This is a genomic window from Vibrio sp. 10N.286.49.E11, assembly GCF_041469505.1.
Lineage (GTDB): Bacteria > Pseudomonadota > Gammaproteobacteria > Enterobacterales > Vibrionaceae > Vibrio > Vibrio crassostreae_C.
Genome location: NZ_JBFRKQ010000045.1, coordinates 1 through 57671, shown reverse-complemented (window position 1 = coordinate 57671; position 57671 = coordinate 1). Strand labels below are relative to the sequence as shown.

Sequence of the window (57671 nt, the reverse complement as noted above, 5' to 3'; positions counted from 1 at the left end):
AAGTTACTGATTTAAGCCCCAACATACGCGCTATGTCGGGGCTTTTTTATATCTGAACATTTGAAGCCTCTTTAGATATTGAGCTATTTAGCTATTTAGCTATTTAGCTACTGTAACAACGACCAAATATACCCTCGAAAACCGACCACTAGACGACTGGTCTAATTTAACTTATAGTACCGCCCATGAACGAAAAAACGAATGACACACGCCTGCATGTTTTAGATGTTGGCTACCAATTAATAGTGAACAACGGCTTTAACGGCGTTGGCTTATCGCAATTGCTTAAAGAAGCGGACGTGCCGAAAGGGTCGTTTTACCACTACTTTAAATCGAAAGAGCAATTTGGCGAGGCTCTGATCCAGCACTATTTTGAGACCTACATCAGCAGAGTTGAAACTATTTTGGTTCATGGTGAAGGCAACCATTACCAGAGAATTGTCAGTTATTTCACTCGATGGTCACAGATTGAAAACGGCACCTGCAATGCTCATAAATGCTTGGTCGTTAAACTCAGCGCGGAAGTTTCTGATCTTTCTGATCCTATGCGCCAAGCGCTATTAAAGGGTGCAGAAAAAGTGACGAATACCATCGAACAGTGCATTGTCGGCGGTATTGAAGATGGCTCCATAAAGGTTGAAGAGAGCCAAGAAGCAGCTCAGAACCTATACTCAATGTGGTTAGGCGCCAGCTTATTGAGCAAGCTGAGCCAAAGCTCACATAGCTTACAGTCAGCTTTGAGCCTTACCGAACGAATTTTAAAAGGTGAAAGCTAATAACGCGCAGCGCGCTTTATTGGCTTTAACTTAAAAAAATCACCCGCCCTCTTATCAATTTGATGACGGCGGGATTTTTAGACAACAAGACTAGACGACTGGTCTAATTCTAAATGTATAAAATACACAATTAAGGACATCCAATGACTCAACAAGACAATCGCCGAATCGTATTGGCTTCTCGCCCAGTTGGCGCACCGACTCAAGACAACTTCCGTTTAGAGACAATAGCTGCGCCAAGCATCAAAGACGGCGAGATGTTACTTCGCTCAGTTTACCTTTCTCTAGACCCATACATGCGTGGTCGTATGAGCGATGCTAAATCCTACGCAGATCCCGTTGCGATTGATGAAGTGATGGTAGGCGCAACCGTATGTCAGGTTGAAGAATCAAACCACGCTGATTACGAAATTGGCGAGTGGGTACTGGCTTACACAGGTTGGCAAGATCTTGGTGTGTCTAACGGTGAAGGCCTTATCAAACTAGGTAAAGAACCAACGCACCCTTCTTACGCGCTTGGCATCATGGGTATGCCTGGTTTTACTGCTTACATGGGCTTGCTTGATATCGGCCAACCTAAAGAAGGCGACACGCTAGTCGTTGCAGCAGCAACAGGTGCTGTAGGCGCAACCGTTGGACAAATCGGCAAACTAAAAGGCTGTCGTGTTATCGGCGTTGCAGGCGGTCAAGAGAAGTGTCAGTACGCGAAAGAGATTCTTGGCTTTGATGAATGCATCGACCACAAAGCTGACGACTTCGCGGAGCAATTGGCTAAAGCGTGTGACAACGGCATCGACGTTTACTTTGAAAACGTTGGCGGCAAGGTATTCGATGCAGTAATGCCTCTGCTTAACACAGGTGCTCGTATTCCTGTGTGTGGCCTTATCTCTCAATACAATGCGACTTCACTGCCTGAAGGACCAGATCGTATGTCTAGCCTGATGGGTATGCTGCTTGTTAAAAGAATTAAGATGCAAGGTTTCATCATCTTTGATGACTACGCACACCGTTACAACGAATTTGCTGTTCAAATGACAGAATGGTTGTCTCAAGGCAAGATGCACTATCGTGAGCACCTGGTTGAAGGTCTAAAAAATGCGCCACAAGCATTCATGGGCCTATTGGAAGGTCAGAACTTCGGTAAGCTTGTTATCAAAACGAACGAAGCTAAATAAATTCAATAAACTGAACCCGTTAACTAGGTAGAATCATGATTACTTTGCATCACCTGAATAAGTCGCGCTCAAAGCGCATCATCTGGCTATTGGAAGAGCTTGGGGTAGATTACCAAATCAAACCCTACCAACGAGACAGTGTCACTTTTCTTGCACCACCAGAACTCAAATCCATTCACCCATTGGGTAAATCTCCTGTCATTGAAGACGATGGCGTCGTGATCACTGAATCTGGTGCTATCACGGAATACCTAATCGACAAATACGGTCAGGGTAAGTTCGCACCTACACGCGGCACCGCAAACTACGTTGAGTATTCGCAATGGCTTCACTTCGCTGAGAGTTCAGGTATTTTGCCAATGTTACTTAAGATCTTTGTGATGAAAGACGGCTGCGAAACTAACTTCCTAGGCGGTTATGCAGACGACGAAAACCAAAAGATCCTCACTTACGTGAATAATGCACTTGAAGGTAAAACCTACTTGGTTGCAGACACACTAACAGGTGCAGATTTTATGATGTCGTTCATCGTAGAAATCGTGGGTAACTTTGGTGCAACTGCGCTTTACCCTAACATCGCTAAATACGGTGAACTTTTAAAGAGCCACCCTGCTTACCAAAAAGCTGAGCAAGTAGAGCTAGAACACTCGAACTGATCGAGTTTCACTCAAACACGTGCTTGCTAGAGTAAACACAAGAAACTAAATGAAGCCAAAGCCGATTTATCTTCTGCTTTGGCTTCTCATTTGTCTTCATTTCGACAACAATACCGAACTCTAACTGAACAGCCATAGAGTTTGATCTTAATGCCAACAAACCTCGCTCAATACACACCTCTGCACCTAGCAAACACGAATGTCGATTTAGCGCTACCGACTCGTTTTACGTTTCCGTATTACTATACCCCGCACCCTGTGTGTGAATTCGCTATGCTGCAGCTTCAGCAATCACTTGTCGACTGTGGTGTGAATGAAACCTCGCAAGGTAATCTCTACGCTGTGCTTCTTGTTCAGAATCCAACCACACAAGGGTTAGGTTACCTTTCTGCGTTTTCAGGCTTGCAGTTAGATCCGGCTTTGGTCTCTCAGTTAAACAACATTCACTTTGTTCCACCAGCCTTCGATTCAAAACAGTTTCAATCTCAAAACAGTGCGAACCTTGCTCGACAATTGCAGCTCTCGGACGACATTGAAAAGCTGCAACAGTCGCACAATCTAGACACATTATTGGCCGAGCTAGAAGGGTTAAAAATCGAATCAGCAAAAGCTATCGAAGCCTTTCAGTTAGCAATGGCCGCAAACAAAGCTCAGCGTAACGAACTCAGAGAACAAGCCAATCAAGAAAAAGCCTTAGGGAATCTAGAGTCAGCGGCGAATTTGCTCAAACAACTGGGCAATCAAAGTAGCCAAGAGAAACGTGACCTAAAAGCACTTCGTATTGAGTGGAAACAGAAGATCGCAGAGCGCCAATCACAAATTGATTTGATTGAAAGCGAACTGAAAAACCGTAAGCAAGATCACCAAGCAGTTTCACAACAGTTGGAAACTCAACGCCTCTCTCACTATCGCTTTATCAATCAAGCCAAGCAATCTAAGAATTTACTCGAGTTGCTCGATGGTAAAGACGCGCTTGAAGGCTCTGGTGACTGCTGCCTACCTAAGTTGCTTAACTTTGCGTTTGAACACGGGTTCAAGCCGTTAGCATTATCTGAGTTTTGGTGGGGATTACCGCCTACAGACATCATTCGACAACACGCAAACCTCTACCCTGTTTGTCAGAGTAAAAGCTTTGAGATCCTCGAACACCAGTTAAGTGGCATAGAGCTAGAAGATAACCCGCTTATCGTGAACCCTGCGGTTGGTAAGTCTTTTAATATTGTTTATGAAGACGATGAAATCGTAGTCGTCAATAAGCCTGAAGAGTTCTTGTCGGTTCCCGGTAAGTTCATCGAAGATTCAGTTTATACCCGCATAAAAGCGCGTTACCCGGATGCGACTGGTCCTTTGATTATCCATAGGTTGGATATGTCGACGTCAGGTTTGTTGATCTTGGCGCTCACGGCGGAATCAAACAAGCATATTCAGAAGCAGTTCATTAATAGAACCGTAGAGAAACGCTACACCGCTTTGTTAGATGGCGAGATAACGGGCGAATCTGGCAATATCAGCCTTCCTTTGCGCGGCGACATCACGGACAGACCAAGACAACTGGTTTGTCACCAACACGGCCGAAATACAGAGACCCATTGGCAAGTGGTTAGCACTCACAATGGCAAAACCAAGGTTCACTTGTACCCTAAAACAGGGCGAACCCACCAGCTGCGAGTGCACTGTGCTCATCCATTAGGGCTTGGTGTACCTATTCGTGGTGACGACTTATACGGATACAAACGCGAGCGCTTACACCTGCACGCTGGCTACTTAAAGTTGATTCACCCGACAACCGGTGAATGGATGGAGTTTGAAGTGCCTTCCGAGTTCTAAACTCTAACTTATCGAGCTAAGACTCTTATCTCACTCAATATTTGATCTCATAAAACGCATCAAGGTTCTACAACTGCTTAAGGTATAGAACCCTGATATTTAATTTTAATGTGATTATCACAGTTCATTAGCGTACTTTAGTTACTGAGTTCAATACTGCAGACGCCTAGCCCATCACATCTTTGCGCTGGTCAACACATTCGAAAGAGCCCATTTCGAACTCGCGACAGATCCATGGTCGGTTTTCGTAGATAGTACACATCAGTGTTTCTCTATCTACCGCAGAACACCAGCCGTCGTCTAAGCGCTTCATGGTTTCACCGCCCCATTCATCATAAGCGATGTGCTCTTCAGGTACGCCCGTATCTGTGATGATCATAACCTCTAAACGACAACAGCATGCCTGACAATTTGCACAGGTTACTTCGGGTTCGGTTACGTTCTTTATATCTATCGTCATAAGTGACTACACTGCTAAATTTTGCGTATAGTAATCGAAACCGCCCGCTACGGCTAATAAAGATAGTGCGGCGCGGCGTTTTCATTGATGTAGAAATAACAAAGGGCGCTGTGATTCACTCACAACACCCATAATATTTCGACTTTTCAGCGCGGCTTATCGCCACAGGCTCTATTTAGAACAGGCTCGCGAAGAACAGCTTAACGTAGTCTATTAAACGTTTGAACAAACCGCCCTGTTCAACCGCTTCAAGCGCGATCAAAGGCTGAGTTTGAACATCTTCGCCATCAACGGTGTAATGAACCACACCTAGAGTTTGACCTTCTGCAATTGGCGCTTTCAGTTCAGAGTTAAGCTCGATAGATGCAGTCAGCTTTTTACTGTCTGACTTAGGCAACGTAATGAACGTGTCTTCTGCCACACCTAATTTCAATGTGTCTTGCTCACCAAACCATACCTTCTCTTCAGCCACTTGATCGCCGCCTTTATGCGGGTTTAGTGTATCGAAGAAACGGAAACCGTAGCTCAACAGCTGTTTGCTGTCTGATTCACGGCTCTTAACGCTTGATGCGCCCATCACAACCGCGATAAGTCTCATCTCACCTTGTGTCGCTGAACTCGCCAAACTGTAGCCAGCACCAGAGGTGTAGCCCGTTTTCATGCCATCAACGGTTAAGCTTCTATCACGCAACAAGCCATTACGGTTATGTTGAGTGATGCCGTTGTAACTGAAAGAGCGTTCGCTGTATAAGCCATACACATCCGGTAAATCACGAATAATGGCACGACCGAGTAACGCGATATCGTAAGGAGTCGAATAGAGGTCGTCTGCATCCAAACCATGTGCATTGGCAAAATGGGTGTTTTCTAGCTTCAGAGAGGTAGCCCAAGAGTTCATCAGGTCAACGAATGCATCTTGTGAGCCTGCAACATGCTCTGCAATCGCAACGCTAGCATCATTACCGGATTGAATAATCAAGCCACGATAAAGATCCATCATTGCTACATCGGTGTTTACTTCGATGAACATTTTTGAAGAGTCTGGGAAGTTCTTCGCCCACGCGTTCTCACTGATTCGTACCTGATCATCAGCAGAGATGTTGCCTCGCTTCATCTCTTGACCTGCCACATAACTGGTCATCAGTTTGGTCAAGCTTGCTGGGTTTAACTTCGTATGTGCGTTTTTTTCTACCAGCACATCACCAGAATTAAAATCAATTAACACATACCCTTTTGCGCCTAGGCTAGGTGGGCTTGGTACTATAGAAGGTGCTGCGATAGCTGCATTACTTACCATCGCGGCGTTACTTACAATGAATATACTTAATAGAGGGAGAGAGTATTTGGAAAACAGTTTCATTGAATCAAACCTAAGTTAACGTTTTGAGCAGTATAGACAAATGCTAGCAAAAGAAGCGCGAACTTTACGTTGCTTTACGTATTTGTACCATTCGTTACAAATAAAAAAGTATAATCTGCGATCTGACCATATTTTCCACAACTAATATTTACTCCACGAATGCATTCAACGCCTAATGCTATCGCTCAGGCATGCGTCTAAATAACATTTCAACAAAGCCAGTAATACGCTGTTTGCTCTCGCTTGGCTCTAAATCAGGTTGGATGCCAGACTGTGCTAATGCTTGCCATTGTACGACCTCTGAGTTAGGTACGAAAAACGCAATGTACAACGACCCTTTCTCCGCGACTTTACCTTCACCATCGTAAAATGGCACACCAGTAGATAGCCTAATCGCATCGAAGATAGACTCATCGTTCAGTTCCGATTCTTCCGCTAATCCAAAGCCTACAACAACATCACCGACACCATCCTGCTTTAACTGATAACCTTTACTTGAGAGCTGTTCTTGAATCGAATCACGCACTAAATCGGTTACCACGGTTTCATCGTATTTTTGAGAAAGGTAAACCTTTTCTGACTCAGGGTGCCAGGAGTACGTCATCACGCCGTGTTTCATGAAACCAAAGTCACCGCTAGTGACCACACCATAATTGTGTGTGGGTGGTATTTCTTGCGTAGAGCATGCGGTCAGCCCAATAGCCATCAAAGCCAATAGTGCTGCTTTTTTTATGCTTTTTGTTGCACAAATGGATCGTTTTATCATTCGAGGCTTCCTTACCTATATAAGAATGACTATCAATTCAACCTCCAACATAAATAGTAATTATGTTAATAGAAAGGTCATTAAACGTTTGCGTAATCGCTAACCTTCACCTCTGTCTGTTTTGGGGGTTTAATCACAAAAACAGAGTTGGTATAGTTCTCCCCGTTAAACAAAACCAGACCATTCGAGGCACGGAGCTTCCTCAATCATCTCATGAAGAGAAGAATTGGTACCGACAAAGTATCGGCAAATTTAAGAGGGTCAAACAATGGAATTCAATATGGTTGAAATTTTAGGTTACGCTGCGTCTATTATGGTCGCAATTTCATTAACAATGAAAGATATCGTTCGTCTGCGTGTCCTTAACTTTATTGGCTGTGCACTCTTCACAGCATACGGCATCATGATTGACGCATGGCCAGTTGCAGCCACCAACGGCTTTATCGCTTGTGTAAACATCTACTTCCTTGCAAAAATGCAAAAGGAAAAAAAAACGGAAGCGATGAAAGCAGCGAAAGCTTAAATTAACGATTAGCCTTTCAAATAATTCTGAAAAAGCCCAAATAGAGCGATCTATTTGGGCTTTTTTGTGTTTGTCGTTCTCAAGAGCTCGATTTGTGTGAACAAAACTTTTCAATTCAATGAGGCTTTCAACCGATCATATGTAAGCAACGTGATATTCGTTCTCTCGATACGCTTGAGTGTTGTTACGTCCACTCTCTTTTGCTTGATAAAGCGCTTTGTCGGCTTTATCGATAGCGGTTTCAATGTCAGTCAGTGCTTGAGCATGGCAACAACCAGCGCTGATTGTTACTGGCGACACTAAGCCTTGAAGTTGCTCAACACATAACCGTAACGCCTCTGATAATTCGAATAACTCATGTTCATCACAATCAAACGTCACCAAAATAAACTCTTCACCGCCATAGCGTGCAATCAAACGACGACGGTTAACAAATCTCTTCAGTGATTTTGCGACCTCACAGATAACCCTATCGCCTTGAGCATGACCATATTGATCGTTCACCCGCTTGAAATGGTCAATATCCAGCAAAATGACACCGACATTTGTTAGCGGATAAGGCGACCTTTGAGTAATTTTCAGTTTTAGCTGCTCGATAAAACTCCGTCGGCTAGGAAGGCCTGTGAGGTAATCGAGGCTCGCAACATCCAATATTTTGAGATGACGATGCCGCAGGTAAAGCACCAGAACAACAATGATACTCAGTAGACTAACAACCAACGTCATCAAACTTGCCAACAATAAGCTGTGGTTCTTGTTGAGCTCTTGTTCTAAGACACCAGCAGAAATAACCCAATTAAGATACGGATAAAACTTGTAGAAGATGTTTTTACTCGTCGTGCCATCTGCCGTAGAGATAGAGTAACTAAAGTGACCTTCAGGTTCATCGGCGACTTTATCGATAAGCAACTCTGAAGAGTCATCAATCAAGGTTTTTAAGTGCTCGTGTTCAAAGTTAGGTTGAAGGACTAACGTGCCTTGTAAATCAACGATATATACATAGCCACTATCGCCATACGAGTACTTTCTCAATTTGTCTTTAAGTGCTTCGAGATCAACCAGGTACATCAGTTCATCTTTATAGGTGGTCGCCACCAATGTATTGCCACTCGGTAGCCTCACTGAATATGCGACCTTCGCACGCTTGCCAACTTCATGTGGATTGGCGTGCGAGTATTGGGTCATTCCAGACTGTAAGCTCAGTTGTTGTTGAATATGGGTTAAATGCGCGCGATTTTTCCCTTGTAAAAACGGGTGATATAGATGAATACCTTGTGGTGACATCAGGTAGATATAACCAGACTCTCCAATCACCAATTCGTTGGCAATTCGAATGACTTCTTCAACTTCTTGTTCTGGAGAGACACGCAGTGCGTGAGAGGCGACGGTATCAGTCACACCTTTTAGATAGGTTTTGATCGCTTCGTTGACTGTGGTGTCTACGATGTCGTAACTCGCGTTCACAATAGTACGAAAGAAGAATTGGTTGGATTCTAATAGTGATTCTTTCGTTCGGTTGAATTGAACTGCAGAGAGGAGCAGAGAAACTACGGCCAGCACAATTGAGAAACTAAGAATGTATTTACGTCTGACTTTCAAGATTACCCCGTAGATTTATAATTTCAGGTAACGCTGTGACTTCTCTTATATACAGACTGTTTTATATCATGTTTTTATTTTTTACTGAACGAGTGTCGATATTTTTAAGGGTTTCTATACGTAATCTGTGACTTATAACAAAAACGCCGAACTGGATTCAGTTCGGCTTTTTGATTTTACGTCTAGATTGATTACTTAATTGATACTAATTCCTGATAAATAGACTTAAAAGCATTTGTGTTTATTACCTATTACTACACTCTATTGTCTATAAATAGTTTGCTTAGCATTAAATTAAGAACAAACTTGAGTCCAGCTACCATCGCTACCCGGTTCAGAACTTGTCCACCAGTTTGCTTGGTAAACACTACCGTTGTGAACCACTTGGTCTCCTGTGTTTGCATGGCTTGGGTTACCTGCCCAATCTTTCTGAGGTAAGTCTGGGTAAACCGCTAAACCTGCCGTATCACATGTACCTGGATTGGTGCCACCATCGCCAGGGTTACCGCCACCTGAACTGATATCACCTAATGGTAGATCTGGCTGCTCGAAGCTAAACGCGTAATCAACGCCACCGACATTCACCGCGTAGTTAGCAGGGCCAGAAATTGGCAAGTAATACACCATGTCTAACTCATACACACCGCCAGCAGGAAGCTCTTCCCATGTCGGCAACGTAAACGCCACTCGGTGCATGGTTCCATCTAGTCCACCGATGTTATCCGCGCGAGTATGACCTGAAGCAATCACGGTCAAACCACCACCCGATTGATCTTTCGCGTTATCAGGTGCAGATACTGGGATATCGAATTGGAACTCAGTTCCACCCGGAAGAGCTTGCCCTGTGTTGTTCGTGAACGTGATCTTAGGGTTGATTGGGTAGTTTTGGTCACCGACTTTGAAGCCACCAACCGATACCGCGATATCTAGCGCTTCTGTTGGAATAGCACCCGTCGCTACTTTGTTTCCATATGGTGTTGCAGACTTAAACTTATCGTAGATAGCTTTCGTCATGGTGTTACCCATGTGGAACTCACCGTTACCGCTGTTACACGCTTGCTCAGTCGTATCGATAGAGCTTCGGTTGCCATTCGCATCGAGAACATAACAGTTATAATCCCCTGCTAGTTCCCAGAACATAATGCCGCCGATCTCTTTGTCGATAACGTAGTCCGCTTTCACGTCGATAGACTGTTTATCTTCTGTTGAAAGGAATACGCCCTTCTCTGCGTTCCACAACCAAGGGGCAACCGCCACACTGTCGTAGTTTCTCGTGTAAGTGCCCGTTAGAACATCTGAAGGATCATTCACAGGATCAAGCTTGTAAGCTTCAGCGTAAGAGCCCCAAATACCCTTCTCTAGGTTCTTCGCGTGCCACATAGGGTTAGAACCCGCGCCCATTTCGTTACCTTTTGGATCGGTATCGTGCCACATGTTGTCGATACCAATAGCGCCATGGCCACAGTTGTTTTTCTCGCCTTCACCCGTACCCGCTGAACATTCAGATTGGTTTGGCAGTGCTGCTCGGCCCCAAAGACCATTCTCACCACCCGTTACGCCTTGCCAACCACGAGTGTAGTAAGGCACACCGATGTTAATACGGCCTGCTGGCATAGAACCACGGAAGTAATGGTAAGCCCAATCCGTGTTCAGATAACCAATACCACCGTAAGCCGCCGTGTCGTATACGTTCCACTGCGCTAGCTCTGAATCTTTACCCGTATCAAACAAGGCTGCGTTATGACCTACGTGATCGTTCCACGCACCGTGAAGGTCGTAAGACATGATGTTTACGTAATCGAGGTACTTGGTTACATCGAATGTTTCCATACCGCGTAATAGGTAACCAGAAGAAGGCGCTGCAATCGTTAACATGTAGTGATTGCCATCTTGCGCAGACGCCGCATCGAGCTTCTCACGTAGCACTTTCATCAACACTTGGTACGACGCCCACAGGTATTGACGACGCGGCTCCATGAAGTCTTTGTCGTATGGGTTACCTGCGCCAGCCATAGAAGTTGGGTATTCGTAATCGATATCTAGACCATCGAACTGGTACTTACGCAGCATTTCGACCGCTGAAGTCGCGAATGTTTCGATACCTTGATGGTTGATAGAACCATCAGCATTGGTCGTCATGGTGTAGAAACCACCATCAGCCACGCGGCTGCCATCAGTCGCGAAGTGACCACCTGTTTCAGCCCAACCACCGATTGAGATTAACGTTTTCACGCCGTGTTTTTTCTTCGCTGTCGCTAATGCACCGAAGTGACCTTTGAAGCCTAATGCCGGATCAACTTCCACACCCGGCCACTCTTTACCAACCGCTGCGTTATTTGGATCGTTTACATCACCGACGTTTACTTTGCCATCTGAACCGATGCTCACGAAAGCGTAGTTAATGTGTGTGAGTTGTTCCCAAGGAATATCATTTACTAGGTAAGCAGCTTGTGGATCATCCCCTGCACGCCAACTTGTGAAGTAACCAATGACACGACGGGGATGGTCTGCGCCCATTTTCTCACGGCCTTCATCATCGTAAATTGTACAGTAAGGAACATCGACACCTTGAGTTTGATATAAGCCATCAGGGCGACATGTGCTCACTGTTGGAGCGCCGTTCACGGTCAAAGATGCCAACGCAGAATCTGCAGTCGCACCTTGGTCGTCTGTTGCTTTCGCGTAAACCGCTAAAGAACCCGCTTGAGTTGTTGTGTAATCTAACGTGTAAGGGCTCGTTGCAGCAGTGCCCACAAGAGCACCCGCTACGTAGAAATCAACCTTATCAACCGTGCCATCGCTATCTGCTGCCGTTGCTGTCAGTGTGACTACACCACCAACATCAACAGATGTCACTGAAAGTGCAACTGAAACTGTCGGTGCTTCATTCCCTGGTTGTGCTGAATCAACAGAAACAGAAACCGCACTTGCAACACTTGCTGCGCCTTCATTATCCGTTGCAACAACAGAAACCTGATGATTACCCGACGTTGCAGCCCAAGTCGCTTCGAAAGGTGCCGCTGTGACTACCGCAACAGATGCGCCATCAACAAAGAACTCAACCGAAGCCACACTGCCATCAGAATCTAGTGCTGTTGCACTCAATACAACATTATCGCCTTCAGTAATCACGTCAGAAGCAGAGGGTGCCGTTAATGAAGCCGTTGGTACTTCATTTGGCGTACCGCCACCTCCGCCACCACTACACACATCAATCTTTTTCCATTGTGCATAGTCACCCTCAAATTGGCTCGGGTTGTTATTTTGATTCCAGTAATTCGCTGAGTACGCGCTGCCGTCATGTGAAACCTGATCACCACCGGTGTACACCGTGGCGGAATCCCACGCTTCTAACGTTGAACAATCCACAGCCGCGTAGCTGTTGAACGCCATTAAGCATGACGCGGTGAGAGTACTGAGTGTAAAAACCTTCTTGGCCACTCTTCCTTGGTTTAGGTGCATGTTAGCTGTCCCTTAAGTTATTGTTTCAAGATGCTTAATTTAAGTGTCATATTTCTCATCACTTAAATCTCTTCGCAAAACAACTGTAGGTAACAGTGCCAATTTAACACCTAAAATATTCGATATTTATAAAATGACTCGCATTAATTTGTTTATAGCATGCAATGAGTCGACACTTATTTTGCACGAACAACTAATATTAAATTTATTTCGGTACGCTAAAAAATATCGCCTAATTCGTATCCTTAATTACAAAACTCTATTCATATCTGCTTTATTTGTTCGTTCTGAAATTTCGTTTTAAAACTAACCAAAAGGGATTGATTTCGCCGTAGAACTGATTTCTTTTCTAAATTTGCCCACTTTTCCTTAACAATTGTGGTAGTATCGCGGATTTTTTTGACGAACCTCACATTTCCAATGCAAGTGTGGGAGAAATACATAGGCTCGAAAGAGCCAAATATAGCGAAGAAATAATGTCCAACTTGACGCAAGTCGCCAACGAAAACATCAACGCAGAATCTACTTCTATCGATTTCAATAAAGCTCAATCTTTGGGTGAAAAACTGGAACTCGGAAACCCAGTCTTTTGGCTTAGTGGCAGTTTTTTAACCCTCTTTGTCATCCTAGCCTTCACCAACACCTCCGTGTTGTCCGAACTTGTAAACATCGGCTTTAGTTATTCAACTAAATGGTTCGGTGCTTTCTGGCAAGTCCTACTACTTCTCAACTTCATTATCGGTTTAGTGCTTGCACTAGGTCGCACTGGCCACGTTCGCTTAGGAACGCTTGCCCTACCTGAAATGACCACCTTTAAATGGATGTCTATCGTCCTATGTACGCTGCTAGCCGGCGGTGGGGTGTTCTGGGCAGCCGCAGAGCCTATTGCTCACTTTGTTTCAGCTCCGCCACTGTATGGCAACGCAGATCCTCAAGCGATGGCGTTCAATGCTCTATCACAATCTTTCATGCACTGGGGTTTCCTTGCATGGGCAATCTTAGGTGGTTTGTCTTCCATCGTGTTAATGCACTTGCATTACGACAAAGGCCTTCCTCTTAAGCCTCGCACTCTGCTTTACCCAGTACTTGGCGACAAAGCGATTAACAGTTGGGTTGGTAACGTTGTCGACGCATGCAGCATCGTGGCTGTAGCCGCAGGTACTATCGGCCCTATCGGCTTCCTTGGCCTACAAATCAGCTACGCACTGAGCGAACTGTTTGGCATTTCAGACAGCTTTGCAACTCAAAGTGTTGTTATTATCTTTGCTATCGCAATGTACACGCTTTCTGCTTTGAGCGGCGTGAACAAAGGTATCCAACTGGTAAGCCGTTACAACATCATCTTGTCTGTGTGTCTAATCGGCTACATCCTTCTTGTTGGCCCAACGAGCTTCATCGTTGATGGCTACCTGCAAGGTATGGGCGAAATGGTTGATAACTTCATCCCAATGGCGCTATACCGCCAAGATACAGCATGGCTAGGTGGCTGGACTGTGTTCTTCTGGGGTTGGTTCTTAGGTTATGGCCCAATGATGGCGATCTTCATTGCTCGCATCTCACGTGGCCGTACTATTCGCCAAATGATCGTTTCTATCAGCATCGTTGCACCGCTTGTAACGTGTTTCTGGTTCAGCATCGTTGGTGGTAGCGGTTTAGCGTTTGAATTAGAGAACCCAGGTGTGATCTCTAGTGCATTCGAAGGCTTTAACCTTCCTGCTGTGCTACTGGCCATTACCGCTCAACTGCCGTTCCCGACTTTGATTGCAATTCTGTTCCTGATCCTGACGACCACGTTCATCGTGACAACAGGTGACTCAATGACTTACACCATCAGTGTGGTAATGACGGGTACGACAGAGCCAAACGCAGCGGTACGTACTTTCTGGGGTATCATCATGGGTGCGGTAGCGATCGCACTTATCTCAATGGGTTCAGGCGGCATCTCCGCTCTACAGTCGTTCATTGTAATCACAGCGGTTCCGGTATCGTTTATCTTGCTCCCGTGTCTATGGCACGCGCCGAAGATCGCGAAGCAGATGGCAAGAGATCAAGGTATCGCTTAATACCTGACCCGATTTAGTTTCGGGTAGCGTAGCGTTAGAACCGATCGTGACGTTGTCAGCTATCAAGTTACGCCCCCAACTTTCAGGATTAGGATCTGGCTTGCCCTCTTTGAATAAGTCGTTGGCAAACATGACTCCGTGACCAACAAAGCAGTCACTTCCAATGGTCACATACTCACAGATAAAGGTGTGAGATTGAATCTTGCTTCTCGCACCTATCACGGTGTTCTTTTGAATCTCAACAAAGGGGCCAACGAACACATCATCTTTAAGCTCACAGCCATAAACGTTACTTGGCTCGATGATAGTGACATTCTCGCCACAGGTAATATCAGTAATCTGTGACTTTAATACTCTTGGACTTGCCATACTTCACTTCCTCTCGACATTAGCGTCACAATTCAACCTAAGAGATTGTGCCGTAGCCATTAAAGTGCAGCAAATAGATATGTTGAGAGTTGGCAATGGATCAGAAATTCTGCATAAATTAAAACAGTCCTACCAGCACAACTGACAACAGCACCCCACCGATAAAACTTGGGGCGTGGAATGGCTGAGCTTTAGATCTAACGTACTCTTTTTGAAGGTCTTCTTGGTAAGTTTTAACGGCGAGTTCTTTTATGTAGTTATTTTGCATAATAAGCTCCTTCTTAATCAGTAAGAGAAGCTTAAGACTTGAAGTTAGGTTGAGGTAAAGCAAAAAATCAGATTAATTAAACACTTTATTTTTGTTACTCGAGGATTACCCTGAACACATCGTTATTCACGCCGCCAACATCTACTAGCTCTCCCGGTTTCATTAGAAGCGAGGTGTTAAGCTGTCGTGTTGAACGTGGCTCTTTTGTTTCTCGAATCACTAACATATCGACAAAATAGCCAGAGTCTTTCTTTGATATTGAGCCAGAAAACGTAACGCTTTCAACCCTATCGGCAAGGACTGAATTGAATGTTTTATCCTCTAAAACACCTGCGGCGATGGATGTATCACCATAAAATAGCGTGATGGTTGTTGGGTCGGGTACCAACTCTTGATTGGACGAACACCCTATTAGGGTAAGGCATAGCAGTAAAATGGCTCGAAATTGCATAAACTGGTTTTCTTTATTACGTTAAGCGTCTGTTTTTCATATTAAAACACTTCAACCTTATAAATACCATGTTTACGGGATAAGCTTAGGTGTGTCGCTTCGATGGACTTGAGTAATGAAGTGAACGGATCAGATCTCGGCCTGTTGAGTTTGCTCCCTATTTGGAAGCTAAACCGAGATCTGATCGATATTATCGAGAAGGGTTCAATTGATTTATGCAACAACGTCTTGTGGAGGTGTCCCTTCACAGTTAGAAACGACAGCATCAATTTGTACTAAAGCATTCATTGGGATTTCTGAAACCCCGACTACCGTTCTTGCAGGCAACTCAGCATTAAAGAATGTGGTGTAGATGTCGTTTACCGCATCAATATCTGAAATATCCTTAAGTTGAATATTAATTTTCACCGTATCGTCCATGCTATGGTCAACGCTTTCAATTATCGCCTTAATATTGTTTAAGCATTGTTCAGCTTGTTCTTTTGCACCACCAGCAACAATTTCATTTGTTTTCGGATCTAAAGGTAATTGGGCTGAAATATGATTGTAGTGAGAGAAAGCAACAGTATGCGAATAAGGCATGAATGGTGCAGAAACAGTATTATTGGTTTCAATAACCAGTAAGCGAGTGTCTTCAGGTAATTGCGGCGGTGTACCGTCGCCATGTGAAACGGATGTATCAATTTGAATTAAAGCACCCATTAGTAATTCAGTTGCGTTAACAACGGTGCGAGCAGGAACGTAGCTTGGGAAGAATTTAGCACATACTTCATTTACCACTTCCGCATCTGCGATATTTTTTAGGTAGATAGTCGTTTTAACCACATCATTCATGACGTGTCCGATGCTTTCTAAAATAGCTTTAATGTTTGATAGACATTGCGCTGTTTGCGCTTTGATACCACCATCAACCAACTCACCTGTGGCTACATCTATAGGCAACTGAGCTGAAAGATTGTTGTAGTGAGAAAAGGCTGCAGTCTGCGTAGACACAGCACTTTGAGGTGCGTTATCCGTATTTCTTGAGACCTTAATTAGCGCGCAAGGAGCTTGTGGTTTAGTGCCTTCACCGTTAGAAATGAGAGCATCCATTTGAACCAGCGCATCGCTGCTTGGCAGTGCAGTGACACCCACGACAGTGCGTGTTGGAAGGCTGTTGTGGAAGAAGTTTTTGTAAACTTCATCAATAGCATCGATATCAGAAATATTCTTAACGAAAACATTAATCTTCACGACATCATCCATAACATGGTCGATGCTTTCAACAATCGCTTTAATATTATTCAAACATTGTGCTGCTTGATCTTTAATATCACCGATGACTATTTCACCCGTTTTAGGGTCAATCGGAAGTTGAGCAGAAAAGTTATTATAATGAGAAAAAGCTACCGTTTGTGTAGATACAGAATTAATTGGTGCGTTTTCAGTGTTTCTTGAAATTTTAATGATATCGCTACTCATCGGTATTATCCTTTAAATAAAATAGGTATACGTATTTATATTTAACAATCGTATTTGGAAGAATGATTAAAGTAGCGCCATGTTAAGTGAATTATTTTAGGGTAAACGTGATATCCATCAGACTCTCAGTTGACTATAAATCAGCAAGTTACAGAATAATTAGTCATCAAACGACTAATTATCCGTCGTACTAGGCTTTATCAACTGCTAAATTATCTTTAATTTTAAGTCTATTCAATAATCCTGAATACTCTCTCTGAGAATACGGTGAGTAATTCCCGAAATTTAGATAATATTTGATAGGTTGTTCACACTAAAACTTCGTTACTAGCTGAATTAGTGAGTTTCTCCCCTATACCCGTGCATAAACTCTTAGGCTATTTAATTAATTATTTTCGAGAGCTTATTTTATATAAGTACGTTAATAATATATTCGAGAATCAAATACCTACAATCTGACAATGCCTATGATTAGATACATTTACTCATATAATTCAACAAATATGAGCAATCGTCACCATAGCTTTTGGCATTATAGCTCTCAACACATAGTTTCGTTGAAAGAAGAACTAAACCGCTCTTGGAGTAGTATTGAAGTGGCGCTTAAATTCGCGGCTAAATTGAGATGGGCTGGAGTAACCGACTCGACGTGCAGCATCACTAATACGAAGGCCTTCTAGTTGAATCAGCTCTTTGGCTTTATTAAGTCTAACCTTTTTCAAGTATTGAAGAGGTGATTCAAAGGTGACATTACGGAATGCATTGTGGAAGGCAGACACGCTCATGTTGGCTTCGTCAGCAAGCGATTGAACGGTGATGGTTTGGTCGTACTCTTCATGCACTTTAGACAGCGCTTTGGCGACACGTGCGTAATGGCCGTCATGATGGGCCAAATCAAACAGCACTCGCCCTTCTGAACCGGTTAAGGCACGGTAGACAATTTCGCTGACCATGGCATCACCCAATATGTTGGCTTCGATGTCGCAATGCAGCATTTTCACCAATCGAGTAAAACTTTCTAGCATTTGCTCTTCCATCGGCGTGGATTCTAAGCCACTCGAGTTCTGTTTGTGCTTGTTGCAATAACTTTCTAAGAAGCCTTGGTCTTCGAGCTTTTTCACTAAGCTATGTAAACGTTGAGAATCAATGCTTATCGACAAGCCAAGCAATGGTTCACCATTAACAGGCAAGGCTTCGCACTCTAACGGCATTGGCACACCTACCACAAGATAATCACCTGCAGCGTAAGTCACTGGCCTTTCGCCAATGTAGATGTTCTTTTTACCCTGTCCGAGCATGATAATGCCAGACTGGTAAGTAAATGGCTGACGCTGATTCCCTCCACTGCTTCTATACAACCACACGCCGCTAATTTCAGTTTCTCTGATCCCTTCGAGATCATCCCAACCTTTGTGTTCTACATATGACTGTAACAACTGAGCGAGTGTTTTCATAAGTGGCGACTTTCCATTCCAAGTGCTAAGAGTAAGTAAGCTAAAGCAGAGGAAGAATATCAAGTTTGTAGAAATAGGCAATTTATTTGGAGGAACAGCTCTTCATTGACCTAGATTACTGTACTAATATGCAAATATAGAAATTGAGCAATAAACCAAAATAACAAATTTCGCTTTACACAAGGAATCTCTGATGCAATTTACTTACGTTAACCCTACTGTTATCCATTTCGGCCAAGGCCAAATCAACGCTATCAGCCAAGCGGTTGATACTTCGAAGAAAGTACTGGTCATCTATGGTGGCGGTTCAATCAAGAGCAACGGTGTTTACGACCAAGTTTTAGAATCTTTGAAAGATCACTCTTGGATCGAGTTCTCTGGCGTTGAAGCAAACCCTACCAAAGAGACGCTAGACAAAGCAGTCGCTCTTGTTAAAGAAGAAAACGTAGAATTCATTATCGCTGTTGGCGGTGGTTCAGTAATCGACGGCTCTAAGTACGTTGCTGCAGCGGCTAAATACGACGGCGACGGTTGGGATATCCTAGCGGGTAAACACCAAGTAACCGAAGCGACACCAATTGGTGCGGTACTGACACTTCCTGCGACAGGTTCTGAATCTAACATGGGTGCGGTAATCACTCGTAAAGAGACTCAAGAGAAACTGGCGTTCATGAACCCTGCAGTACAACCTAAGTTTGCGGTTATGGACCCAGACGTAATGAAGTCTCTGCCAGAGCGCCAACTGATCAACGGTCTAGTTGATGCATGGGTTCACGTATGTGAGCAATACATCACAATGCCAACAGATGCGATGGTTCAAGACGGTTACGCAGAAACACTGCTTAAGAACCTACTTGTACTGGGTAAGCAATACGACGAGCCTGACAACGACGCTTGGCGTGCAAACCTAATGTGGACAGCAAACCAAGCGCTTAACGGCCTGATTGGTACGGGTGTTCCTCAAGATTGGGCAACACACATGATTGGCCACGAATTCACTGCGCTATGGCATGTAGATCACGCACGTTCGCTTGCGATTGTTCAACCTTCACTACTTCGTAATCAAATCGAAGCGAAGCGTGGTAAGCTAGAGCAAATGGGTCGTAACGTATTTGGCCTAGAAGCGGGTGCTGATTTAGCCGAGCGTACAATCGCTGCAATCGAAGCCTTCTACCACAGCCTAGACGTTCCAACCATGTTCGACGGTTACGAAGCAACTAAAGCGGAAGCAATCGACAACGTTGTTGCTCAACTTGAATCACACGGTTACCTGCAACTTGGCGAAAACCAAGCAATCACGCCAGAGAAAACGCGTGAGATTTTAGAGTCTGCGATTCACTAAGAATTGCTAAAGTAGAGAGAAAGCAAAGGCAATGGTCACACAAAGATGATTTTTTACATCTGACTGAACCCATTACTTATTTCTTTCGTAAAACAGAAGCAGCGTTCATTTTGGGCGCTGCTTTTTAATTTGCCCTACAAGATGCTATTAAATTCTCATAAGTCCTTAATTTTATGTGCATTCAGATTTCTATATTGGTAAGGTAAACCTGTCTCTTTACTAGGTATGAACAACGATTTGAACAATCTCAAGGAAATGGTTAAGTTTAAGTCACTTAACAAGTGGTATGGTGATTTTCATGCCCTAAAGGATATCGATTTAAATATTGAACAAGGAGAGATAGTGGTGATTTGCGGGCCATCAGGTTCGGGTAAATCAACCTTAATCCGTTGTATCAATCAGCTAGAACCTTTCGAAAGTGGCGAGCTTTCCGTGTTAGAACAAGTACTTCCGAGTAAATTTAACACACCAGGCCAAGTCGGAATGGTGTTTCAGCATTTTCATTTATTCCCCCATCTTACCGTGCTTGAAAACCTTACTCTTTCTCCAATTCGTACGCTTAAAAAAAGCAAACAAGAAGCCGAAAAGATAGCAATGCACTATCTCGAGCGTGTGCACATTGCAGAACAAGCCAACAAATACCCAGTGCAACTTTCTGGCGGCCAGCAACAACGTGTGGCTATCGCCCGTTCTCTGTGTATGAAGCCGGAATTACTCTTGTTCGATGAACCCACTTCAGCGCTTGATCCGGAGATGATCAACGAAGTACTCGATGTGATGGTTGAACTGGCGAGCGAAGGCATCACCATGGTGTGTGTGACCCACGAAATGGGCTTTGCAAAACAAGTGGCCGACCGCGTTATCTTCATGGATGAAGGACAAATTGTGGAATCGAATACTCCACAATCGCTTTTTGAAACCCCTCAACATGAACGTACTCAAGCGTTCCTAAATCAGATCCTGACTTATTGATGTTGATTCGAATTATTAAACCCGCCCTATCTGCTTTGGTACAGATTGTTGTACTGGCGGCTGCTGTTGTTTGGATTCTCGACTCTGGTGCACAAACCATGGGATACAGCTGGCAATGGGAGCGTGTGCCGGACTATATTGCTTTCTATGAAGATGGTGAATGGTGGCCTGCAGAATTAGTTGAAGGGCTACTAGTTACCATCAATATCTCTTTGATTTCTTTGGTTGCAACGCTGGTGATTGGCTTAACCACAGCCCTATTGCGAAACTCCAATTCGGTGGTTGGACGCACCTTAGCCACCAGCTATGTTGAGTTGATTCGTAACACGCCGTTATTAGTACAAATTTATTTGCTCTATTTTGTATTTGGCCCCGTATTAGGGCTCGATCGCTTTAGTACTGCCGTTTTAGCCTTGGCACTTTTCCAAGGCGCTTACACCGCCGAGATATTTCGTGCTGGTTTAAATGGTATTGCGAGAGGACAATTTGAAGCAGCTCAATCCTTGGGCTTATCAAAGACCTATACTTACTGGGATGTGATTCTTCCTCAGGTGGTGCAACGCACCTTGCCACCTTTGACCAATGAAGTGATCTCTCTTATTAAAAACTCTTCAATTGTGAGTGTCATGGCTATTTTTGACCTGACGACTGAAGCCAGAAACATTGTTTCTGAAACCGCGATGCCATTCGAGATTTGGTTCTCTGTGGCGATCATTTATCTTGCTCTTACACTTTCACTTTCTGCCGTTGCTGCTTGGCTTGAGCATAAGCTCGGAGCTAACTGGCGAACACAATAAGGATTTATCAGCATGAAGCTATTTAAAACCGCAATTACAGCCCTACTTGCGCTTGCCGTCAGTTTGCCTGCACTTGCTTCTGAAACGCCTAACCTAGACAAAATAAACGAACGTGGCTCTCTACGCGTTGGTATGTCGACATTTGTTCCTTGGGCGATGCGTAACAAACAAGGCGATCTTGTTGGCTTTGAAATCGATGTAGCAAAACGTCTTGCTGAAGATTCTGGCTGGAAAGTTGAATTCGTACCGACGGCATGGGATGGCATTATTCCTTCTCTACTTTCGAACAAGTTTGATGTAATCATTGGCGGTATGTCTATCACTGAAGCTCGCGCTAAAAGCGTATTGTTCACTGAACCTTACTCGCACTCTGGCGTTCAACTGGCAGCGAATAAAGAGCTAGCAGAAGGTTTTACACAAATCTCTGATTTTGATTCTCGCCGTGTAAAAATTGCAGCGCGTCGTGGTGCATTCACAGTGCAAGTAGCTCGTGAAACCTTCCCTAAAGCGAAAGTTCTACAGTTCGATGACGATGCTCAAGCATTCCAAGAAGTATTAAACGGCAACGCACACGCGGTTATCGCGTCTAGCCCGAAACCAGAACACGAAGCGATTAAAAACGCAGACACGCTATTTATTCCATTCGAAGAACGCCTATCAAAAGGTAATGAAGCATTTGCAGTTCGCCTAGGTGAAACTGACAAGACAGAATTCTTCAACGAGTGGATCAAAGCACGTACTGAAGACGGTTGGTTGAAAGAGCGTTACGAGTACTGGTTCTCTACTCTAGATTGGCAAGACCAGATTGCTCAAGGTCAGTAATCCGTTGCTAATTAGATACTAAATCACCAATCAAGGCAGTACCTTGCTGGTACTGCCTTTTAAGAAACACCCGAGATAGCTATAAACTCATAGCCACTCTCACAGCATATTAATTATCATTGTTTAAACAGGAATGACGTGAGTAGTACTAGCGCATTATCAACGCCCAAGCCCAACCTTCACACGAAGCCTTGGTATCAACGCCTCAATCTATTAGATGGAGTGTTGTTTGCGATCATTTTCGCGTTCGCAGGCTGGCTTTATTATCGTTCCGCTGTTGGTATTAACTACCAGTGGCGCTGGGAAGATGCGTTTACCCTGATTTTCATTCCGCCTTCTCAAGGCAATATTCCTTACTTTTTCCAAGGCTTGATCGCGACACTGCGCTTGAGTGTTTGGAGTATGGTGTTAGCACTCTCTTTTGGTACATTACTTGGCGTTGCAAGGCACTCTAAAATCACTTTCTTTCGTACCCCTGCACTGATTTTTATCCAGTTGGTTCGAAATATTCCGCCGCTGGTGTTTGTCTTCATATTCTATTTTTTCGTTTCAAACCAACTGATTCCATTACTTGGTTTAGAAAGTATCTTGCGTGAACACAACGGCGATATTAACGCTGTTCAAGCCTTTCTGTTTGGTCCTGCTAACCTTTGGGAAAACTTGGCGTCTGGTGTTATCTGTATCGGTTTGCTCTCTTCGGCTTACATCGCAGAAGTGATTCGAGCTGGCTTAGAAAGTATTCCAAAAGGCCAATGGGAAGCGGCCGATTCACTCGGCTTATCGGCATTGTCTAAGTATCGATTTGTGGTTGGCCCGCAAGTATTAACGGCCATCACACCGCCATTGGCTGGCCAAGCAATCTCTTTGGTTAAAGACACGTCGATTGTGTCTCTGATTTCTATCCAAGAGATGACTTTCGTTGGTACTGAAATGGCAAACTCGTCAGGTTTGATCTTCGAGATCTGGCTGATTGTAGGCTTCGTATATTTTGCTTTATGCTTTGTGCTTTCGCGTCTGTTCAAAGTGATTGAGCAACGTTCTAGTGCTTACCTTAACCATCAGTAACGTCATTAATAAGAAGTACCGACTCGCCCAGCTATTCATCACCCTTACCCATTTCACCTGATTGATTTAAGTTATTGATCAGTAAGGATTTATTCCTTCATATTTCTTCTTAGAAACACAGCAAAATGCTCGGCTAATCACTATACTTAACGTATCGAACTACGTTGATTCATCTCAAGGACATCGCTCAACATGGACAATCATAAAGAAAGAGCTTTTTACGCCGTTGTCGGCGCATTAGTTGGAGACGCTGCTTCAATGGGGCTGCACTGGCTATATGACCAAGAGAGGATCTTACACGTAGCAGGTTTTGAGCCAGAATTTCGCTCACCGAATCAGTTCGATTATCAAGACAAGGGCTACTTTGCTCACCAAGGAAAAACCGCAGGTGAACAATCACAGTATGGTGCTCAGCTATTGGCGATGGTCGACAGTTTAGTCGACAACCAACAGTACGATGAAGCGAGCTACATCAAGCACTTCCGATTCTGGTTTGATTTTGGTGGTAGTTGGCGAGGCTATATTGATAAAGCGACTCGTATGAGCTTGTTGAACATCCATCAATTAGAATTGGCAAATGCCCCGATTACTGCCTGTGGCGCGGATGATACACAGCTCCCCGCAGTCTCAAAGATCATTCCATTAGTGGCGTGTACTTACACCTCTCACACCTTACCTGCAATGGTAGAGAGTGCGGTACGAGTCACTAATAATAATGATAAAGCGGTAGAGTGGGCACAAGCCATCACCCTACTGATTCAAGCCGCGATACAAGGCAATTCACCATTACAATCAGTAGAGATGGTACGACAAACCTGCAGCAAGTTTATACACGATCAAATCGATGAAGCCCTCTCAGCGCCTGAGCTTTCAATAACAGATGCCGCGAAAAAGTTCGGGTTGCATTGCGAATTGAGTGCCGCGTTCCCGCTGCTGATTCGCATCATTGCTGGCGCTCAGAGCTTTAAACAAGGTATCCGCGACAACATTTTATGTGGGGGCGATAGCTGCGGGCGTGCAATTGTAATTGGCGCGGTATTAGCGGCGTGTTTCTACGAGGAAGATGGAGGCATTCCAACCGAATGGCTAAAACAAGTCGAACTCAATGGCGGTGTGCTGTCTTTGCCTATTGAGTGATTTCCACAACAACGAACTAGAGCCTGACATAAGACAAGCACACTTCTAGGTCGGATGTCGTTCCTATAAAGTTGGAACACACTGCGATAACTCATTCTTCAGCCAAACAACAAACGGGCTTTCTGGCTCTTCATGGTTGCTATCTTGCGTGAGCAATATGTACTATCAATTCCGGATTCGTTATAGAAATCACCGAGTCGAGGCATTAACCAACGCATGGTCAATGTGGGTTCGCATGAAACTTCCAACGCTTGATGATTCAGCTGATTTAGCTTATGGACTCCAGTCTCCAAGGCTTGGAACGCTTGCTCTGTGTAACCTTTGAGTAATTCCCCTTCTTTGGTGAGACACACATTCCTGCCCTGTTTGTAGAACAAAACTTGGGATAAGTGATTTTCCAATACCTTGATCTGCTTACTCACCGCGCCATGTGTGATATTAAGTTTATCCGCCGCTTCACTGTAACTACCCGAATGCGCTGCTACGTGGAAAATATGAAATGCTTTCAAATGTCTCATGTGTGATTTTTTCTCACAGATAGGTGGAATTCATTTCGATTATAGGCAGCAATAAAAAACCATACAATGCTGGCTCATCAAATATAAAGAGTTGGAGTCATTATGGAGTGGTTAATCCTAGCAGTATTGGGACTATTGATTGTTATCAGCCCAGGCGCTGATTTCGTTTTAGTTTTGAAAAACAGTGTCAACCAAGGAAGACAAGCAGGGATTTGGACTGCAATCGGTGTGAGTTTAGCGATTTGTGCTCACATCAGTTATTCAATGCTTGGGATCAGTTACTTAATCTCACAGAATGAGCAGCTGTTTGACATGATTAGATATGCAGGTGCAACCTACCTTATTTATCTAGGGCTAAAAGGTATCTTGAGTGCGGACAACAAGCTTGCACCGATGGAAGATGCAAAGCAAAGCACCAGTGTTTGGCGCTATTTAGCCCAAGGCTTCTTATGTAACGTGCTCAACCCAAAAACCATGTTGTTCTTTTTGAGCATCTTCAGCCAAGTCATCTCACCTGATGCAGAAAACCAGCATGTCGCACTCGGCTATGGGCTTTACATGATCGTTCTTCACGGCTTGTGGTTTGGGATTGTCGCTATGCTGTTTACTTCGAGTACATTGCAAAAGCATCTATTGAGAGCAAAGAAAAGGCTTAATCAAGCGTGTGGATTTGGCTTAGTGACGTTCGGAGCACTGTTGGCAATTAAATCGTAAACAAGCGAGTCAGAAATAGAATGCGATTCAAACGACTGAATCGCATCTAACAGGGTCTTGGTAAAACTCTAAACAAGATTCATCGGTCTAATATCGGCACTATCAGGGAAGATAGTGTTGAGTTGTTTCACTTCTACCGATAAATGTTGGTTGAGCACGCCCTTGATAACCGAACGCATATCAATCGTTGGATTAAGGTCTCGGCCTTCATATAGTTGGCTTTGGCTCAAGCCCGGCCAATTAGCAATAACCTTACCACCCGATCCTTTCAACGATGGCAGCGCACCACCCGCAACAAACATGACGTTGCCGGTGCCATGGTCGGTGCCTTTAGTGCCGTTTTCTTTTGCTGTTCGACCAAATTCACTGGCCGCGATGATCACTGTCTTCTGCCAACGATCACCTAGTGACGCCTTGAGAGCCGCTAACCCAACATCCAAAGTTTTAAGTTGATTACTCAACCTACCATTTACGTTGCCTTGATTGGCGTGAGTGTCCCACCCACCAAGTTCTAACGCTGCGATGTTTGGTCCGTTATCAGCCGACAATATGTCGCCTGTTTTACCCATCAATGATTTAAACTGTTTGCCGACACCTTGGTCGCCTACCAATTGATCTATCTTCATGACGCTTTCAAAGTTTGAAGACAGCATTTGGTCACTTTGAAACAACTGTTCCAGCAGTTCCGTTTGTTTATCTCGTGTTTTTAAGCGGTTTGGGTACCAACTTGCCACGGTCGATTCGCCCTGCATGATGAGTGGTAAGCCCGAATCAATTGCGATTCCATCGTATTTTTCTGAGCTCAACGTGAGTAAACGGTTAATCCACCCTACGGTGTTAAACGGGTCGGAAGTGCCATTCTCCAATATCTTCTGTCCATCAAAATGTGAACGCTCGCGATAAGCGGTTGAACAAGCGTGTACAAAGCTGAGTTCGTTACTTTTATACCATTGATGGCACTGCTTTAGAGACGGATGGAGCCCAAAGAAATCATCCAACTTGAGTAGCTGTTCTGGTTTCAATCCGATGTTGGGTCTCAAATTAGAGTAATCAGGATCGGCATGCGGCACTACAACATTTAAACCATCCATCGCGCCACGCAGTGATACCCAAATGAAGATATTGTCTGAACCTGTTTTGGCAAAGCTTGGAAATGGCAGCATCGCATTGACGCCAACAGCCGCCGCAATACCCATGAACTGGCGGCGGTTAATACTATGTGGCGCTTTATTCTGAGAACAATCTGGCTTTTTCATACCCACTCCTAACGATATTGAAACTGAGGGCTTAGCCACAACAGGGAAAGTTGCATTGCAGCGCTGTCGGCTTTGTTCAATACAATTTGGGTGTGTTCATCAATAGCATCGCCATATAAACCCGCGATCACTTTATCCACTACCGCTTTCGGCTTAACTCCTGACGCTTTAGCCGATTTTATTGCAGCAGACGCAAGCCTATTCGCAACTTGCATACGTTGAGTCAACGCCGAAGGGCTATTGTAGTCTCTGTCTTGATCCGACCACCCTGCAGGTGAACCCGGTTTAAAAGGAGGCTGCCCTAAATTGTTGAGTGCATTGAATGCCTGTTTCTCGTTTAAAGAAATATCGGCACTACGAAGGACGGCAAACAGCCACTCCTTCGGTGGTCTAAAACGATTGGGGTTAGGTTTACTCGCCTCAGCGCTGTTCAATAACAAGCGATAAATAGGCAGTAAATCTCCCTCGCCTTTCAGATATTCAGCAACCATTTGCTCTGAGAGTTCTTTAGGTATGTCGCCAATGAAATGCTGGCACAGCTTACCAACCAAGTACGCAGCAGTGTCTTTGTGGGTCGCTAAGGTTTTTAAACACGACTCTCCTTGCGAGACGCCGGATTGAGAATAAGCCTTTCCAAGCAGTGTGATACTTCCTGGCTCATGCAGGTTATTAGCAAATCGAAACCCAGCATCAGGAGGTTTGAATTTAATGCCCCAGCCTGAAATCGCTTTTGCTAAGGCAATGACGTCTTGCTGAGTGTAAGAACCGTCAACGCCAAGAGTGTGGAGTTCTAAGATCTCACGAGCGAGGTTCTCATTGAGCCCCTTATTACGGCGCTTTCCGACTTTTGAATTGGGACCAATCGAGAGTTGATTGTCGAGATACAGAAGCATCGCAGGATGTTTAGAAGAAGCCATCAGCATCTCGCCAAAGTTACCATTCCAATGCTGGCGAACCACATCGTTTTCAATGCTGGCGGCCAAGGGCATCAGTTTTCGATTATCGACCGAGATGGCGAAGTGATTGCTCCAAAACTGAATGATGCGCTCTTGAAAACCATAAGGAGTTTCAACACTTTGTAGGTGGCGAGCTTGAGCTTGTTGTCGATACTGCGTTCGAAGAAAAGACTGCGCTTCTTTCTTCGTGGCTTGCATCTGTTGTTCGTCACCCTTGGCCTTCATTCGTTGTACACGATTCTCTCCTACTTTAATCAGAGTAGATTCAGTACTCGGTAAGTCTTGTATAGCTTGGTGAACGAATGGCTTTTTATCCAACTGTTCTACAGGAGAATAATAGGTTGTTTGACCTAGTTTTGGCCCAAAGCCAAACCTTTGTTCACCCACGATTTTTGAAGTCGGGTAATAATTCATTGCACACTCCCTTACGCTCGATCTTTTCTAAGTGTAATCGCTTAGTCATCAAGCATAGGGAGCTTTACAAGGTTTTACGTTAGATAAGTGTCAGGTGCCTATCAAGTTACCGACACGGTGTGATCATTTTGAATGAGTGTCTATTCACGCCACATATAGACAAACTGATCGTTTTGCGAGGTGATTTCGAAGCCAAACCTTAAATACAACTCCCCAACTCGATTACCTTGTAAATAACACAACTCCACAGGCTTATTGAGTTTGGCTGCTTGAGCTAAGCAATCCGTTAAAACTTGGCTGCCAATACCTTTGCCATGATATTCAGGCAGTAGAAAGAATCGGCAAAAATAGAAGTGCTCGCCTTTGTCTTGCAACAACACACTACCAATCGCTTTACCTTGATATTCAATGATTTCAGGGCGTTCTTCTGCCCACTCTTCGGCGTGTATATCTCGTTGAATTTGTTCATCCCAGCCAAATACGGCCTTGATTGGTTCAAACTCAGCGGCCTTCTTAAGCTCGAACAGAAATTCATAATCTGATGACTGAGCAGGTCTTGTTGAATACTTCAAAATACCTCCAACAATAATTGGCTATGGCTTCATTTTCGTTTAAACCTGGACATAGTAACCCCGATCAAACCAAAAGATGCCACGCTTAAATGTTCATTTTGGTTCTAGTTGGTAACGTAAGACTTCGTGTTTATCTTGCTCTGAATAAAAGGTACTCAGGAATTGTCCACCGCACTTCTCAATGACCTTTTGCGAAGCTATATTGCCCCTCTCACACGTAATAATAGCGCTTTCGGACAATACGTACCGTTGAACCCAAGACAACATATGACTTGCGATACCCCGCCCTCTCGCTTGTGGCAAAGTCTCGTAGCCGATATGTCCGATGACATCGTGAATGTACGGACTGGTGCCATGACGAACTCTTATCACTCCAAGAATACGTCCAGACTCGAAACAAAAATAAGTAGAAGCAGGCGTCCACCCTTCTGGCAAACCCCCACCTTTTGAATAAGCAATTCGTCTTTCTAAATAGGCATCACTGCCATCAGAAATGCCCATGTAAATATCTAACCCATCTTCAACACAGGCGTTCACATAGTGATGAAAGGCAGTTGAATGCGAAAGAGCAGCTTTAACCATGTCCATATGATGTTGATTCTCCAACGGCTTCTACGCTATTTAGTTCAGGAGCGACTCGCAATTTTGACCTATTATCGACTACTGCTTCTTAACGTACTTCGCCGTAACCAGCATTTCACCGCCACCATCCAGCTTGCAATCTAGTTGGTGATCTTTGCCTTCATTGATGCGTCGAATCACAGCTTTAGTACCAATTTTCAATACGCTAGAACTGCCTTTAATTTTTAGATCTTTAATGAAGGTAACTTTATCGCCACTTTCCAATACAACGCCATTCACGTCCTTAACACGCGCGGCTTCTCTTTCTAAACGCTCTTCTTCTGGGTTCCATTCGTAGGCGCACTCAGGGCAGATTAGGTTGTTTTGGTCTGGGTAAACATATTCAGATTGGCATTGCGGGCAAGGAGGTAGAGACATACGTTAATACTTAATTTAAATAGAATTTGTTCCATTTTAATGGCTCTTGTCAGGCTTAGCGAGCATAAATCTAACAAGTTTTACGGAGAGCTAATTGTCTTCAAAAAAGAGCAGCACCTAAAACGAACAAACACAGCCGCTAAGCTGTGTTTGTTTAAAGGTTTGAAAAGCGGAACGGCTTAACGTTCGACTTTTGGTGAGTAAATCGAGTAAGCGGTAATTTGCCCTGCCACGATTGCCGAGAACATGAATAACGCCGATAAACCAATACTCGGGATAGGCAAAATCGATTGTTCAAACACCGACTGGCTGGCACTCACTAATACTCGGCTACCCGGAACCAAGATGATGATCCCTTGCACGATATAAATAGAACCCGTGAGCTCCATCTTCTTGGCAATCCAAGTTCCGTACAAAGTAATAAGAACCGTCGTCACCCAAGTGCCGACAACCCAACCACTATCAAAACCTAGATAGAATGGGCCCCACATACCGAGAACGGCAACTGGCAAACCAAGTAAGATGTCTTTAGGGCGAGCATTGAACATCACACCGATAGACACAGAGATCAGCACCAAGCCAGATATGTGCATCCACATCGGTACCGCGTTGGTATAGTCGATGGAGACCGCTTGTCCCCATATCGCTTCACCGATGTTGAGCCCCATGATAATCCCGACAAACAGCTTAATCAGGGTTAAGGCGCTCTGCCCTAGCAAGCTGGTACCAGAAACCAAGTCATTAAACGCCAAACATTCTAATGCGTTAGCTATGGATAACCCAGGGACAAACAAGACAATCGAGGCGATACACAACGCCCACACCGGAATCGGCAACCCTGTGCTCGCCAAAAACGCCACAAAAATACCCGTTAACAATGCCGAGATGAATTCAACCGCGATAGCACGACGTGAATGAAGAACTTGCTGACATACCCACACCATCAAACCCAATAACGCAGAAAAGCCCACCGCTTCCAACGTACTGCCCACCAGCATCAAATAAGCAGGCGGAATACCCATATTGGCAAGTGCAGTCACAAATTTTGAGTAACCGACAGGTTCTGGTACAGGCTCACTGCTTGGCTGGTTAATACGAATGATCGTATTGGCCAACAAACTCAGGTTAATTGACGCAGGCTTTAGACGCTTAAGAATCACAGCGTTGTTATCGTCTGGAAACTGATAATTGATCGCGGTTGGCGTTGCTTGGATCATCACATCCACACCATGCTTTTTTGCATAGAATTGGGTGTATTTCTCTAGCTTGTAAGGAGCACAACCACTGCGGTGAAGAGTGTCACCAATTTCAACAATTTTGTTAATTCGGAACTGAGAGGGCATGGGTATTTTAGGGGAGACAAAATGTGCGGCAAATGTACCAAACGATAGACGGAATGACGAGACTTTTGCGTGAATTATCAACTGAACTCGTTACTTTTTTCTGCAAAGGCTTATAAGTGCCTATAACTCTACTCATTTGGGATTAGTTTACTGAATGTTTTGACTGGCTGATAAGTTAAATTTATGCATTCTGATTGTTATTAACGGACGCCAAAACACGATTAAAAATCAGTTTATGTTAACACTCAAAATTCCTTAATTTGTATGGATTTTGTGACAAGCTAACACCAACAAGCTGGTTTATAAATCAAACCGAATTTGTCACAGAAATAGCGGGGGATTTTCCATTGTTTCTCGCCCTCCGTTTAGCGAGAGTTTAGTCACATTTTATTCACTCTGAAAACGCCGAACATGATTGAAAAACTAGCGGTGTGGTGGTTATGCGAGCACTTAGAATAAAAATGAAAGAAAAAGGTTTCGTTTTCAGTTAGATGTGGCATTATCACTCTCGTTAAGACGATGTGCGTACATCGTATAATGGCTATTACCTCAGCCTTCCAAGCTGATGATGCGGGTTCGATTCCCGCTGTACGCTCCAGTCTTCTTGATGCCTCAGTCTTACTCATAAGACAGTGTGCGTGCATCGTATAATGGCTATTACCTCAGCCTTCCAAGCTGATGATGCGGGTTCGATTCCCGCTGCACGCTCCAACTCCTTTAGTTTTCAAATTCTAACTCATGAAAATAAACGCATAACATGCGTTTTTGTCATTTGTGCTATATCACGCAGTCTAAATCATAGTTTTATTATATTGATACCGAGTTAACTTCGACACAAATTGACCTTATATGGCCAACTTATTGATAAATCCTCAGCTCAATATTAGAAGTACTGACCTTTAACACTTACTTCCTCGCTAACTTCTAGCAGTTAGCCCACATCACAATCTAGACAATTCAGAGTTTCTCTAAAGTATCGAAATATATGCGATTAGGGCGAAAACAGTAGCTATTTGAATCTACGACTGCTTCCGAGGTTGGTTCCAAAGCAAGTAAATACAACTCTGATTGCGCTCCATATATCATACATGGAATACCTAGCAGTCTGAGTTTGCCATTCAAATGTGATGGCAAATCAGTTCGAAAGATAAATATCAACAATTTTCTCCAAGATTGAGGATTTCGAGACCTCTCGCACTTTGTGTACATCACGAGTGAACGACTGCAAGAAAACAGCTGTTATAGGCATCTCAAACGGATCAAGAATCTGCCCATTGATATCCGTGACACGGATTTTATACGTCAGACTTTGTTTCGGCAGCTTCGCATTAGGTTTATTCACTGGGGACACGAAGTACACCAGATTATTACCGTCGTGGTGCATATGGATATGGTGGTACTGTCTCCGTGCAACACCGGCCACATAGTATGGCAGCACCGTATCAGCAACAGCGCGCCCAGGCCCCCTCTCATTAGCCAGTCCAACAGCAATGCTGTCCACATCACTATTACCTATGATCCGTGGAACACGTGTGGTGTGGTAGTCACTCAGCACCATCTCATTCTCAACGTCGAACAGGTAGAACCCTCCATCGTATAATGTAGGGATCACATCTTCGTCAAGACACTCGTGCATGGTGCGGAGCTTATCTTCATCAATGTACCGTTCCACATTTCCAATACTCAGTGTGCTGTCTTGGATTTTGACAGACACGACGAAAGCCATGAATCCATTACCCTTAGTCTTGCGGATCTTGTAAAGAAGAAAATCACCGTCTGGCAGGTCGATGTCCAGCAAGTTCTTATGGATACGGACGCGCTCCTTCAGCCACAGTTCCGTCTCAACTTTGGCCAATTTTGAAACATCCACAGCAGGGATCACCTTGTTAATTACTTCCCCGGTATCTTTGTTTTTCTTTCCTTGTGATCTGTCTTTGACTAGCAGATCAAAGTTCATACCCTGCAATACCAGCATATTACCTTGATTAAACGCAGTCAGCTTCAAACTCGTGTAGTAATCGAAGCTATCATCAGGCTTCTTTTTATGATCTTCGAGTGCTTGCCAGAATGTCCGATAAACTTTTTTCTTCGGTAGCTTTGGCTTATCTCCTGTCCGATCAGCATTAGCATATGCTTCTTCGACTTTGAGAGCATGACGTTGCTCTTCACTATAATTTCGAATGCTTGAGCCATCACTCGTAGAGCGGTTCAAGACCAGATAAGCATGGTCTGGGTGCAGCTTGTCGTACGTTGACAACTCGCTAGATTTCATAATTACTGCAGGGTTTAATGTCTTCTGTAGCTGACAGATAGTCTCAGCCCGACCACCTTGCTCATCGCTTTCTCTATCCCCTAGGTCATCAATAATAACCAGTGGCAGCTCTCGTTCTCGCGTCACTTCTAGGAATTTGTCTGACACGTAGTTAGCTTGGAAATACCGTTGGGTGTATGGCACAGCATAAGCATCCAGAACAGCCCTCAGTACTTCCATCATTAAGTGCTCGGTATAGTTCACGCAGAATTTATATTCGCTGCCGAATGACATGTAAGGAATTTGACGCTTGCGCGCATCAACACGCTTTAGAACTTTGTAAGCCTTTTCCCCTTCTGTGTAACTCTGGAAATACAGCGTGGTATCTTCCGTCTGCGCAAAAAAGCCGTCTGTCTGCTCAGCCTTAAAGGTTATGCGTTTAATAGTCAAGCAGAGGTCCTGCTTCGGCCCACAGTAAAGTTCTGGTCGAAGCGCATTGATATAATACCCTTCTTTCTTCCCGCCCTCTGCCTTATTAGCATTGACGAATAATTCCGAGTTGAAGCAAACTGGCTTTATTGGATACGAAGTTTCAGCATCTGCCACGAAGAAACGTTTAAGGTGCAGCGACATGATAGACTCGAACACACGCTGAACCAACAAGCCGTCGCGCTCTAAACTTTGAACAAGTGCAGTGGTATCAACAACGGCTTCTGCCAAGTAGAAAAAAAACCAACGCTCACCTGCGCTGCCTTCCGTATAGACACGTGCCGTCTCATAGGTCACGCTATCACGCTTGTTTAAGCCGAGTTTGTTACGGATGATTTCTTTAATTTCACAATGCATACGCTTAGCATATGCTTCAGCCGATTCCTTCTTACCCCCATCAAGCCGTTTTTTCTTTCCGTCACGGAACCCGTACACCACCGACATACTATGATCGTCATGACAAAGTAAACGACATACATTCTCTTTCAGAGCTCCCTGTACATCGATGATCTGGGTCTTTGCCACCGGGGCGCCTTCACACTGCAACAGCCCTTTAAAAAGTCCCATCTTAATTCTCCTCGCGGCTCAGTAATTCAGTCAACTTCTCGTTTATGCAGACTGTGTCTGCCAAGCGTCCGATCTCTTCAGGGATCTTCGTTCCATCAAGCTTTTTACGGTACCGCTTCGCTGGCCCATACCCGATCACGTCCTTGAACATGTTCAGGTAGAACAGTTCCTCACCCGGAGACACTTCGGCGAAAATATAGTTAGCATCATTCTGCTCTTTTCGGGTGTTCACATACACCCCCTTAATGGCATCAAAACGCTCACCCACGTAGCCTTTAACAGTCCCTAACTTGTCCACAGCTTTTTTATGGGTAGTCATCGACATATCTTCTTTATCTGTCGCTGTAGTCCAGTTCTTGGCATCAATACAGATCAGAACACTATCTACCACGACATACATATCAAATAATTCATAGGCACGTTTACCGATCTGCTCAATGACCTCATCTATTGCGAGCGGTGTTATCCCAAGCTCTTCCAACAGGGTTAGAACTAAATACTCGCCCACGTTACCCTTTAGAAGTGGCAAGACTGAAGGATGTGGAATCATTCCGTTAAAAGCCCCCTTCTCAAGCGCTTGGCCTGCTTTAAGCACAGACGCCGCTAGCCCATCCAGACTATCGCCAGGGGTACGTGTAAACCCAAGCAATTGCAATACAGGGTCGTACTCATAGTCACCATGCTGCATGTCAGTCAGAATCTTAGGTTCTGACTCATTACGACAAAGTTTAACGTGTTCATTGCCTTCGCCAAGATCGATGAAAAATACGTCCAACACCTTAGCAAGGTATAGGTCGTTCTTTACCACATCAGTATTTTTCAGGCGGTCAATATATCGCACTGGATCTACCACGCAGTCTATATGCCGCAGTGCCTCGTTGAACCTGACTGACAAGTTATCGCCCTGACGAGCCTGCTCCAGGAGCTGAGGAACCGTTTTATTGAAGAAAGAGTCCAACTGTCGAGCTTGTCTCTTAGTTTTCTTCTCCAGTTGTTGCCGTTCTTTATCGTCAGAAAACGACGCAGCAGCAGCAGTGGCTTCGCAATATTTCATCCACTTATAGTTGAGTAGCGACATACTCTCACGAAACATCTCGTTTCGGGGATCACGCCCCAATCGTTGGAACTGCATCACCGCGTTACGGAGTACGTCCTCAGGCATGAATATTTCTGTGGTGATCTTGGTATCTCGTCGCTCGACACGGCCAATGGCCTGCATTATCACTTTCAAAAGTTCCATACAGTGCTCGTCATTCAAGATCTTGTAATTCTCCCCCGTAACCAAACTTGTACTGAAATCACTCAAGCGTTTCGTCCCATTCGAGGCGGCAAAGTGTTTCAACAAAGTCACGTAGTTCTCCAGAGAATTCCACCCACCTTTTACATGCACCTGTGACCAGTAAGGTGAGTTGACTAAGACAAGTCGCTCAAAATCTTCTTGAATCTCACCACGATGGTTCACGAAGTAGTTCAAGCCAGTACCAGCAGCACGGTAATGTGACACGAAAGCGATTTTCGTGTTCTCGTCACCCAAGTACATTTGATTACGAATATCAGTAGCCTGTCCCAATGCCGAATCAAACATGATCACGCGCAACGTAATACCATTTTTGAACGGTTTAAACTCCAGAATACTTGGCTGCTTCACGCCCTCTGGCCTGATAATCTTTAACCCGTCAGGGTAAGTATCCTGTGATTTTAAATAAGCACGGACTTCCTTAAAGAAATCACCACTCAAAGAAAGGATTAGGGTGTTACGTTTATCGTATGCCGCCATGAGCAACGCGCTAAGAATTCGTCCAAACTCACGCTCTTTGTATGTGCCGCGATTGGCAGATTTGATCTCATAAGTGCTATCAGGTTTAACCACCCACTTCTTACTCAAGCGTTCATACCAAGCGCGATAGACTAACTTGAACTCTTCACTATGCTCCGCTGGTGTCAAGGCACTTGCTTCTTCGGGGATCTCTTTGAATTCAACTTTACGCAAGATATTGCGAGTATCACGCAGCTCAGCTAGTGGTTGAATATCATCAGGCTTACGAGTAATCAATGTGTAACCCAAATCAGGCTTTTCCAGACCTGATACGCTATAGGTGTTAAGAAAGTTTCGGTCATACTGGCCGTTACAAACGCCATTGATTCCACTCGTAGCACTAAGCATCAGGACGGTATTGTTTGTGTTGTACAGGAATTGGGTCAAGCCAGCTTCTGGTAGCTCAGTGATTATATCTAGCTTGAAGTCAACATATGTAACATCTTCGGTGCCATCGCCTTTCTCGAAGAATTCAAGATCATTGCACTTTTCAATACTGAAAACGGCCTTTGGTAAGAAGAAAGCAAAAAACGAAGTAATTTCGAGATCACTATCCGTGGTTTTGTCAAACATTTGTGTGATCTCACCTCTCACATCAAGCGCCTTTTTGATGAAACGCGCTAAGGTTTCATTATGTGCGCTCGGCTCTCTCAACTGCTTTAACATTTTCGAGTTCTTTTTGACAGAAGCCGCACCATACAAAGAAGCCAGTAACACCTGATAGATATCATATAGTGACGCACTAGGATCCGCTTTATCTTCAGTGAAGTAGATCTCATAGGTGCTATCGAAATACATGGGACGGACACGAATGTTCCGCAGCCCGTTCTCGTTGAAGAATCGTTTTGGGCGGAAGCTAAAAACATTCTTCGTCAAGCTGACGATTTGCTCTACATTAGTTGAGCGGATTAGAAAGTGATCGACTTTGTTCGAAAAAAGCCCTGTTAGAGAGCGCAGATCTTGCTTCGGCGATAGATCACAATGAGCCTTGATAGCCGCCTTAATCAAATCAACGAACGCTTTCTTCTCTTCAAAGCAGGCCACGGGCACTGTCGGATCGGCTTCGTATCCTTCAACCTGTCGCAGGATACGATGAACGCCCGCGAGCACATCTGGCATCTGGGTCGCCTTGTTGTCCAGAAGGTTAGTCGTGCACGAGTTCATCAGAATACCGTATGATTCGTGCTCCTCGTCAACTACCAAGTCGAAACTGATCTTGCGCTTACGGAAAATATTTTTTTCATCCGATGCCAAGTATGATTCTGTCAGATACTCCATCTGCTTCTCATGCGGCTTTGAAACATATGCACCGAACTCGGTAATGTTGACCATCTTCTTGCCGCCTAGCAAGCGAGTAAACGGCATACTCTTACGGTAATGATAACCATCTTCACGACAGCTCAGAATACTGGTCTTAAAATCAAATTTTCGGGTGGTAGCTACCAATACACATGGCCGCACTTTAGCCATCTCTAGGGGAGTTGTGTGCAAGATAATCTCTGCTAAAAGACGCTCACGTTTTGAGTCGCAGCCAAGCAGACCACTCAGGGATTTTGGGGCTACATCAGCGCAGATAACGCTCAATTGACCCAATATACTAACTACCGTGCCTCTTTCGTACATTAGAGCCTTATCGGTTGCGGAGCGTTCTCCATCAGTTAGTGAGGGATCTTTCAGTTTGCGCTCAGCTGCAACTAAGGAGCGTATTGCATCACTCAGCGTACGAAGACTATTTTTAACGTCGTCATACTGAGAAGGTAGCGAATACCCGATCTTGAACCATCTGTCGTATCGCTCTTTATTCGTCTCGACTATACCGTTCAGATCTGGAAGCCAGTTCTTGAAATCCATGGTATAAAGATCTGAACGTGACAAAAAAGGGACAAAATAGATTCCCTTATCCTGAGCCGTCTTCATCAACTTATCATCGAAATCGATCTGGTTTTTCAGAGGTGTGATAAAGAATAGGCACCGATGCCCTTGAGCGTTACCATCAATCGTTGTCTCTTCAATGTAAGCCTTCAACTGACCGTAACTCTTACCGGTACCAGTACCATCGCTACATGAAGTGAGCGATGGTTTCGGCTTATTCTCTCGATAAAATAGTTTAGATGTGATTGTACGACAGTCGTCGATTTCCTTTTTTAAGCGTCCGGGGTCCTTAGCCTTAATGTAATCAGCAGTTATCACAGGCTCCGAAGGCATCAAGTCCAAAGCGATCTGACCATCAACAGAAGGTTGCAGGATACCTTGTTCTAAAGCGGCCTCTTTCGACGTTTTGCGTAGGTTTGCGATTTTGTTCTGCAGGCGAACCGCTGTTAAGCCCTTCTTGTTATCAGACATCTATAGTTATTCTCATCATCTAGGGTAGTCAGTGACCAGAAGTAGTGCTGCTATTATCCCAACACTGACCAGTGCATATTAAGCACTACAGACAGCATTATTCAGCAGTGAACTAGCATCAACATTATCTTGTTTGTTGCAGTCAAAGTTACAGGGGCATATTGCCGTTCCTATTATTTGCCTGTGAATGCTATTATAATGAATCAGGCGACATTTTTTGTCGCCAAAACGATTTATTAACCATCACAAAGGGAAATATGAGTAAACAAATACAGATATATCAAAAAGTACTAGAGTCGATACCTTGTCATCCTGATTCTATTTCAACCATAGATATACGTGACTTACTCCTATCCTCTGAGCTACTGTCTGCTGATACCGATGAGAAAAGCCAACTTCGCACCGTGCAGCGTTGCATTAATAAAGTACTCTTAGATAACGTTAGCATTGAACTAAATGATGAAAGTCGCCCCTATCGGTATCAGATATCCCAAGGGTATCGCCACCCAGTGAAGCCTGATGGTATGTCTTCAGTCGTATCATTACAGATCATCGAAAAAGAAATTAAGTCGATGCTTCCACCTACTCTGCGTTCCGATATAGAAGCTATTTTCTCGGCGCTCAAGCGAGAAAACACTAAACAGACCATTCTTTGGAACGAGAGGTTCTGTTATTTCCAGAGTGAGTTCCCCTTGGTTGCACCAACTGTTGGTAACGATTTTTTTAAGCAAATAGAACAAGCTCTGCTTAATAAAAAAGACATCATGTTCACCTACCAAAAGCGTGGTTTAACGGAACCTAAAGAGTACACAGCGACGCCTTTAGGATTATTCCTTTACGGTAACAGTTTCTATCTTGTTGCACTTATTCCAGGATCACATAGTGATTTTCGTACCTACGCACTGCATCGAATTCACAGCTTAAAGCTTGGCTTCAGTAGTACAAAAACATTAGAGAAGTTTGATATTAGAGAGTATGTGCAACAGAACGCGCGCCACTTTTCTGGTGGTGATATGCAAAAAGTCTTGCTCAAAATTGAAAACTACAGTGGGCTGCACCTTATTGAAGAAACCTTACTTTCTAAAGAGCAAAAGATAATTTCTAACGACGGTAATTACACGACAATCGAGGCTGATGTTCGAGACAGCCACACCTTCGAATGGTGGCTTATGAAGAATGCCAATATCGTTGAAGTAATTTCACCGATTACTCTTAGAAATAAGGTTATCAACATGCTTCAAGATAGCCTAAAGCTATACGGTTTAATGTCATAATCAAGAGCTTGTCGGCTCTTGAAAACCAAACTTAGTCATGTCTGACGTCTATCAATACTTCTACGACCCGCAAAAAATAGGCCATTTATCGCTTTACTCTTTTAGTTAGGGAACCCACTTATCCATCGTGGATTTCCCAACATTCATGGCCTGAGCTGCCTCTGTCACTGAATAGTTCTGATCTAGGATTAGTCGAACAGCTTCTAATTTGAACTCGCGCCAAATTGTCGCCTTGTGGGTTTTGTCATCGTGTCACCTGTTAACTTAGTTGGAGATGATATCACCTCTAACTAAGTGACCAAATTCAGCGTACCACTACAGTCAGTGTTGAATCCCGTACTTTCAATTTCTGTCGCAGGGGCGTTCAGATTCTCCATCATGCTTGCATAGACATGGGCAACACGCCTGATATTTTCCTCGCTATCTACAACCCAGTGCTTGGAAGCCGCAGTTTTCGTTTGTTTACGCAGATCAATCGTATTAAGCACAGCCAAACGCTTTAATTCATCTGAGATTTTCAGACCGCCATCTTTCCTCGCTGTAGCAGTAATCTCCTGCAAGATCTCTTTTTCATTTGAAATATCTCCCTCAAATTCACTAAACCGAAAGCCCGCAATATGTGCTGTTTTAGAACCTGAACGCAGCTTTTTTCCGGGTACGGGATCAAAGCCGTAGGTGTTCAATGCATAAATGGAAATTAGCTCGGCCAGTTTATCTACATTAAGTGAGTGACTGTTAACAATATACTCACCGCGATCATTTATTCCAACATAGTCGACGTTATACATACTGCGATCACTGACACAAATGACGCCGTGTTCCTGATGGATTTTCCGAAGGGCTTCTGCAATTCGCTCTGATAGATACACACTGCTCCCTGCAGCTACATAGTTACGTTTTCCATTTTGATCTATGCAGACCGCTGTTTCAGGCGTTAAAGTAAAATTAACAACACCATAACGCCTAACGCCTTTAGGTCTGGCTGTAGTTTGCACTCTTTGTTCGTGCAACGCTTTCAGTGAGCGCGCCCAGAAGCCACCATAATTACCGTCATGGGAATCAATTTTACCCCTCCGATGTGAGGTGTCATACCAACTGTATTCACTCTTGCGAGAGACTTGTTTCAGCAAACCATGTTTATCAAGGCAACGGATAGCCTTCCAGCGGACGTCGGACATCGCTATATTTTGACAAATCAGTTTATTGAGCTCACTCCAAAATGACATTGGATAATCGTAATCCGTGAAAAGCACCTGCTCGGTTTCTGCCAACTGTTTCTCTTCATCTGAGATATAGAAAAGCTGAACCGCTTTTGACCAATTCACCACTTGTTGATGGCCCAGCGCACTTGTGCCTGGGAAATGTATACTTAACTCATTTTCAATTTCTTTATATAAGAGCGCAAATTCAGTACGTTGTCGACGCTCAGTATTAAACCCCAATAATTGAATATCTCCGCCTAGTTTAAGCCCCAACTTTTCACATTGTGTTTCTAAATAAACCACTTTCCTACGCTTTTGCTCGATATAGCGATCTGTTACAGGAGCCCCACCGTCTTCCGACATATAGAGTTCAATAATTGTCGGTATAGGCGCGTGATGTATATAGGCATCGCTTCGCACCGTAGAAGGATCTGCTTTGTCAGGACATGACACTCGTTCAATGCATTCCTGATAGGGCACTTCTAGCTCTACCTCGTATCCAGCGGTGTTTAGATAATGCCTAATCAGCGGTAGAACTGCAGCTTCAACACGAGAACGATAGAATGTTCCCTGTTCATACTGATTCGTGTATAGCTGTACTTTCCAGTTCAACGCCTTTGCTATCGTTAATTTATTATGTTGAATGAACCAACGGATATCTGGACAAGAATTTTGAAGCTCATCGATACTGCACGATCCTACAAACTTTGCTCGTGCATATACCTCTTCGAGAGTAACATTACGCTCTATATTTCTGACCATTCGGGTAATTCCGCACAGTCGACAAAACTCTTCAATCGCTCGCTCTGCTCGCACTGAATCTGGCTGAGCGTGGAATTCTGGCAATCCAAACCACGGTTGATGTGGTATGAGATACTCTGTCAACTGATTAAGGTTCGCTCCTCGAATAGTTTCTAGGTAATCCCTTAGGCCTTTGGGATATTCACAATATCTAGTTTTCCGTCCTAATCTCTTACGACAATCAGTTAGAATTATGGCCATAGTACACAACTGTTTAACATTATACTCTGACAGGCTGATGTTATTACGCCAAGACGGAAATCTGTTATCTGATTTCTGAGTGTTTTTAAGTTTTTCAATATAAATTGTGAGATTAGATTTATCCATTATGACCTTTTCCTAATTATAGTCAGTTGCTCAAATATTTTCTTTTGGGTTTTGTGTTATATGCCAAGGTAAATTTGAGCTTAATTAAACCGTACTAGAATTATAGATAATCAAATATTGTTGTCAGCTAAGTCGGATCCGACTTAGAGATATCTTTGTGATTTGAGGGGGGCCACCTAACTCGGGAAAATGAGTTGAGGTAAGGTTGTTTTTAGGTTCTCCCTCAGTGTAAAGAGAAATACACATGAGAATTTTTAATACTTACAACAACACACCTCACCCCAGTTAATGTATTCGATGCATTACCTTAAAAAGTAAGATAACTTCAGAATTAAAAGCCCAGTCAGAAAAATATTCGTATTGATTCAATATTCAAGTGTAAATCACGAATCGGATTAAACTTAATTACCTCATATTTAGATATCATTACTCATCCAATAATAGCTTGGTTCTTGATTGCACCAAATAACGTTAGAGATATCGACCCCACCGTTATGCTTGTTCATTTCATGTTCGAGTAACCATGTTGCTACATTAACAAATTTTTCCGAATCAAACTTGTAGGAAACTGGTCGCTTCTGAAGTGTATTATCAGATAACGCAATAAAAGAATAGGCTCCATTGCTCTCTTGGTTATTGATATATTTAAAGTAGTCATACCCCTTTTTTATTGCCCATTTACGTAATTCCAAAGTGTAATAGACCCACACAGACTCTTGGTTTTTGCTTGATGCCCAATCTTCACCGACTTTGCTGGCTCGAAACTTACGAGCTTTCAGTTCTTTCTTTCCAAGCACATTTTGATTGAGTGATTTGTGGATTTTTTTTACATCCTGCTTAGAAAATACTTGGTATATATCCTGCGGGTAAATAATGCTAGTAAAAGGATAAAAAAGTTGTTCAAGTTCTCGGTAATCGTCATCCATTACAGATTGACGACTAAAAATTGAAAGACCGCCACTTCCAACAGGATCATCATCCCAAACGTCATTGATCTCAAGATACTTTCCGGTGGGTTTATCAAATTCCAAAATTGTGACTTCCTGCATCGACTCGACAAATTTCGAAATAAACTCTTTAATTGTCAAAGTTGTAATCTGATCGCTATTGTCTGGCTTAAACGAAAAATGCCCATCGTAGTTGTAGCCATATTGATTTTGGCCAGCAAACATGGCGGCCGCTCGAACAATTGCACCGTTGATATCAGCGCTGTAATGCTTCAGAGACTGAGAGTCATCTAAAGGGGTTAGAGTAGAACGAAACACTGTAAACTCCTATAAAATATGTATTTATATCATAAATAACATAGTTAGTATTTATTTAACCATCACTTAACGGCTATTCACTTATACTATATATAAAAGAACATCATTGTCACTATGCTCGGATCCGACCTTTTAATAGCAGCTCGGATCCGAGCTGCTATTAAAAGGGTAGAATCTTGTATTTAATCTAGTCTTCATAACCAGATAATGGAGAAACATACAATGATTGAAACTGAAACCGTTTCTAAGCTTTCGCTGACTCCTAACTATGCAGCCAACGATAACTTTTTTTCAGACTTTGATTTAGAACGAAACTTTGTAGTTAGTTCTGAGCGAGCGGTGAGCACTTTCGATAAAGGACTCGTTGATTTACCACCGTTAGTTACGGCTACCACCCAAACATTCAATCCAAAATCTTTGCCGCACAATCGTGAACTGTTTAGTCAGTTTGAAGATGTTTCAAAACGCGTGAATAAACTGATCCCAGAATTAAAACCACTTTCTAATGCACTTTGTCATCAAGTGTTAGTAGAATATGTTTACTCTCTCGATTGCGCATCTGATTTTGAGTTAAGCCAAATGAGCAACTATCTATTGTGTGCGAACAACTTATCCGATGAGTTTTTTATAAAGCACTTTAAAGCAGCCTATGTGAATATTCTGTTCCAGAACGATTATTCTAATTTTACCTAAACTATGCATCCATGATGTTATAAAGGCGAAAATAGTAACATTTACTTTCGCCTTTATAACTACAACTTACATTTAATAAAACCCACTATCTTATTTCGACTATTCTGAATATCTAAATAACATTCACTTTTTAAATAATAGCTCAGCATTTATCGAACAGTACAATCTAGAAATATTTGGTGGTATAGGTTGGACAAACTTAAAAGAATTAAACGAAGATGAATTGCTGCTACTTCAAATAGCGATTAACGACTTCAACTATATTACTGTGAATTACAATGCTATTACTCCAACTAAAATGAAGGAACTAAATGCTGAGTTCAGGCGTAGTTGCTTGGCCTCGCTCTCATCGTAAAAAGCACAAAATAAATTGGTTGTCGGTCATTTCCCACAGTCATTAGAGCTGAGCCACTCAACTTACCCATTGAATGATTTAACGAGGTATTTTTGCTCTGGCGACAACGAACTCATAAGAGAGTTGGCAGATATTGGCGTGCTATCAATGGTCAGCGGACATACTCACGATAATTTCGACCGATTGGTTGAGGGAGAATAAGCTGGCTCGCGTCTTAATCCCGTCAGCAGGGCAATGTCTGTTTAGACAAACACTTGACCACAAGTCCAAGTGCAGGCATAAGTCTTAATCCCTTCAGCAGGGCAATGTCTGTTTAGACTCAACAGCTAGGAAGGCAACATTAAGTTGGTTGTCGTCTTAATCCCTTCAGCAGGGCAATGTCTGTTTAGACCAAAAGCCAAGAAGCTTCAACGACTCAATAGCGCTGTCTTAATCCCTTCAGCAGGGCAATGTCTGTTTAGACAGTAGAGTCATGCAAGCACCTCAAGAGTACATCGTCTTAATCCCTTCAGCAGGGCAATGTCTGTTTAGACATAACACAATGTCTTCAACTATCCTAGCAGTATCGTCTTAATCCCTTCAGCAGGGCAATGTCTGTTTAGACAAACGCTTGCCGCTGGGGTGTAAAAGAAGAATCAGTCTTAATCCCTTCAGCAGGGCAATGTCTGTTTAGACGTGGGCGACAGAGCAAAGTAAAAAAGCTTTCAAGTCTTAATCCCTTCAGCAGGGCAATGTCTGTTTAGACAAGTCTGATTTTAAAGTCTTGATTTTCAATAGTCAAACCTTAATCAAACAGATGTTTAAAACGTAAAGATAATATTACACCAAGCAAGTAACAGTCCATCTTTTGTAAACTGCACACATATTATTGAATAATAGTGACATTCATTTTACTCATTTTTTATTACACTATACGCGATACAAACCTTATAAACGCTACAAAATATAATCTTCTAAACGCGTGTCGCTATGGACAATAAGCCACTCATCACGCTTACCTATATGAAAGCTGTTTTCTGATGGGATAAACGGAAGACAAAGTAGTCGGTCATTCTCTTGATCAATTAATTCGAGTAATGTTTGACAAATCGTTTCCTTCTCTTTGAGTTGACCACTAAAAACAAACACCGATTTTTGCAACGCCCATCCGTGAGCGGCGCAATAGCGATAAACTGAACGCAATCTTTTGGGGCATGAAACATCATAACTAATCAACCATAGTGGCTTTGCCATTCCGATACTCCCTATCAATTTGCTTTCTCGTTAGCCGGGCAACACGATTCACTTGCATACGGTGTTCAACACAAAAACGATGCCACTGGCGATAAAAAACCTGTTGTCCTTGTTTATTCAACCGACAGGAATTCTTGTCATTAACAAAATGTTCATTGTTTAAGACACGATTGAGAAATAGATTTGCAACCCAAAGCTCTACCTCTGAACGTGTAATCTCTTTGACATCATAAATCAGGCTTTGCCTGCGATATCCAGTTACATGATGAATACCCAACCCTATATCTAGCCCTTCTGACAACAGTGCTTTGCAATACAGATTGTCTTCTAACGTCGATGTCAGTGACAAAATAGCGTTAATCGGGTCGGAGGGTGGCCGTCTTACTCGCCCTGTAAATCCGAGTTCAGAAAAGACCTCGACATTTTCCCACGCCTTCCAGTATAAGCGCGAGATGTGCGCTTCAGCCATCATGAGGTTTGAGGTATCATTTAGTTGATCTAGTAGGTCATCCCACACTGAAGAACATCTAAGCCCCAGCATCTTCAGGGTATATTTCTGCCTCAAGCAGCGTATACGTACCAATCGCTCGGCTAGGCCCCGTTTTATCGTGCAATTAGACGTAACGAAAAACTGGCGCAATTTAATATCACTTGCTGGTGCCGATAACGGAACAAGGCTCGCATGTTGATGCAGCCTGTGTCCGTTAACCAATAAGCTGATGCCTTTCTCTGCTAACAGTAAAATGACATCAGAACTAATAGTGACCCCCTTTCCCACGATGATTTGATTTATTGATGAATACGGTACAACCTTTTGGCCTAATTCTGGGTGAAAGCACCGTAAGAGCCCATCACACAACGAAAGCTCGTACCCCTTTTCATCCAAGACTAATAAAGTCAACGTACACTCCCTATACTAAAAACGTCCTCAACATCTTGCTTGGTCACATCGATGTAGGATCTCGATAAGTAAATGAATAGCTTATGGCTCAGTCGCACTATTATTATGCAATAAGTCTATATTTTCCTAATCCAAACGTGGTTTTACCACCGACTTGTAACAACTCACCAATTTTTAGAATTGGAATAAGCGCTTCTAAGTCACCATAGAAACTCACCTGGCCTTTAAGGCCACCAATCGGGAGTGCTTTGCCATGACGACGAGAATAACGCATCCAATCCTCAAAATAGCAGTGTGATTGCCAGTCGACGTTATTCGGTATCGAGTCCAGTGTGTGTTGATAGACTCGATCAAACAGTTCTTGATTGTCATTCACCCAAAAACGGCCTAACTGAGTCAGACGCCTTAAGCTCTGGTTAACCCAAAACTTGAGCTCTGGTGCTTGTTTCTTCACTATATTGCTATTCTGCTTTAATCTTAGTGGCGTAAGGAAGTGCAAAGCAATCTCTTGCTGCTGGCCGGCATGCGCATTTAACTGCAGCCAATCATGTAATGTATGGGGATGAATGCCCGGCTTAACCCCATAAGGCGTTATTGAACTCACCGAGAGCAACCAAAATGACGCACGCTTTTCACCTATGCCCAGCTCAGTATTACAACTCGCTTCGCGCCACGCATCGACGACTTCATTAACGAGTTGACAAGCATCACCGAACAGCGTGATCTCCAACGTTAGCAACTCTCCTTTATACCAATCCACCTTATGATCGCCCTCCGGCGCAATCGCATAGGGCTTTGGTTGCTGGTTATCGTGATCACCATAAAAGACTTGGTAACACTGCTCATCATAGGCTTTTAAGGCTTCACCAAACAAACCATGCCACATCGCCCCTTTAAAAGCTGGCAGTTGTGTATTTTGTTTCAGTTGCACCGTGATCTGCAATTTTACCAATTGGAATTGTGCCGTGATTTCATTAAGGCATGCCATCATAGTGCTACACCATACTCTTTAATAAGCTCAGCAAGTTCTGCTTTTTGATCTTTTTCTCTTCTCTTCGGCTTTTGATGATAGCTATTGTTCCGAGCTAACTGGTATAACTCTTTTGCGGCACTGGATTCTTGGTGATGAACATTATCTAAAAAGAAATGGATCGCCTCGCGAATCAATGGTGGTCTTTCAGAAGCATCAATACCAATAAGGCTCTCATTTAAGTCGAAAACTATATTGGCATGTTTTGACAAACTCGTTTTTCGTACTTCTTCTTCTTTCGCTCTGCGTAATCTCTCTTCTTCTTTCGCTCTGCGTAATCTCTCTTCTTCTTCAGTCTGCTCTTTCTGAATATTGGAAGCTTTTTCGTATTGTCCTTTGTCCCAAGGCTTTTTGAGATCAACTAAATGAGCCAAACGGCCTCGACCAAACGATGCTGCCCCTTGTGTATTATTGACCGCCACCGGCTCAGTTCGACCTACCCCATGTAATTCGGGCAACTTCTCCATTTTCTTTTTTGCATCTTGGTAATCTTTATTATCAATAGACATATAGCGAGTATTCACATCATCATTCTCACCCAGCTTACCTATTTGAAGTAAATACTTAAGCTGCGGTGATGAAAGCCATGCATTATCTCCAGTCGCAGGATATTGCTCATTCATGTGCTGTTCAAACTGAGCGTCAAACTGCTGCTGACTTTGTTCTTTATTAGAAGAAAGATGCGAAATACGAGGGCTGATGCTGACCACTCCCGCACCCATAGGTTTTCCATGCCCAAGTTGATGATTGCTCTTCTTTAAATTTAGGCACCATAGCAGCGCCGACAATTCAACCGTTTTAAGGTTGTGAAACACGACGCGTCCCTTGAAGGATTTACCAACCGGAGCCAGTTCGATTCTCTGAGCGACCTTATCGTTGTCTTTCACATTGGATTCAAGGCCTACTTGCTTAGGAGACTTAGCTATATAGCGCTTGTAGCCAGATAACGCGCCATTGTCACTATCATAATCGCGGTAGCCACTTTCATTCTTATTCTGCTCGATATACGCGGGATAAAATGTGGCTTTTGGCTCGCTAAGGATAATAGGGTTAGATGGATAAAGTGCCGATTCATTCCACCCCTCACTTATAGCATCAGAAAACATTACGCGGCTTTTTAAGCCCAGCCCCTTGTCACGTAAGGTACCAAACATCACCTCCGGGAAATCGAAGTACGCGTCTGAAAGATGTGCTTTGTTTGTAGACTCAATCATCTCATGTATAGAATGTTTGAATGTCACCCTTGACATCTTTGCAAAACCCAATGAATGAACCGTTGATGAATGCTTTTTGATCAACGCAAAAACGGGAATACCCTTATCAGAGTGTTGGTGACTTTGTAGGTACGAAACTTGGTTCCATTTAATGCCGTCAATTTCATCCTCTACACTGGTGTGATTATCAAAAAGGTCGAAAACTTGTTGTGTTACCACCTGAGACTCAGCATTGTGTTTCGGGTAAAAATAATAACTGAATTCATAATCCGCCCGGTCACCTTTACCAGGGATACGCATATTGGTAAAAACAAGATTACCTTCCCCACCAATAGCGAGCCCTTCCGCCCAGCGATTTCTTTGCTTTCCTTTTGGTTCAGTTATCCTTGCGCTCACTGAGTTATTTAAAGGAAAAGAGTGATACTTGCCAATTGAACTATTACTGTTTTTAATCTCTTTCTTTAGAGATAATTTGATTTCTTTATGAGACACTTTGACGAAATTACACGGTGTAAATTTCCACTCATTTTCGACAGAATCAAATTTCACCCAACCTGATTGCACCGTATTTTTAGCAATCACATTGGTAAGGTAATTCCCCTTACTGCTTAAGATATCCCTAAACGAAAAACGTTTATTATCAACCGAGCTAAATTTTCCAAAGCTCGCAATTTCCAGCACATTACGAATCATCCCTTTCAGGCTCGAGCCAGGAATGATTGGATGGCCTAACGGATCGCGAGCAAACTTGACCACACCATTAGCGTCTTTATCACTGCCAACGCATAACGGCGTCTTGTTGATAAGGGTATATTCAATCACTCCAGAATGACCATCTTCAAACGGGTGGTCATGACTCACCAAATGTGCCCATTCTGGCATGTGCACCCATTGTGACAGTGGAACAAAATGATAAGGAGCATGTATTTTATGGCTCATTTTAATGTCTCCTTATACCCATTCGACGAGTAAGCAAAACCAATAAATTGTTGAGCTAGCGGCTCCCAGCCCCCACCCTCAACTTGTTGATACCACAATCGGTAACAAGCTAGTTCAGCGTCCCTGCTTAAGTCACTTCGTAAAGACAGTTCCTGCTCACTGAAACAAAATTTAGTGGCGTTATCTCGTGCCTTTTGGCTGACATAATGAGTAATTCGATAAGTACTGCCACCTATTAATTGAATATGCACCGTAGTTTCGCTATTACAGTATTCAGCTTCGATGAGGTCACTTCGATTGGGAAGGCTTTGACTAATCACCACCGCATCACGATACATTGCCCAACCATCTGTCGGCTGTAGTGTTTCGATATGCCCAAAAGCATCACTAAGTGCCCCTGTAAACGATTCAATTTTGATGTGTGCTGGCAATAACAGGGGCAATTGTACCCCAAGTTCTGAAACCGAATTGAGCGCTAATTGTTGGTATTGTTCTAAGCTCATTTAGCCGTTCCTTTTTCATTCTTGATCACTAAACTTGTTCCTCGGCCGCTTCCTGCGCCCATAGGAAGTAACCCTTGCTCTACATCCCTAATGGTGTCATTTAAGGCACATAGCAGCAGTGCTTCTAAATCTTCTTCTTGTTTAGTCAGGTACATGCTTATGGTAAAACGAGGTTGATAGAGTAACTCTTCGCTGTATAACGCCCCTTTACGAACTCCGCCAGTAAAACGGTCGATACTGTTGTGGTGACGAATTACGATGTGTTCGTATTCAATGTCAGCATCCTCAACCCAGAGTGAACCGGCCACACTCTGGTCATGATCATTATCTGCATACCCCAATAGTGCTTTAAGTGCCTCTGGGCGTTTCTGCCAGATTTCATTCTCGGCATCGCCTGCCGTTTCTGCCCATTGTTTTGCATGTTTACGGTAGTGAAAAGCAATGCGGTGAGCCAGCATACCTTTAATGCTGCTGCCACATACCACAGGGCAAAACGGGATTATTTCAGCTTGTGTTCCTTTCCAAATCACTACGGGTTCAGAGTAAGTGATCACGTTGACTGAATGATTGAGCGACTTGTTTGGTTTCGACAGTAACTCTACTCCCCGACCACAACGCCAATTGTCTAACGCTTTTAATGAGATAGACCAAGAAGGATAGCGATTCACCGCTCCTGAATTAATGCACGTCTTTAATGCATGAGATTTCGGGGGTCGGGATGCCCTCGCCAAGTTCAACTGCTTTCCCGCATCGAGATTACGGTGCAACAGAATCTGATGCTCTTCACTGGCAATGATCTTGACCCTGCCCAGCCCATTACGAGTATTCGCTCCCAAAGCAAAAGTGGGATGTTCCCACAAAGCCAACAGTTGATGCCATTGCTCGTCATCGAGTTGCTGTTCATCTTCCCTATCCTGATTACTCCATTGCAATGTAATACTAAATCGAAGCCCTTTGGGTAACACAATCTGATCGAATTTAGCTCGATCAATCGCGACACCACGATCATTGACCGCGACTCCGTCTCTGTGGTGAGGGCGCTCTGCCAAGCACAAGGCCAGTAAAGGATCGCTTTCCATATGGCTTGGTTCTGTATAATTGTCGACAAGCTCACTGTGGCTATTTAACAAGACCCCATTTGAAATCACTAAACTAGATGCTTGCTCTGTGGTACCAAACCACAGATCTTCTATGTGCTGGCCATCTCCACAAGCCTGTGATTTGGCAAGGTGACGCCACACACCCGCTATTGCAGTGGCAGGAATCATAGGTAAGCCGTTAATATCACGAGCTAATTCGGTATCAAACCCGGTATCACGACGGCCTGTATTAATTGCCATTGGGCTTTGCGTTTCGATAACCAGTTGCGTGACGACTATTTTTTCATTCATCGTTCGTCCCTTTTGGGCAGATTAGGCTTTGCGTGGCTTTTTTCAAACCATTGTCAGTAGACATGTCGTATCGACTCATACGTTCCAGCGCTAGTAGCAGCGTTTCTATCTGAATCTTCTCAGGGCTAACTAACGCTTTAAAATAGTCAGCGAAAGTAACAAGCGTATTTCCTACTTGCCAAGCTACTCCCCAACCTTGTGCATCATTGACGGGTTTACAAATTGCACGACTTAGTTTGTTGTTCATATCTTCAAATAGGATATCGAACCAATCTGGGGTTTTATTGCGGATTGCAGCATGCACTCGTCCCCACTGTGTCCGTGAGGGACCAATCGCACAGGATGCCTTGACGTGGTTATAACTACGACAGCGACTGTAAACTTGCAGAATTTCTCTAATTAATTCATTCGCTTGACGCCTACAGCTATGACCTTGTGTAGTTTGGTCTAGTTTTGTTTTCGCCCAACGTGTTAGAGGCGTTGTTACTTCTGTTTTTTCAACATCTACGACTTCAACACTAACTAACGAACTTTGATTAGAAGAGCTTTCAACAACGATAGGTGAGAATAACAAGTCTTCGTTCAGTTCAGGCCGTTCAGCCCATGAGGGGTTCACATCAACCCAACCCAAACCTTGCTGTAAGTTGAGACCAATACCGTTTTGTTGTAACTGCTCTATCTGATTGGTCGTTATAGAAACATCCTCGAAAACCAATACCGAGCCTTTGCCGATCAGTAGCTGTTCACTATCGAGCCCCTGACGTGCCTGATTAAAGCGGCTAACCGAATGAGTACGAATAAAACTCCGCTCTGGATTTAACTGACCATTAGCCCCTTCAATCAGATCAGCTAGTGATGGCGTATAAGTAGGTAAGCCGTTTTGGGTGAATACCTGACAATCTGACAAACACCATAGGACTAACTGCTGAGAGTTATGGCTAGCCTTATGACTAGGGGGGCTTTGTACAGGCGCTTTAATTTCAGCGATGTCTACCCGACCAAACTCTGCGCTGCGGGAGCGGCCAACCCTTTTCGTTCCGAGCAAGTGCTGCTTCACCAATGCATAGTATTGTTCGGTACCGCATTCAACCCAGCCGGAAAACGTTTGACCCGCTTCGATATACACGTAACTAAATAGCGAACCTTCTTTGACTGCTCCCGTCGTTCTTTGCAGTGCAGTTTTTGTCACATTGCCTTTACGCACTTCCCCGAGGTGTCCTTGTGAACCAAGGTAACCATTGCGACATTGTTTGTATTGAACGGCCTTACGTTCAAATAAGCGTGATGCGTGGTTTGTTATTTTACTCGTATCATATTTTCCATCCGAGACTGGCGTTTCCATTTTCTGGTAGTGCCAGCTCGCGGGAGTAGGTAAGCACAATTCACCATTACAAACAGGGTAACAAGCACTGTACTTCACCTCTCCTGAATGAAATAACGCCCATGATTGCGCATCACTGACTTGTTGATAAAGCGTGCTAGCCACCGTCCCTAAAATGGCACTCCCTGGGATATAATCGAGCCCTAAGTGATTCATTGTAGTGGCCGAGTTTTGGCTGACAATAATGGGTTGTAATGTCGTTAATGTGTAATGTAATCTCACAGGTACGCTTCCTTATTATCTTCCACTGACACCATTACCTGACCTAGCCCTCGGTGCCGTTTCGCGCCGACATGAGTAATCAGCGGTACAACCCGAGTGATCTTGTCCACCCATGTCTCGTCATCACTGTATAGGTCAATCTCTGCGTTCAGTTGCATCGGTACATTGACTTCCATGGAACGCAAACTTGTCTCTTTCGCTACGCCAGAATCATGCTCAATAGCCGTCGAATACAAGACACGATATAAATGTTGTTTTGCTTTTGAATTCTCTAGAAAGAAACGCCTCTCACTCGGTTGCATAACAGCATTACTAACCGTAATAATTCCTTGCGTTGCGATTCCGGTGCCTTCACAACCAAAGAGCGTTGCTACAGTGCAGCTTTGGGTAAACCATTGGTTGTCTTCCGCCTTTTGAAAGGCTTCTCTCAATAAGCCTTTCACCGCACGGCCGGGTAAATATGGAAGTCCTTGCTCATCCTTTAATACCAACGCATCCGCTTTCGCGCCGCCTTCTTCGCCAGATCCAATGTGCCAATCACTTTGGATGTCAAACTTGAGTTTAAAGGTTATGGTATTCATAAATTACTGAGCCTCATCTTGGTTAGATAACAATTGATAATGCCCCATGATTAAGAGGTCATTGATTATGGTTTGATATCCATAATCCGTTTCCCAATACCACTTTTTACTAGAGTCAGACACGGTGCTAGGGTTCAGGTTATCAACACATGATCTAAATTCGTTGGCGCTACCCCTATCTCCGCTAAGATCTAACCCGCGTTCAAAGATACGCTCCGCTTCATCTGGCTGACCATTCGCTATCTCGGTGGCCATTTGGCGCCAACGCGATAGCGAAACCGGGGCATCATCCGCACTTGATTTTTCAACTAAGGCGTCAAGGAAATCGAATTTCCGATGGGATAGGTTTGCTTTTTCGATTAGGTCATTATCTTCAACAAGGTAGGCTCCCTGCCCCATTGAAAAACCACCGTTGACCTGTTGTTCAAAATGCTGAGACGTGGCAACTATCTCATCCAAACTTTGCTGCGATGTGTTCGAAAGACGATGAAATGCTAAAGCTGCCGGCCCGACCTGATTGACATTGTTTAAACCAACTACGCTTTTTGTTAACTTTTTCGCTTTTTCACATAGCGCTTCAACTAGGTTATGCGACTGCATAAACGGGTGGCTAGCTTTGCAATAGAGAATACCGCCACTTGCGGTTAAATAACTGACGCCAATTGATTGCACAGGAAGTTTTTTTATCTCAATCTCAGATTGAACCTTGAACACCTTGCAGAATTGTCGCGCATATCCCAGTGCAAGATCTGCACGACAAAACAATGTGATGTCATCTCCACCGAGCACTATTGGGCGCATAGGTAACATTACTCTTTCGTTACCTTCTGACGTCGCTTGTTGTCTTTTCAATTGGTCATATAGCCATTGTGTTGCTTGTTGAGCAGCCTTTACCGTAGCGATATTCAACGCGTCAGAGAACGCCCGATAAGTTTGACGAAAGCGGCGCTCACTCTCATTGTTTAAGGCAGATTTTAGTTTCATCAACAGAATGCCCAAACCGTTTCCGTCAATATGAATTAGCGCCATGTCTTTTATTGCGTCACGTTGTTGATGATTCAAAACAGCACTATCATCCGCAAACTCAAACTCATCCTCAAAATCGATGGGATAACCGATTTCTCCGCGAAGCGACTCTGGCGTAAACCGGTGTTGTAATGCCGCATCACGTCTAAGTTCGAAGTTTTGATACGCTTGGCGATGCCTCTCAGTATCGACATCTAGGTGCAAAGCAGAATCATCATGGTCCGCTGTCGAGGCTTTTATTGCTGACCTACTCAATGGAATTGCAGCTTTCCCAGTACGAGCAGAACGCTGGACAAGCGCAGGCGCATAGGGGATGTTGACTTTAGGTGTATTTCTGGCGGCGGCTAATGCTTGATGTCCAGAATCTATCGCTCTATTTAAGCAAGTCCCTTGTGTCAAGGCATCGACGAAAACCAATGAGGGGAACATTTGATTGATAGTTAACGTCCATAAAGATCTTAATTTTTCTAACGGCACACTTGATTCGCACGTGGCATAAAAGGCACCACCTTTACAGCGCAGAAACTTAATAGCTTGGGTCGATTCATTTTCACTCAATAAATCTGAGGGTAAATTCGCCGCGTTGAGCACGATATTTAACACGCTATTCTCAGAATTATCGATGAGTCGATCGAGACGTTCACTGGCTGAAATAACGTCTTTTAATTTGCCAGAACCAAACAGATACTGTTGGATGGATTTAACTTCGAATAGATATACGTACAGCATATTAATTTACTTCCCTTTCCATCCTATTGATAAATAAGAATTATAACAAATCACAAAGAAGAAAATATAAAACCATTGTTTCAAGGTATTACGTAAATGGAAGGTTAGAATAATCTTAAAATGTGGCGAAGCTGATGGGCTCGAGCCCATACAACTTAATACCTAGCTAAACTCCACTAGGTATCCATCAGAGATAGCCAACAGCGCTTCGTTGATGTTCTGATCAATTTCAAGCTGGGACTTGTTGCTGAGGTTATTTTTATGCAGATATGCGGCACGAAGGTAAGCCAACGTATCTGTTAGCATTCTGTTTGCACACTCTCCAGATCTGTTTGATTTATAATTAAACCAAATCTTTAGGCTTTCAAATGTCGGTTGGTGAATATTTGCAGAGCGTTCCGCGGTAAGTTGAAACTTTTTCATAATGTGTCCTTTCATGGCTTTCATGGGTTGATGGACACATTATGTATTTACTAAAGCGACAAAATCATCAAGCTCGGATCCGAGCAGAAAAAGGAGAAAGGTGTTAAATCCTTAAATGTCTTTACTCTTCCCAAGGGCTTTGTTGCGTAATTCAATGGAACTAAATCAAGAACCTACGATCTGATCAGCTACCTCCACCCTCTCTCGTACCCCTATGCCTAAGCCTCGTTACAAAACAACCAACTGGAAGCAATACAACCAATCACTCATTAACCGTGGCTCTCTGACCTTTTGGATTGATGAAGAAGCAATAAGCGGGTGGGCGCAAAGTAAACAGAATAAGCACGGGAGGCCGCGTCGGTTCAGTGATTTAGCTATCACGACAGCACTCATGGTGAAACGAGTTTTTTCTATGCCATTGAGAGCGCTTCAAGGATTTATCGACTCGATATTTAGGTTAGCCCATGTACCGTTAAGTTGTCCGCATTACACCTGCATCAGTCGTAGAGCCAAGCAAGTTGAGGTTTCATTTAAGACTAAAACGAGAGGAGCGATACAGCATCTAGCTATTGATGCTACTGGCCTTAAGGTTTATGGCGAAGGTGAATGGAAAGTCAAAAAACATGGGACGGATGGCAAGCGTAGAGTCTGGCGAAAGCTTCATATTGCCGTCGATACCAACACTCATGAGATCATTGCCGCCGAGCTAAGTTTATCGAGGGTTACAGATGGAGAAGTACTCCCTAACTTACTGAAACAAACACGCCGAAGTATCCTTGAGGTGTCTGGTGATGGCGCTTACGACACGAGAGCGTGTCACGCTGCTATTAAGATTAAGGGAGCCATTGCGCTTATTCCCCCAAGAGAAGGGGCAGCCTTCTGAGAGCGTGGTCACCCTCGAAATCTCGCCGTGGGTTGCCAGAAATTATACGGCTCAAATAAGTATTGGAAAGAGCGGTATGGATACCACAAACGTTCACTCTCAGAAACAGCGATGTATCGAGTTAAACAGTTGCTAGGAGGGCAACTGAGCTTAAGAAATTACAATGCACAGGTGGGTGAAACTTACGCGATGATAAAAGCGTTGAACAAGCTTACTGGGTTAGGTATGCCTGAAACTGGCGTTGTTAATGATATG

Annotated in this window: 45 protein-coding genes, 2 tRNA genes, 4 pseudogenes and 1 CRISPR repeat array; of the genes and pseudogenes, 18 read left to right on the top strand and 33 right to left on the bottom strand. The window is 43.7% G+C overall.

The genetic code is table 11. From position 1 onward, the window contains the following. Positions 1-185 precede the first annotated feature (185 nt). The 4 genes from AB4167_RS10750 to AB4167_RS10735 all read left to right on the top strand — a co-directional run bounded on the left by AB4167_RS10750 (position 186) and on the right by AB4167_RS10735 (position 4434). Positions 186-776, top strand: a complete 591-nt coding sequence (locus AB4167_RS10750) for a TetR/AcrR family transcriptional regulator (protein ID WP_017062643.1) — start codon at positions 186-188, stop codon at positions 774-776. 143 nt (positions 777-919) lie between these two features. Next, entirely contained in the window at positions 920-1951 is a 1032-nt protein-coding gene (locus AB4167_RS10745; protein ID WP_102320760.1) for an NADP-dependent oxidoreductase, read from the top strand. Positions 1952-1986: 35 nt separating this feature from the next. Then, positions 1987-2607, top strand: a complete 621-nt coding sequence (locus AB4167_RS10740; protein WP_017064479.1) for a glutathione S-transferase family protein — start codon at positions 1987-1989, stop codon at positions 2605-2607. 150 nt (positions 2608-2757) lie between these two features. Then, the gene (locus AB4167_RS10735) at positions 2758-4434 is read left to right on the top strand and encodes an RluA family pseudouridine synthase (protein WP_102320759.1); all 1677 of its coding nucleotides are present in this window, start codon (positions 2758-2760) and stop codon (positions 4432-4434) included. 166 nt (positions 4435-4600) lie between these two features. On the opposite strand, the gene AB4167_RS10730 is transcribed toward AB4167_RS10735, so the two are convergent. The 3 genes from AB4167_RS10730 to AB4167_RS10720 form a co-directional block, all read right to left on the bottom strand. Further along, positions 4601-4894 (bottom strand): YkgJ family cysteine cluster protein, encoded by a 294-nt coding sequence (locus AB4167_RS10730; protein ID WP_080582263.1) that lies wholly within the window; start codon positions 4892-4894, stop codon positions 4601-4603. Between the two features lie 175 nt (positions 4895-5069). After that, a complete protein-coding gene (locus AB4167_RS10725; RefSeq protein WP_017064476.1) occupies positions 5070-6254 on the bottom strand; it encodes a D-alanyl-D-alanine carboxypeptidase family protein in 1185 nt (394 codons plus the stop codon). Positions 6255-6432: 178 nt separating this feature from the next. After that, positions 6433-7020, bottom strand: coding sequence for a DUF4136 domain-containing protein (locus tag AB4167_RS10720; RefSeq protein WP_136981894.1), 588 nt, complete (start codon positions 7018-7020; stop codon positions 6433-6435). A gap of 268 nt (positions 7021-7288) precedes the next feature. Here AB4167_RS10720 and AB4167_RS10715 point away from each other — a divergent pair, with 268 nt between their 5' ends. Continuing rightward, positions 7289-7543, top strand: a complete 255-nt coding sequence (locus tag AB4167_RS10715; protein WP_017068159.1) for a YgjV family protein — start codon at positions 7289-7291, stop codon at positions 7541-7543. Positions 7544-7678: 135 nt separating this feature from the next. Here the strand turns inward: AB4167_RS10715 and AB4167_RS10710 are convergent, their stop codons facing one another. Beyond that, positions 7679-9142 carry a diguanylate cyclase domain-containing protein gene (locus tag AB4167_RS10710; RefSeq protein ID WP_372103297.1) on the bottom strand — a complete coding sequence of 488 codons (1464 nt, stop codon included), beginning with the start codon at positions 9140-9142 and terminating at the stop codon, positions 7679-7681. Positions 9143-9436: 294 nt separating this feature from the next. Further along, positions 9437-12604, bottom strand: coding sequence for a chitinase C-terminal domain-containing protein (locus AB4167_RS10705; protein ID WP_017072213.1), 3168 nt, complete (start codon positions 12602-12604; stop codon positions 9437-9439). Positions 12605-13080: 476 nt separating this feature from the next. Between AB4167_RS10705 and AB4167_RS10700 the strand changes: the two genes are divergently transcribed. Continuing rightward, positions 13081-14667 (top strand): BCCT family transporter, encoded by a 1587-nt coding sequence (locus tag AB4167_RS10700; RefSeq protein ID WP_017072212.1) that lies wholly within the window; start codon positions 13081-13083, stop codon positions 14665-14667. On the opposite strand, the gene AB4167_RS10695 is transcribed toward AB4167_RS10700, so the two are convergent. The 5 genes from AB4167_RS10695 to AB4167_RS10675 all read right to left on the bottom strand — a co-directional run bounded on the left by AB4167_RS10695 (position 14611) and on the right by AB4167_RS10675 (position 18670). Next, positions 14611-15036: an N-acetyltransferase gene (locus tag AB4167_RS10695; RefSeq protein ID WP_372136513.1), complete on the bottom strand. Its 426-nt coding sequence runs from the start codon at positions 15034-15036 to the stop codon at positions 14611-14613. The genes AB4167_RS10700 and AB4167_RS10695 overlap by 57 nt on opposite strands. A 118-nt stretch (positions 15037-15154) precedes the next feature. Continuing rightward, positions 15155-15304, bottom strand: a complete 150-nt coding sequence (locus AB4167_RS10690; RefSeq protein ID WP_017067591.1) for a hypothetical protein — start codon at positions 15302-15304, stop codon at positions 15155-15157. 94 nt (positions 15305-15398) lie between these two features. Next, positions 15399-15755 (bottom strand): hypothetical protein, encoded by a 357-nt coding sequence (locus tag AB4167_RS10685; RefSeq protein ID WP_017062659.1) that lies wholly within the window; start codon positions 15753-15755, stop codon positions 15399-15401. A 213-nt stretch (positions 15756-15968) separates the two neighbouring features. Further along, the gene (locus tag AB4167_RS10680; protein WP_372136512.1) at positions 15969-17216 is read right to left on the bottom strand and encodes a RidA family protein; all 1248 of its coding nucleotides are present in this window, start codon (positions 17214-17216) and stop codon (positions 15969-15971) included. 569 nt (positions 17217-17785) lie between these two features. Then, complete coding sequence (locus AB4167_RS10675) at positions 17786-18670, bottom strand: AraC family transcriptional regulator N-terminal domain-containing protein (RefSeq protein ID WP_372136511.1); 885 nt, start codon at positions 18668-18670, stop codon at positions 17786-17788. 193 nt (positions 18671-18863) lie between these two features. On the opposite strand from AB4167_RS10675, the gene AB4167_RS10670 reads away from it, so the two are divergent. The 6 genes from AB4167_RS10670 (at position 18864) to AB4167_RS10645 (ending at position 24805) form a co-directional block, all read left to right on the top strand. Next, on the top strand, positions 18864-20012 hold the full coding sequence (locus AB4167_RS10670; protein ID WP_372136510.1) for an iron-containing alcohol dehydrogenase: 1149 nt from the start codon (positions 18864-18866) through the stop codon (positions 20010-20012). A gap of 225 nt (positions 20013-20237) precedes the next feature. Next, the gene (locus AB4167_RS10665; RefSeq protein WP_102333483.1) at positions 20238-20984 is read left to right on the top strand and encodes an amino acid ABC transporter ATP-binding protein; all 747 of its coding nucleotides are present in this window, start codon (positions 20238-20240) and stop codon (positions 20982-20984) included. After that, complete coding sequence (locus AB4167_RS10660) at positions 20984-21781, top strand: amino acid ABC transporter permease (protein ID WP_372102936.1); 798 nt, start codon at positions 20984-20986, stop codon at positions 21779-21781. The genes AB4167_RS10665 and AB4167_RS10660 overlap by 1 nt, the downstream gene beginning before the upstream one ends. Before the next feature lie 12 nt (positions 21782-21793). Further along, positions 21794-22603, top strand: a complete 810-nt coding sequence (locus tag AB4167_RS10655) for a transporter substrate-binding domain-containing protein (protein ID WP_017067595.1) — start codon at positions 21794-21796, stop codon at positions 22601-22603. A 138-nt stretch (positions 22604-22741) separates the two neighbouring features. Beyond that, positions 22742-23668 carry an amino acid ABC transporter permease gene (locus AB4167_RS10650; RefSeq protein WP_372136509.1) on the top strand — a complete coding sequence of 309 codons (927 nt, stop codon included), beginning with the start codon at positions 22742-22744 and terminating at the stop codon, positions 23666-23668. Between the two features lie 192 nt (positions 23669-23860). Next, a complete protein-coding gene (locus tag AB4167_RS10645; RefSeq protein WP_102333479.1) occupies positions 23861-24805 on the top strand; it encodes an ADP-ribosylglycohydrolase family protein in 945 nt (314 codons plus the stop codon). Between the two features lie 164 nt (positions 24806-24969). Here the strand turns inward: AB4167_RS10645 and AB4167_RS10640 are convergent. Continuing rightward, positions 24970-25323, bottom strand: a pseudogene (locus tag AB4167_RS10640) (LysR family transcriptional regulator); the annotation flags it as partial. 102 nt (positions 25324-25425) lie between these two features. Between AB4167_RS10640 and AB4167_RS10635 the strand changes: the two are divergent. Further along, entirely contained in the window at positions 25426-26037 is a 612-nt protein-coding gene (locus AB4167_RS10635; RefSeq protein ID WP_372136508.1) for a LysE family translocator, read from the top strand. 68 nt (positions 26038-26105) lie between these two features. Here the strand turns inward: AB4167_RS10635 and AB4167_RS10630 are convergent, their stop codons facing one another. The 6 genes from AB4167_RS10630 to AB4167_RS10605 form a co-directional block, all read right to left on the bottom strand. Continuing rightward, positions 26106-27293, bottom strand: a complete 1188-nt coding sequence (locus AB4167_RS10630) for a DUF1501 domain-containing protein (protein WP_372136507.1) — start codon at positions 27291-27293, stop codon at positions 26106-26108. 8 nt (positions 27294-27301) lie between these two features. Continuing rightward, positions 27302-28663 carry a DUF1800 family protein gene (locus AB4167_RS10625; RefSeq protein ID WP_372136506.1) on the bottom strand — a complete coding sequence of 454 codons (1362 nt, stop codon included), beginning with the start codon at positions 28661-28663 and terminating at the stop codon, positions 27302-27304. Between the two features lie 140 nt (positions 28664-28803). Further along, a complete protein-coding gene (locus AB4167_RS10620) occupies positions 28804-29235 on the bottom strand; it encodes a GNAT family N-acetyltransferase (protein WP_017081499.1) in 432 nt (143 codons plus the stop codon). A gap of 93 nt (positions 29236-29328) precedes the next feature. Beyond that, positions 29329-29823: a GNAT family N-acetyltransferase gene (locus AB4167_RS10615; protein ID WP_372136505.1), complete on the bottom strand. Its 495-nt coding sequence runs from the start codon at positions 29821-29823 to the stop codon at positions 29329-29331. Positions 29824-29895: 72 nt separating this feature from the next. Further along, entirely contained in the window at positions 29896-30234 is a 339-nt protein-coding gene (locus tag AB4167_RS10610; protein WP_004731484.1) for a zinc ribbon domain-containing protein YjdM, read from the bottom strand. Positions 30235-30413: 179 nt separating this feature from the next. Beyond that, complete coding sequence (locus AB4167_RS10605; RefSeq protein ID WP_004731486.1) at positions 30414-31577, bottom strand: threonine/serine exporter family protein; 1164 nt, start codon at positions 31575-31577, stop codon at positions 30414-30416. Positions 31578-32100: 523 nt separating this feature from the next. Between AB4167_RS10605 and AB4167_RS10600 the strand changes: the two genes are divergently transcribed. Together AB4167_RS10600 and AB4167_RS10595 are read left to right on the top strand one after the other, a co-directional pair. Further along, positions 32101-32175: transfer RNA gene (locus AB4167_RS10600), tRNA-Gly, on the top strand. 38 nt (positions 32176-32213) lie between these two features. Further along, positions 32214-32288: transfer RNA gene (locus AB4167_RS10595), tRNA-Gly, on the top strand. Between the two features lie 252 nt (positions 32289-32540). Here the strand turns inward: AB4167_RS10595 and AB4167_RS10590 are convergent. The 3 genes and pseudogenes from AB4167_RS10590 to AB4167_RS10580 all read right to left on the bottom strand — a co-directional run. Then, positions 32541-32696: pseudogene (locus tag AB4167_RS10590) on the bottom strand (group II intron reverse transcriptase/maturase); the annotation flags it as partial. 16 nt (positions 32697-32712) lie between these two features. Continuing rightward, positions 32713-34884, bottom strand: a complete 2172-nt coding sequence (locus tag AB4167_RS10585; protein WP_102394535.1) for a hypothetical protein — start codon at positions 34882-34884, stop codon at positions 32713-32715. A 1-nt stretch (position 34885) separates the two neighbouring features. After that, the gene (locus tag AB4167_RS10580; protein ID WP_372136504.1) at positions 34886-39043 is read right to left on the bottom strand and encodes a hypothetical protein; all 4158 of its coding nucleotides are present in this window, start codon (positions 39041-39043) and stop codon (positions 34886-34888) included. A gap of 257 nt (positions 39044-39300) precedes the next feature. Here AB4167_RS10580 and AB4167_RS10575 point away from each other — a divergent pair, with 257 nt between their 5' ends. Next, the gene (locus AB4167_RS10575) at positions 39301-40317 is read left to right on the top strand and encodes a helix-turn-helix transcriptional regulator (RefSeq protein WP_372136503.1); all 1017 of its coding nucleotides are present in this window, start codon (positions 39301-39303) and stop codon (positions 40315-40317) included. A 111-nt stretch (positions 40318-40428) separates the two neighbouring features. Here the strand turns inward: AB4167_RS10575 and AB4167_RS10570 are convergent. The 3 genes and pseudogenes from AB4167_RS10570 to AB4167_RS10560 form a co-directional block, all read right to left on the bottom strand. Then, positions 40429-40565 (bottom strand): annotated as a pseudogene (locus AB4167_RS10570) (transposase); the annotation flags it as partial. Positions 40566-40607: 42 nt separating this feature from the next. Then, positions 40608-42647, bottom strand: coding sequence for a hypothetical protein (locus tag AB4167_RS10565; protein WP_372136502.1), 2040 nt, complete (start codon positions 42645-42647; stop codon positions 40608-40610). Positions 42648-43063: 416 nt separating this feature from the next. Further along, positions 43064-43912: a hypothetical protein gene (locus AB4167_RS10560; protein ID WP_136981904.1), complete on the bottom strand. Its 849-nt coding sequence runs from the start codon at positions 43910-43912 to the stop codon at positions 43064-43066. 222 nt (positions 43913-44134) lie between these two features. Here AB4167_RS10560 and AB4167_RS10555 point away from each other — a divergent pair, with 222 nt between their 5' ends. Continuing rightward, complete coding sequence (locus tag AB4167_RS10555) at positions 44135-44605, top strand: hypothetical protein (RefSeq protein WP_102394530.1); 471 nt, start codon at positions 44135-44137, stop codon at positions 44603-44605. Positions 44606-45171: 566 nt separating this feature from the next. After that, positions 45172-45705: direct repeats of the CRISPR family, unit length 37 nt; unit sequence GTCTTAATCCCTTCAGCAGGGCAATGTCTGTTTAGAC. Positions 45706-45896: 191 nt separating this feature from the next. Here AB4167_RS10555 and cas2 read toward each other — a convergent pair. The 10 genes from cas2 to AB4167_RS10505 form a co-directional block, all read right to left on the bottom strand. Beyond that, a complete protein-coding gene (cas2, locus tag AB4167_RS10550) occupies positions 45897-46193 on the bottom strand; it encodes a CRISPR-associated endonuclease Cas2 (protein ID WP_102394529.1) in 297 nt (98 codons plus the stop codon). Next, positions 46168-47094: a CRISPR-associated endonuclease Cas1 gene (gene cas1, locus AB4167_RS10545; RefSeq protein ID WP_136981905.1), complete on the bottom strand. Its 927-nt coding sequence runs from the start codon at positions 47092-47094 to the stop codon at positions 46168-46170. The genes cas2 and cas1 overlap by 26 nt, the downstream gene beginning before the upstream one ends. A 103-nt stretch (positions 47095-47197) precedes the next feature. After that, entirely contained in the window at positions 47198-48085 is an 888-nt protein-coding gene (gene cas6 / locus AB4167_RS10540) for a CRISPR system precrRNA processing endoribonuclease RAMP protein Cas6 (protein ID WP_102394527.1), read from the bottom strand. Beyond that, positions 48082-50277 carry a TIGR03986 family CRISPR-associated RAMP protein gene (locus AB4167_RS10535; protein WP_372136501.1) on the bottom strand — a complete coding sequence of 732 codons (2196 nt, stop codon included), beginning with the start codon at positions 50275-50277 and terminating at the stop codon, positions 48082-48084. The genes cas6 and AB4167_RS10535 overlap by 4 nt, the downstream gene beginning before the upstream one ends. After that, the gene (locus AB4167_RS10530) at positions 50274-50780 is read right to left on the bottom strand and encodes a hypothetical protein (protein ID WP_102394526.1); all 507 of its coding nucleotides are present in this window, start codon (positions 50778-50780) and stop codon (positions 50274-50276) included. Before AB4167_RS10530 ends, AB4167_RS10535 begins: the two co-directional genes overlap by 4 nt. Next, the gene (locus tag AB4167_RS10525) at positions 50777-52171 is read right to left on the bottom strand and encodes an RAMP superfamily CRISPR-associated protein (protein ID WP_102394525.1); all 1395 of its coding nucleotides are present in this window, start codon (positions 52169-52171) and stop codon (positions 50777-50779) included. Before AB4167_RS10525 ends, AB4167_RS10530 begins: the two co-directional genes overlap by 4 nt. Beyond that, positions 52164-53774 (bottom strand): hypothetical protein, encoded by a 1611-nt coding sequence (locus tag AB4167_RS10520; RefSeq protein ID WP_133151249.1) that lies wholly within the window; start codon positions 53772-53774, stop codon positions 52164-52166. Before AB4167_RS10520 ends, AB4167_RS10525 begins: the two co-directional genes overlap by 8 nt. Continuing rightward, the gene (locus tag AB4167_RS10515) at positions 53771-54355 is read right to left on the bottom strand and encodes an RAMP superfamily CRISPR-associated protein (RefSeq protein WP_102394523.1); all 585 of its coding nucleotides are present in this window, start codon (positions 54353-54355) and stop codon (positions 53771-53773) included. The genes AB4167_RS10520 and AB4167_RS10515 overlap by 4 nt, the downstream gene beginning before the upstream one ends. A gap of 3 nt (positions 54356-54358) precedes the next feature. Next, positions 54359-56110 (bottom strand): Cas10/Cmr2 second palm domain-containing protein, encoded by a 1752-nt coding sequence (locus tag AB4167_RS10510; RefSeq protein WP_102394522.1) that lies wholly within the window; start codon positions 56108-56110, stop codon positions 54359-54361. A 162-nt stretch (positions 56111-56272) separates the two neighbouring features. Next, positions 56273-56533 (bottom strand): hypothetical protein, encoded by a 261-nt coding sequence (locus AB4167_RS10505; protein WP_102394521.1) that lies wholly within the window; start codon positions 56531-56533, stop codon positions 56273-56275. Positions 56534-56747: 214 nt separating this feature from the next. Here AB4167_RS10505 and AB4167_RS10500 point away from each other — a divergent pair. Then, positions 56748-57671, top strand: a pseudogene (locus AB4167_RS10500) (IS5 family transposase); the annotation flags it as partial.

Excerpts from the sequence above, each read along its gene's own strand:
- AB4167_RS10675 (WP_372136511.1), bottom strand. The coding sequence starts at position 18,670 with ATGAAAACACTCGCTCAGTTGTTACAGTCATATGTAGAACACAAAGGT.
- AB4167_RS10505 (WP_102394521.1), bottom strand. The coding sequence starts at position 56,533 with ATGAAAAAGTTTCAACTTACCGCGGAACGCTCTGCAAATATTCACCAA.
- AB4167_RS10680 (WP_372136512.1), bottom strand. The coding sequence starts at position 17,216 with ATGAGTAGCGATATCATTAAAATTTCAAGAAACACTGAAAACGCACCA.
- AB4167_RS10630 (WP_372136507.1), bottom strand. The coding sequence starts at position 27,293 with ATGAAAAAGCCAGATTGTTCTCAGAATAAAGCGCCACATAGTATTAAC.
- AB4167_RS10530 (WP_102394526.1), bottom strand. The coding sequence starts at position 50,780 with ATGAGCTTAGAACAATACCAACAATTAGCGCTCAATTCGGTTTCAGAA.
- AB4167_RS10615 (WP_372136505.1), bottom strand. The coding sequence starts at position 29,823 with ATGGACATGGTTAAAGCTGCTCTTTCGCATTCAACTGCCTTTCATCAC.
- AB4167_RS10610 (WP_004731484.1), bottom strand. The coding sequence starts at position 30,234 with ATGTCTCTACCTCCTTGCCCGCAATGCCAATCTGAATATGTTTACCCA.
- AB4167_RS10745 (WP_102320760.1), top strand. The coding sequence starts at position 920 with ATGACTCAACAAGACAATCGCCGAATCGTATTGGCTTCTCGCCCAGTT.
- AB4167_RS10645 (WP_102333479.1), top strand. The coding sequence starts at position 23,861 with ATGGACAATCATAAAGAAAGAGCTTTTTACGCCGTTGTCGGCGCATTA.
- AB4167_RS10655 (WP_017067595.1), top strand. The coding sequence starts at position 21,794 with ATGAAGCTATTTAAAACCGCAATTACAGCCCTACTTGCGCTTGCCGTC.
- AB4167_RS10720 (WP_136981894.1), bottom strand. The coding sequence starts at position 7,020 with ATGATAAAACGATCCATTTGTGCAACAAAAAGCATAAAAAAAGCAGCA.
- AB4167_RS10690 (WP_017067591.1), bottom strand. The coding sequence starts at position 15,304 with ATGCAAAATAACTACATAAAAGAACTCGCCGTTAAAACTTACCAAGAA.
- AB4167_RS10735 (WP_102320759.1), top strand. The coding sequence starts at position 2,758 with ATGCCAACAAACCTCGCTCAATACACACCTCTGCACCTAGCAAACACG.
- AB4167_RS10535 (WP_372136501.1), bottom strand. The coding sequence starts at position 50,277 with ATGAGCCATAAAATACATGCTCCTTATCATTTTGTTCCACTGTCACAA.
- AB4167_RS10665 (WP_102333483.1), top strand. The coding sequence starts at position 20,238 with ATGAACAACGATTTGAACAATCTCAAGGAAATGGTTAAGTTTAAGTCA.
- cas2 (WP_102394529.1), bottom strand. The coding sequence starts at position 46,193 with ATGGCAAAGCCACTATGGTTGATTAGTTATGATGTTTCATGCCCCAAA.
- AB4167_RS10685 (WP_017062659.1), bottom strand. The coding sequence starts at position 15,755 with ATGCAATTTCGAGCCATTTTACTGCTATGCCTTACCCTAATAGGGTGT.
- AB4167_RS10660 (WP_372102936.1), top strand. The coding sequence starts at position 20,984 with ATGTTGATTCGAATTATTAAACCCGCCCTATCTGCTTTGGTACAGATT.
- AB4167_RS10725 (WP_017064476.1), bottom strand. The coding sequence starts at position 6,254 with ATGAAACTGTTTTCCAAATACTCTCTCCCTCTATTAAGTATATTCATT.
- AB4167_RS10575 (WP_372136503.1), top strand. The coding sequence starts at position 39,301 with ATGAGTAAACAAATACAGATATATCAAAAAGTACTAGAGTCGATACCT.
- AB4167_RS10605 (WP_004731486.1), bottom strand. The coding sequence starts at position 31,577 with ATGCCCTCTCAGTTCCGAATTAACAAAATTGTTGAAATTGGTGACACT.
- cas6 (WP_102394527.1), bottom strand. The coding sequence starts at position 48,085 with ATGATGGCATGCCTTAATGAAATCACGGCACAATTCCAATTGGTAAAA.
- AB4167_RS10700 (WP_017072212.1), top strand. The coding sequence starts at position 13,081 with ATGTCCAACTTGACGCAAGTCGCCAACGAAAACATCAACGCAGAATCT.
- AB4167_RS10635 (WP_372136508.1), top strand. The coding sequence starts at position 25,426 with ATGGAGTGGTTAATCCTAGCAGTATTGGGACTATTGATTGTTATCAGC.
- AB4167_RS10565 (WP_372136502.1), bottom strand. The coding sequence starts at position 42,647 with ATGGATAAATCTAATCTCACAATTTATATTGAAAAACTTAAAAACACT.
- AB4167_RS10750 (WP_017062643.1), top strand. The coding sequence starts at position 186 with ATGAACGAAAAAACGAATGACACACGCCTGCATGTTTTAGATGTTGGC.
- AB4167_RS10585 (WP_102394535.1), bottom strand. The coding sequence starts at position 34,884 with ATGGGACTTTTTAAAGGGCTGTTGCAGTGTGAAGGCGCCCCGGTGGCA.
- AB4167_RS10670 (WP_372136510.1), top strand. The coding sequence starts at position 18,864 with ATGCAATTTACTTACGTTAACCCTACTGTTATCCATTTCGGCCAAGGC.
- AB4167_RS10695 (WP_372136513.1), bottom strand. The coding sequence starts at position 15,036 with ATGGCAAGTCCAAGAGTATTAAAGTCACAGATTACTGATATTACCTGT.
- AB4167_RS10580 (WP_372136504.1), bottom strand. The coding sequence starts at position 39,043 with ATGTCTGATAACAAGAAGGGCTTAACAGCGGTTCGCCTGCAGAACAAA.
- AB4167_RS10515 (WP_102394523.1), bottom strand. The coding sequence starts at position 54,355 with ATGAATACCATAACCTTTAAACTCAAGTTTGACATCCAAAGTGATTGG.
- AB4167_RS10730 (WP_080582263.1), bottom strand. The coding sequence starts at position 4,894 with ATGACGATAGATATAAAGAACGTAACCGAACCCGAAGTAACCTGTGCA.
- AB4167_RS10525 (WP_102394525.1), bottom strand. The coding sequence starts at position 52,171 with ATGAATGAAAAAATAGTCGTCACGCAACTGGTTATCGAAACGCAAAGC.
- AB4167_RS10740 (WP_017064479.1), top strand. The coding sequence starts at position 1,987 with ATGATTACTTTGCATCACCTGAATAAGTCGCGCTCAAAGCGCATCATC.
- AB4167_RS10715 (WP_017068159.1), top strand. The coding sequence starts at position 7,289 with ATGGAATTCAATATGGTTGAAATTTTAGGTTACGCTGCGTCTATTATG.
- AB4167_RS10705 (WP_017072213.1), bottom strand. The coding sequence starts at position 12,604 with ATGCACCTAAACCAAGGAAGAGTGGCCAAGAAGGTTTTTACACTCAGT.
- AB4167_RS10555 (WP_102394530.1), top strand. The coding sequence starts at position 44,135 with ATGATTGAAACTGAAACCGTTTCTAAGCTTTCGCTGACTCCTAACTAT.
- AB4167_RS10625 (WP_372136506.1), bottom strand. The coding sequence starts at position 28,663 with ATGAATTATTACCCGACTTCAAAAATCGTGGGTGAACAAAGGTTTGGC.
- AB4167_RS10510 (WP_102394522.1), bottom strand. The coding sequence starts at position 56,110 with ATGCTGTACGTATATCTATTCGAAGTTAAATCCATCCAACAGTATCTG.